Source organism: Amphritea sp. 1_MG-2023 (assembly GCF_030547545.1).
Lineage (GTDB): Bacteria > Pseudomonadota > Gammaproteobacteria > Pseudomonadales > Balneatricaceae > Amphritea.
The window spans coordinates 1-52,085 of sequence record NZ_JAUOQE010000030.1 but is presented as its reverse complement, the minus strand read 5'-3'; the positions used below and the strand labels follow the sequence as shown (position 1 = coordinate 52,085).

Annotated in this window: 44 protein-coding genes and 4 tRNA genes; 24 read left to right on the top strand and 24 right to left on the bottom strand. The window is 47.0% G+C overall.

The window, feature by feature from the left end; genetic code table 11:
- Positions 1 to 202: 202 nt before the first annotated feature.
- The 4 genes from Q4488_RS14840 to Q4488_RS14825 form a co-directional block, all read right to left on the bottom strand.
- Positions 203 to 514, bottom strand: coding sequence for an SWIM zinc finger family protein (locus Q4488_RS14840; protein ID WP_303581260.1), 312 nt, complete (start codon positions 512 to 514; stop codon positions 203 to 205).
- The gene (locus tag Q4488_RS14835; protein WP_303581259.1) at positions 511 to 915 is read right to left on the bottom strand and encodes a hypothetical protein; all 405 of its coding nucleotides are present in this window, start codon (positions 913 to 915) and stop codon (positions 511 to 513) included. The genes Q4488_RS14840 and Q4488_RS14835 overlap by 4 nt, the downstream gene beginning before the upstream one ends.
- 228 nt (positions 916 to 1,143) lie before the next feature.
- Complete coding sequence (locus tag Q4488_RS14830; protein WP_303581258.1) at positions 1,144 to 1,551, bottom strand: hypothetical protein; 408 nt, start codon at positions 1,549 to 1,551, stop codon at positions 1,144 to 1,146.
- A gap of 730 nt (positions 1,552 to 2,281) precedes the next feature.
- Complete coding sequence (locus Q4488_RS14825) at positions 2,282 to 3,682, bottom strand: PLP-dependent aminotransferase family protein (protein WP_303581257.1); 1,401 nt, start codon at positions 3,680 to 3,682, stop codon at positions 2,282 to 2,284.
- 115 nt (positions 3,683 to 3,797) lie between these two features.
- Between Q4488_RS14825 and ccoG the strand changes: the two genes are divergently transcribed.
- Positions 3,798 to 5,165: a cytochrome c oxidase accessory protein CcoG gene (gene ccoG / locus Q4488_RS14820; RefSeq protein WP_303581256.1), complete on the top strand. Its 1,368-nt coding sequence runs from the start codon at positions 3,798 to 3,800 to the stop codon at positions 5,163 to 5,165.
- A 48-nt stretch (positions 5,166 to 5,213) separates the two neighbouring features.
- A complete protein-coding gene (locus tag Q4488_RS14815) occupies positions 5,214 to 5,867 on the top strand; it encodes a glutathione S-transferase (RefSeq protein ID WP_303581255.1) in 654 nt (217 codons plus the stop codon).
- A gap of 505 nt (positions 5,868 to 6,372) precedes the next feature.
- Here Q4488_RS14815 and umuC read toward each other — a convergent pair.
- From umuC to Q4488_RS14800, 3 genes are all read right to left on the bottom strand, one after another.
- Positions 6,373 to 7,635, bottom strand: a complete 1,263-nt coding sequence (umuC, locus tag Q4488_RS14810; RefSeq protein ID WP_303581254.1) for a translesion error-prone DNA polymerase V subunit UmuC — start codon at positions 7,633 to 7,635, stop codon at positions 6,373 to 6,375.
- A 3-nt stretch (positions 7,636 to 7,638) separates the two neighbouring features.
- Positions 7,639 to 8,076 (bottom strand): translesion error-prone DNA polymerase V autoproteolytic subunit, encoded by a 438-nt coding sequence (gene umuD / locus Q4488_RS14805; protein ID WP_303581253.1) that lies wholly within the window; start codon positions 8,074 to 8,076, stop codon positions 7,639 to 7,641.
- A 620-nt stretch (positions 8,077 to 8,696) separates the two neighbouring features.
- Positions 8,697 to 9,497: an ion transporter gene (locus tag Q4488_RS14800; RefSeq protein ID WP_303581252.1), complete on the bottom strand. Its 801-nt coding sequence runs from the start codon at positions 9,495 to 9,497 to the stop codon at positions 8,697 to 8,699.
- 421 nt (positions 9,498 to 9,918) lie between these two features.
- On the opposite strand from Q4488_RS14800, the gene Q4488_RS14795 reads away from it, so the two are divergent.
- A complete protein-coding gene (locus Q4488_RS14795; protein WP_303581251.1) occupies positions 9,919 to 10,830 on the top strand; it encodes a dienelactone hydrolase family protein in 912 nt (303 codons plus the stop codon).
- A 259-nt stretch (positions 10,831 to 11,089) separates the two neighbouring features.
- Positions 11,090 to 12,049 carry a sensor domain-containing diguanylate cyclase gene (locus Q4488_RS14790; RefSeq protein ID WP_303581250.1) on the top strand — a complete coding sequence of 320 codons (960 nt, stop codon included), beginning with the start codon at positions 11,090 to 11,092 and terminating at the stop codon, positions 12,047 to 12,049.
- A 152-nt stretch (positions 12,050 to 12,201) separates the two neighbouring features.
- Here Q4488_RS14790 and Q4488_RS14785 read toward each other — a convergent pair whose 3' ends face one another.
- The 3 genes from Q4488_RS14785 to Q4488_RS14775 form a co-directional block, all read right to left on the bottom strand.
- Positions 12,202 to 12,867 (bottom strand): carbonic anhydrase, encoded by a 666-nt coding sequence (locus Q4488_RS14785; RefSeq protein WP_303581249.1) that lies wholly within the window; start codon positions 12,865 to 12,867, stop codon positions 12,202 to 12,204.
- Between the two features lie 109 nt (positions 12,868 to 12,976).
- Positions 12,977 to 14,782, bottom strand: a complete 1,806-nt coding sequence (gene oadA / locus Q4488_RS14780; RefSeq protein ID WP_303581248.1) for a sodium-extruding oxaloacetate decarboxylase subunit alpha — start codon at positions 14,780 to 14,782, stop codon at positions 12,977 to 12,979.
- Positions 14,783 to 14,859: 77 nt separating this feature from the next.
- Positions 14,860 to 16,275 (bottom strand): acetyl-CoA carboxylase biotin carboxylase subunit, encoded by a 1,416-nt coding sequence (locus tag Q4488_RS14775; RefSeq protein ID WP_303581262.1) that lies wholly within the window; start codon positions 16,273 to 16,275, stop codon positions 14,860 to 14,862.
- 147 nt (positions 16,276 to 16,422) lie between these two features.
- Between Q4488_RS14775 and Q4488_RS14770 the strand changes: the two genes are divergently transcribed.
- The 8 genes from Q4488_RS14770 to Q4488_RS14735 all read left to right on the top strand — a co-directional run bounded on the left by Q4488_RS14770 (position 16,423) and on the right by Q4488_RS14735 (position 27,117).
- Positions 16,423 to 17,388 (top strand): LysR family transcriptional regulator, encoded by a 966-nt coding sequence (locus Q4488_RS14770; RefSeq protein ID WP_303581247.1) that lies wholly within the window; start codon positions 16,423 to 16,425, stop codon positions 17,386 to 17,388.
- 388 nt (positions 17,389 to 17,776) lie between these two features.
- Positions 17,777 to 19,219, top strand: coding sequence for a nitrogen regulation protein NR(II) (locus Q4488_RS14765; RefSeq protein ID WP_303581246.1), 1,443 nt, complete (start codon positions 17,777 to 17,779; stop codon positions 19,217 to 19,219).
- Between the two features lie 72 nt (positions 19,220 to 19,291).
- On the top strand, positions 19,292 to 20,047 hold the full coding sequence (locus tag Q4488_RS14760; RefSeq protein ID WP_303581245.1) for a DUF3465 domain-containing protein: 756 nt from the start codon (positions 19,292 to 19,294) through the stop codon (positions 20,045 to 20,047).
- Positions 20,048 to 20,144: 97 nt separating this feature from the next.
- Entirely contained in the window at positions 20,145 to 21,131 is a 987-nt protein-coding gene (locus Q4488_RS14755) for an ADP-ribosylglycohydrolase family protein (protein ID WP_303581244.1), read from the top strand.
- 224 nt (positions 21,132 to 21,355) lie between these two features.
- Positions 21,356 to 22,819: a YcjX family protein gene (locus Q4488_RS14750; protein WP_303581243.1), complete on the top strand. Its 1,464-nt coding sequence runs from the start codon at positions 21,356 to 21,358 to the stop codon at positions 22,817 to 22,819.
- Complete coding sequence (locus Q4488_RS14745; protein ID WP_303581242.1) at positions 22,816 to 23,979, top strand: TIGR01620 family protein; 1,164 nt, start codon at positions 22,816 to 22,818, stop codon at positions 23,977 to 23,979. Before Q4488_RS14750 ends, Q4488_RS14745 begins: the two co-directional genes overlap by 4 nt.
- A 159-nt stretch (positions 23,980 to 24,138) precedes the next feature.
- Positions 24,139 to 25,287 carry a branched-chain amino acid ABC transporter substrate-binding protein gene (locus tag Q4488_RS14740; protein WP_303581241.1) on the top strand — a complete coding sequence of 383 codons (1,149 nt, stop codon included), beginning with the start codon at positions 24,139 to 24,141 and terminating at the stop codon, positions 25,285 to 25,287.
- Positions 25,288 to 25,317: 30 nt separating this feature from the next.
- Positions 25,318 to 27,117: a diguanylate cyclase gene (locus Q4488_RS14735; RefSeq protein ID WP_303581240.1), complete on the top strand. Its 1,800-nt coding sequence runs from the start codon at positions 25,318 to 25,320 to the stop codon at positions 27,115 to 27,117.
- A 51-nt stretch (positions 27,118 to 27,168) separates the two neighbouring features.
- Here Q4488_RS14735 and Q4488_RS14730 read toward each other — a convergent pair whose 3' ends face one another.
- Positions 27,169 to 28,395 carry a site-specific integrase gene (locus tag Q4488_RS14730; RefSeq protein ID WP_303581239.1) on the bottom strand — a complete coding sequence of 409 codons (1,227 nt, stop codon included), beginning with the start codon at positions 28,393 to 28,395 and terminating at the stop codon, positions 27,169 to 27,171.
- 423 nt (positions 28,396 to 28,818) lie between these two features.
- Here Q4488_RS14730 and Q4488_RS14725 point away from each other — a divergent pair, with 423 nt between their 5' ends.
- The 8 genes from Q4488_RS14725 (at position 28,819) to Q4488_RS18845 (ending at position 38,147) form a co-directional block, all read left to right on the top strand.
- On the top strand, positions 28,819 to 31,206 hold the full coding sequence (locus Q4488_RS14725; RefSeq protein ID WP_303581238.1) for a class I SAM-dependent DNA methyltransferase: 2,388 nt from the start codon (positions 28,819 to 28,821) through the stop codon (positions 31,204 to 31,206).
- Positions 31,206 to 32,516, top strand: a complete 1,311-nt coding sequence (locus Q4488_RS14720; RefSeq protein ID WP_303581237.1) for a restriction endonuclease subunit S — start codon at positions 31,206 to 31,208, stop codon at positions 32,514 to 32,516. The genes Q4488_RS14725 and Q4488_RS14720 overlap by 1 nt, the downstream gene beginning before the upstream one ends.
- A 120-nt stretch (positions 32,517 to 32,636) precedes the next feature.
- Positions 32,637 to 33,680: a YhcG family protein gene (locus tag Q4488_RS14715; protein WP_303581236.1), complete on the top strand. Its 1,044-nt coding sequence runs from the start codon at positions 32,637 to 32,639 to the stop codon at positions 33,678 to 33,680.
- Between the two features lie 5 nt (positions 33,681 to 33,685).
- Positions 33,686 to 36,940 carry a type I restriction endonuclease subunit R gene (locus Q4488_RS14710; RefSeq protein ID WP_303581235.1) on the top strand — a complete coding sequence of 1,085 codons (3,255 nt, stop codon included), beginning with the start codon at positions 33,686 to 33,688 and terminating at the stop codon, positions 36,938 to 36,940.
- Between the two features lie 24 nt (positions 36,941 to 36,964).
- Positions 36,965 to 37,186 (top strand): hypothetical protein, encoded by a 222-nt coding sequence (locus tag Q4488_RS14705; RefSeq protein ID WP_303581234.1) that lies wholly within the window; start codon positions 36,965 to 36,967, stop codon positions 37,184 to 37,186.
- 121 nt (positions 37,187 to 37,307) lie between these two features.
- Positions 37,308 to 37,571 (top strand): hypothetical protein, encoded by a 264-nt coding sequence (locus Q4488_RS14700; RefSeq protein ID WP_303581233.1) that lies wholly within the window; start codon positions 37,308 to 37,310, stop codon positions 37,569 to 37,571.
- Positions 37,572 to 37,624: 53 nt separating this feature from the next.
- Positions 37,625 to 37,876 (top strand): restriction endonuclease, encoded by a 252-nt coding sequence (locus tag Q4488_RS14695; protein WP_303581232.1) that lies wholly within the window; start codon positions 37,625 to 37,627, stop codon positions 37,874 to 37,876.
- 43 nt (positions 37,877 to 37,919) lie between these two features.
- Positions 37,920 to 38,147: a restriction endonuclease gene (locus Q4488_RS18845; RefSeq protein ID WP_368411584.1), complete on the top strand. Its 228-nt coding sequence runs from the start codon at positions 37,920 to 37,922 to the stop codon at positions 38,145 to 38,147.
- Positions 38,148 to 39,995: 1,848 nt separating this feature from the next.
- On the opposite strand, the gene Q4488_RS14690 is transcribed toward Q4488_RS18845, so the two are convergent.
- The 4 genes from Q4488_RS14690 to Q4488_RS14675 form a co-directional block, all read right to left on the bottom strand.
- Positions 39,996 to 40,274: a hypothetical protein gene (locus tag Q4488_RS14690; RefSeq protein WP_303581231.1), complete on the bottom strand. Its 279-nt coding sequence runs from the start codon at positions 40,272 to 40,274 to the stop codon at positions 39,996 to 39,998.
- An 81-nt stretch (positions 40,275 to 40,355) separates the two neighbouring features.
- Positions 40,356 to 41,021: a response regulator transcription factor gene (locus Q4488_RS14685; protein WP_303581230.1), complete on the bottom strand. Its 666-nt coding sequence runs from the start codon at positions 41,019 to 41,021 to the stop codon at positions 40,356 to 40,358.
- A 68-nt stretch (positions 41,022 to 41,089) separates the two neighbouring features.
- Positions 41,090 to 41,545, bottom strand: a complete 456-nt coding sequence (locus Q4488_RS14680; protein ID WP_303581229.1) for a response regulator — start codon at positions 41,543 to 41,545, stop codon at positions 41,090 to 41,092.
- 23 nt (positions 41,546 to 41,568) lie between these two features.
- A complete protein-coding gene (locus tag Q4488_RS14675; protein WP_303581228.1) occupies positions 41,569 to 42,444 on the bottom strand; it encodes a DNA-binding protein in 876 nt (291 codons plus the stop codon).
- A 303-nt stretch (positions 42,445 to 42,747) separates the two neighbouring features.
- Here Q4488_RS14675 and gap point away from each other — a divergent pair, with 303 nt between their 5' ends.
- The gene (gene gap / locus Q4488_RS14670; RefSeq protein ID WP_303581227.1) at positions 42,748 to 43,755 is read left to right on the top strand and encodes a type I glyceraldehyde-3-phosphate dehydrogenase; all 1,008 of its coding nucleotides are present in this window, start codon (positions 42,748 to 42,750) and stop codon (positions 43,753 to 43,755) included.
- Between the two features lie 99 nt (positions 43,756 to 43,854).
- Here the strand turns inward: gap and Q4488_RS14665 are convergent.
- The 7 genes from Q4488_RS14665 to Q4488_RS14635 form a co-directional block, all read right to left on the bottom strand.
- Positions 43,855 to 43,930 (bottom strand) — tRNA-Gly (locus tag Q4488_RS14665).
- Positions 43,931 to 43,992: 62 nt separating this feature from the next.
- Positions 43,993 to 44,079: transfer RNA gene (locus Q4488_RS14660), tRNA-Leu, on the bottom strand.
- Between the two features lie 14 nt (positions 44,080 to 44,093).
- Positions 44,094 to 44,167, bottom strand: a tRNA-Cys gene (locus tag Q4488_RS14655).
- Positions 44,168 to 44,219: 52 nt separating this feature from the next.
- A tRNA-Gly gene (locus tag Q4488_RS14650) sits at positions 44,220 to 44,295 on the bottom strand.
- A gap of 111 nt (positions 44,296 to 44,406) precedes the next feature.
- Complete coding sequence (gene pgsA / locus Q4488_RS14645; RefSeq protein WP_303581226.1) at positions 44,407 to 44,955, bottom strand: CDP-diacylglycerol--glycerol-3-phosphate 3-phosphatidyltransferase; 549 nt, start codon at positions 44,953 to 44,955, stop codon at positions 44,407 to 44,409.
- A 52-nt stretch (positions 44,956 to 45,007) separates the two neighbouring features.
- Entirely contained in the window at positions 45,008 to 46,894 is a 1,887-nt protein-coding gene (uvrC, locus tag Q4488_RS14640) for an excinuclease ABC subunit UvrC (RefSeq protein ID WP_368411583.1), read from the bottom strand.
- Between the two features lie 25 nt (positions 46,895 to 46,919).
- Complete coding sequence (locus Q4488_RS14635) at positions 46,920 to 47,234, bottom strand: excinuclease ABC subunit C (RefSeq protein WP_303581225.1); 315 nt, start codon at positions 47,232 to 47,234, stop codon at positions 46,920 to 46,922.
- Positions 47,235 to 47,318: 84 nt separating this feature from the next.
- On the opposite strand from Q4488_RS14635, the gene Q4488_RS14630 reads away from it, so the two are divergent.
- A complete protein-coding gene (locus Q4488_RS14630; RefSeq protein WP_303581224.1) occupies positions 47,319 to 48,275 on the top strand; it encodes a DUF1853 family protein in 957 nt (318 codons plus the stop codon).
- 65 nt (positions 48,276 to 48,340) lie between these two features.
- Here the strand turns inward: Q4488_RS14630 and Q4488_RS14625 are convergent, their stop codons facing one another.
- Together Q4488_RS14625 and Q4488_RS14620 are read right to left on the bottom strand one after the other, a co-directional pair.
- Positions 48,341 to 48,484 carry a hypothetical protein gene (locus Q4488_RS14625; protein WP_303581223.1) on the bottom strand — a complete coding sequence of 48 codons (144 nt, stop codon included), beginning with the start codon at positions 48,482 to 48,484 and terminating at the stop codon, positions 48,341 to 48,343.
- A 231-nt stretch (positions 48,485 to 48,715) separates the two neighbouring features.
- Entirely contained in the window at positions 48,716 to 49,579 is an 864-nt protein-coding gene (locus tag Q4488_RS14620; protein WP_303581222.1) for an NAD(P)-dependent oxidoreductase, read from the bottom strand.
- A gap of 98 nt (positions 49,580 to 49,677) precedes the next feature.
- Between Q4488_RS14620 and Q4488_RS14615 the strand changes: the two genes are divergently transcribed.
- Together Q4488_RS14615 and Q4488_RS14610 are read left to right on the top strand one after the other, a co-directional pair.
- Entirely contained in the window at positions 49,678 to 50,217 is a 540-nt protein-coding gene (locus Q4488_RS14615) for a TlpA disulfide reductase family protein (protein ID WP_303581221.1), read from the top strand.
- Positions 50,218 to 50,711: 494 nt separating this feature from the next.
- Positions 50,712 to 51,890 (top strand): Lpg1974 family pore-forming outer membrane protein, encoded by a 1,179-nt coding sequence (locus Q4488_RS14610; RefSeq protein ID WP_303581220.1) that lies wholly within the window; start codon positions 50,712 to 50,714, stop codon positions 51,888 to 51,890.
- Positions 51,891 to 52,085: the final 195 nt, after the last annotated feature.

Below are 52,085 nucleotides of genomic sequence, written 5' to 3'. Positions count from 1 at the left end.
TTATGATTATGTTCGAAGATCGACTAACTGAATACTTGTAACCAAGAGCAGTTACACAGAATTATTTACAGGGTCGGTGCCGGTGAGCTTTGCGAACCGCACCATGATCACTCAATAACACATCAATGGTATATATTGTGCGCCGTGTAACAATGACCGACTTTTTAAGCTGCATTAGATTTTTATGATCGCATTGTCTTTGCTATATTACTTTTTGCTTGTGACAGGCGTTTTTTGCATGGTCATGTTCGTGCTCAGCTTCGGCCAATTCTCTTAAGGCCGCTTCGAGATCTGAACCCAACAGCCATAATTGAATAGTTGAAACTTGCTCCTTATTTTCACACACTAAGAATTGCTTGCTCCCTGAAAGAATGCCAAGCCTATGTTTACAATATTGCCCGTTTTCACCAGCTGGACACGTACAAAAAGCGTTTAGGCTGTCTCCATCTTTTGTAAAAGTAACGAGGTACGGTTCAGGCGAAGAGCCTTCTACTAAGAATTTAATTGTTTTCACACAAACACCATCCCATGAGTGTCAATTCTAAACATGCTTTTTTTAGCATTCTTTGATGGCACATAAACAGCCGTTTTAATCAATAATTCGAGCTCTTCACGATTGATCTCATACAAAGGAAAAAATGCAACTTCTATCGTGGGCGCAATAGCATCCCAGTTTTTAAGTCCTGCGCTTTTTGGGGTCAGTATCTTGGGCTCGTTAGATAAATACTTCTTTAATTGTGCATATACATTGAGATATTTTTTTCTTGAAACTTGATTAGAACGGTCACGTATCATAACAAAAACAGGGAATCCTACTGATAGCTTTAGTGCGCATTCTTTTGCCGCTGTTAATTGCTTTGTTGCATTTTTAGCATTGACGGGTAGCCGAGGATTTTCTGTGTCAGTTTCTAACACAGTTAGGGAAGGTGCGAATAAGTCAATTACGCCTCTGGCTGACAGAGAAGCTGGAGATCAAGGCAACAGTTACAGGCATACTGGTTGTACGTCGAAAAATGTTAACGCTGAGATCCTGCTTCTCTGAAAGCCCCGAAGGGCGGATATTAGAATGGTCATCTACTTTGTCAGTCAGCTTGAAAAGGTCCAGACATTTCGCTGCGCTGGCTTTCGCGTATCTGGCCATTCTCATGTCCGCAGAGAACATAACGGACTTATTCGCGCCTTCCTTAGATCTCCTTTCCATATAGCAGTATATAAACGCCCCTGTGTCGTTGTTATTTGACCAATTCCCACTTTTTCTTGATTTTTATAGAGTTCTATTCGTACTTCAGAACTCCAGTTTTTCTCGAATACGCCTCCAACATTTCCTTTTTCACCAGATGTTGCTCGGATGGGGTATCTGACTTGTAAAAAATAGGTTATTTGTTTTACGGCCTCACCCCAACTACCATCATAAGCTTTCGATGTATCATAAAGAACATCTCCTTCTTCAAAGCGACATAGCGCTACAGCATCTGAGAATGATTGTGGTACCGCCCAACTGAAATTGGAAAAGAACTCCATGCTTCCTCCTAATGAAAAACGAATAGTCAATTATCGTTCCCTTTAGCGTTACAACTCCCAGATACTATAATTCTGGATAGCCGAAGAGAAAAAATAGCGGTTATGGAATATTTCAGCAGGTTAGCGGGCTCTGAGAGAGGTGTTTTACAGAATCATCCTGTCTGTAGCGGCTGCGTCCTTGCCATCCATTTGGCTTAATCATAAGCCTCGTCGTCCGTTAAATCAAAAGACTGATTCAATCTGTCATGGTTTAGGAGATTGTTGGGGTAAGGGGGGGCTATCTTTTAGGACTATCTCTTAGGCTAGTGTGAACGATTGTGCTGATTTCGTGCATAAATAGCTAGAAATACTCATCAGGCGTTTCGAACGTAGGGAAAGTAGCGGTACATCTGCTACCAAAAGTCTGCCGGTGATGCGAATTTAACCCGTGGATCTATGCTGAGTCCGTGTCAATTCGCTCAGAGACACTATTGGCGTCGTGGTTTTTGCAGTGTTTCCACATGCCTAAAGTAAACGGCTCTTATAATAAGTTTATACCGTTATCTATTATCTAATTAATTATTTTATTAGCACCGTGCCAATTACTCGTTAACCAAGTATATCATCATTGGCAGAGACAAAGGTAGGAGTGTGAGACCTTAGCTTAAGCCTCAGATTAACCATCTGCTTGAGCTTCTGCTTTAACCTTTACTTGAGCGTGATAAATCGTGTGATATAGGCCGTGAATCGACACCTCACCATTAACGTTTTAATTACTCGCTTAATGTAATAATTCGCTTAGCTGTTTAAGAGCGTTGAGACGTGGTTTATCCCAGGGGTGGGCAAAGCTGATGCGTAGGCAGTGATTAAACTGACCCGAAACAGAAAATAATGCCCCAGGGGTAATGATGACGCCTTGCTGCAGTGCCTGAGGGTACAGCTTTAAGGTATCGATAGATGCAGCCAGCTCAACCCAGACGGCTAGACCTCCTTGAGGTAGGCTGACGCGGATCTCACCGGGCCAGGTTTGCAGTTGAGCGATGAGCTGATCGCGTCGCTCTTGCAGTTCATGTCGCTGTCGTCGCAGGTGCGTGGCAAAGCGACCATCGGCCATAAATTCCGCCACCCCCTGTTGTAGATACCGACTACTGGCTAGCTGAGTGATTAGCTTTAAATGGATGATCTTTGCATGCCAGCGAGCGCCGGAGATCCAGCCTAACCGTAGATCGCGGGATAGGCTTTTTGAAAACGAGCTGCATAGCATCACACGATTATGGCGGTCGAGTGCCTTGAGTGGGTCTGGGGCGATACCGAAGGCCGTATCGGCATAGATATCATCTTCGATAATGGCCAGATCATAACGTTCTGCCAGTGCGAGCAATCGCTGACGTGAATTGTTGGACATCAAACCACCGCCGGGCGTCGCAAAAGCAGGGGAGACGATACAGGCTTTTACCGGCCAACGTTCTAATACCTCTTCGAAGGCATCCATATCGAGTCCACTACGGATGGAGGCGGGCACTTCAACCACCTGTAGTTCGAGCTGTTCCAACAGTTGTAAAGCACCGTAGAATCCCGGCGATTCAACGGCGACCACATCGCCCCGCTGACAGCTCGCCATCAGGGCTAAAAATAGTGCGTGCTGACAACCGGAGGTGATGCAGAGTTGATTGGTTTCGACCTGCCAGCCGCGACGAGCCACATGCAGTGCCAGTTGTTGTCGTAACGCGAGATTACCTTCGGGATCGTCATAGTATTGATAATCATCGCCACGCTGACGACGTAGCGCCCGCGCCACCGAACGATTAAGGCTGACGATGCTCGCAGGAAGTTCGCCCGCATGGAGATCGGGTAAAAGATCAAACGCAGCCCCGCGACGCATAATATCCAACAACAACTCACTCACCGACGCAGGCCGCGGCGCTTCAATCCGTGCACGGCTGATCGGTTCATTCATCGTGTTGCGCGGTAAGGCAACAAAATAGCCGGCTTTAGGCCGAGCTTCGAGTAAGCCTTGTGCCTCAAGTCGCTGCAAGGCGTGCTGTACCGTTGCTTTTGATAAATGATGTTGCTGACACAATGCTCGAATCGAGGGCAGACGTTCACCAACGCGCCATCGCTGTGTCTGTATGCCTGCGGCTAGCCAGTTTTCGAGTTGCTGATATAAGTAATCTGATGACATGCTGGCTCTTATGGCTGACGTTAACTGTCCCTATCGGATATCTTTTTTTTATACCTGTTCCTATCGCTATTGTCACCCTAATCTAGCGGCATCAAAAATTGAGTAGATCAACAGCATGCAAAAAATCCCTCTACGGCAAGAACCTATCGCTGCCTCAGTTACGCCATTGGCTAAAGATGGCAAATTTCATGTGCGCCTCACCGAAGGTCGCTTTCAAAACCTCAGACGTTTAACCACTTGGCCATTGATCGGCCTGTTTTTTGGCTTGGTTTGGCTTCAGGTTGATGGTCAGCCGATTCTGTTTTTCTCCTTTGAACAGCGCAAGATCACCCTGTTTGGCAGCGCGCTATCTTGGCATGATCTGCCTTTATTGGCGGGTATCATGATTGCGGGTGCGACCTTGCTGTTCTTTATGGCGGTCGCATGGGGACGTATCTGGTGCGGTTTTGCTTGTCCTCAGAGTATCTGGACCTGGCTATTTATTCGTATTGAAACCCTGACGGAAGGGCGGGCCAATCAACGGGCGAAAACACAGGGGCAACCGTTAACTGGGTTGCGGCTACTGCGACGTATCACTAAGCATCTGTTGTGGATACTGTTGGCGTTGCTAACGGCAACGACCTTTACCGGTTATTTTGTGCCTATTCGAGAGATTGTTTCGAATGCTTTGCAGTTACAGATGTCATTATCATTGCTCGGTTGGTTGGCGATTATGGCCGCTTTAACCTATGCCAATGCAGGCCTTGTGCGGGAAAAAATCTGTTTACATGCCTGTCCTTATGCACGCTTTCAGAGTGTTATGTTTGATCGAGATACCTTGACCGTCAGTTACGATGCTCAACGCGGAGAACCGCGCGCGAATCAGCGGGTTAGCCGTGATTCAAGCGGTGACTGTATCGATTGTGGTATCTGCGTGCAGGTGTGTCCCACTGGTATTGATATTCGTGATGGCCTCCAGGCGGCTTGTATCGACTGTGCTGCCTGTATCGATGCCTGTGATACGGTGATGGATAAACTACAACGACCGCGTGGATTGATTCGTTTTGCCTCAGAACAGCAATTACTAGGTCAGGCGTCACTCTTTTTGCGCCCTCGACTGGCCGGTTATGCGGCGATCATGCTGTTTGCCTTTGGGGTGGTTGCCTATGGTTTTACCGAGACAAAAGGACTGCTTGTTGAAATCCGCCGTGACCGGACTCACTTAGTGACACCGCTTGATCAGGACACCATGTGCAACCTTTATCGAGTTAAAGTGGAAGGCTTTGCTAAGGAACAAGCGCTGATTAAAGTCTCTCTGGCGCAACAACAGTATCAGTTGCATGGCCCAGCCGAAATCGATCTCAGGGAGAGTAATTCGGTCTGGTTACCGTTTCGTATCTGCGGCAGTCGCGGTGGTGCACAGCGTACGGCCGTGGAGTTTGTCTTCACCGGTAACGGTATTCAAACCTCAAAGACGACCACCTTCTTAACTCGACTAATGTAATTAACGCTATAATGCGGCGGTTTTTATAATCTGGGGTACACTATCGCGATGATGATTTCACAACCGATTCTTTATTCCTTCCGCCGTTGCCCCTACGCGATGCGCGCCCGACTCGCCATCGCTGGCAGTGGTCAATCTGTGGTGCTGCGCGAGGTGGTGTTAAAAGATAAACCTGCTGCGATGTTGCAAGCATCACCGAAAGGCACTGTTCCGGTCTTAGTGCTGCCGGATAGAGTGATCGATGAAAGCCGAGATATTATGCGCTGGGCGCTGCGTCAGAGTGATCCGCATGATTGGCTGGGTGCTGATGACCCGGATCAACTCTGGCAGATGGAAGGGCTCATTCAAGAGAATGATGCTGTTTTCAAGCAACACCTAGATCGCTATAAATACTTCGAGCGTTATCCGGGCCATTCCCAAGACTATTACCGGCAGCAGTGCGAAGTCACCTTGGCGCGACTGGAAGCGTTATTACAGCAGCACGATTTCCTGATAGGCGATCATGTTAGCCTAGCCGATATCGCGATATTTCCTTTTATCCGTCAATTCGCTCATGTGGATCGAGATTGGTTTTATCGCGCGCCATACCCTGGGTTACAACGCTGGCTCGATTATCATTTAGCGTCGCCGCTGTTTAGCTCGATTATGAAAAAACAGTCTCGTTGGGAAGAGGGCGATTCACCCATTTACTTCCCATCATAAACGGCTATCCGTTGAATCCATGAACTCAGCGATCTGTCGCTATGACTCCCCTTAGTGAGGTTGTTTTTGAGTCAGTCGTCTTGAGTCGACATCATTAAAACAACCTCTCAACGAGTCGGCTTCAGGAGCGCTACATAGCCCTTTCTCGAACGGCTCCTCCGCCTTTTTTTCAGCCTATTATGGGGTGCAAGTTGTATGTGCTTCCCTAAGTACTAATTGCTCGATGCTAAGTGTCGGTTGATGTTAAATAAAGACCCATAAATAGCCTTATAGTCAGGGCAATATTCAGGGGCTCATGATCAGGGCTAAAGACCCGTAATGTGCCCCTAAAGCCCTGTCGGTTTCGTTTGCCAGCGTGTCTTTAAGCCGGCTTTGTCGGCCGCTTTTTAACGCAATTATGGTTCTTTTTCAGTTGCTTAATTATTAATCTTATACATTAATAAACCGTTATAAATTATTATTATATAATTAGTTAATAGATTGAAATAATTGTAGACAATCTATTTTAGGCTTTGACAATCGGTAGCTGATCCCAGCGAGTGGTATAGGCGGGTGAGAGATGCTTACGCTGCATCTGCCAGCCGCTGGTTAACATCTCTGAAGCGAAGCGTACTTGGCCTCGACCACGCTGATTGATCTGATCGATCGCGTGCATTAAGCGGGTTGCGGCCGGTGATGTGGCGGCTTCAAATAGTGAGGGTTGAAAGTGACCCGGCGAATATAAATCGGACAGCATAATCCCCGCTTTCATATAGCGACAATTGGGTTTCCAGAGCGCCTGTAATAACGACTGAGCCACGGCATTGAGTTGGCGCGAATCGGCACTCGGAACATTCAGCACTCGACTGGCACTATTACTATAAAAAACTTCGGCAGAGGCATGAGGATTGGTGCGAATAAACACAGTCACGACCCGAGCCAGCGATGTTTGCTGCCGAAGTTTTTCTGCTGCCCGCGCGCAGTATTGGGCAATCGCTGTACGCATATCCGCTAATGCAGTAATCCGTCGAGCAAATGAACGACTGCAGAGAATTTGTTGTCGGGGTGGCGGGCATTCTTCTAAGACCATACAGGGCTGACCGTTCAGCTCTCGTACGGTGCGTTCCAGCGTGATGGAATAATGGCTGCGAATCCATGCGCTATCACACTCGGCCAACCCTTGAGCCGAGACAATCTCTTGTTGCGCGAGTCGCCGAGTTAATCGTCGACCGACACCCCATACCGCCTGTACCGGCATTAACGACAGCAATCGTCGCTGCCTCGCTGAGTCCGTTAAATCGACCACGCCCTGAGTCGCCGGATATTGTTTAGCCGCATAATTGGCGAGTTTTGCTAGCGTTTTGGTTGGCGCGATGCCCACAGACACATGGATACCGGTATGCTGATACACCCGCTGTTTAAGTTGCTGTCCATATTCGGTTAATGAAAAAGGGGTATCGAGGCCGCTGAGATCAAGAAACGCCTCATCGATCGAGTAAACCTCAATGGCCGGTGCCTGCTGCTCGAGTACAGACATCACTCGGGCAGAAATATCGCCATACAATGCATAGTTAGAGGAAAAGACAGCGATATTTTCCCGATCAATCTGTTCCTTAATTTGATACACCGGTACGGCCATCTTAATACCTAAGCCTTTAGCTTCGGCGCTCCGGGCAACGACACAGCCATCATTATTGGACAGCACCACGATAGGGCGGTCCGCTAAGTCAGGACGAAACAGCCGCTCACAGCTAGCATAAAAATTATTACAGTCCACCAGCGCAAACATGATCTAGCTTCGCTGACGGACAGAATGAATCACCGTGGTTACCACGCCGAATAACTCTAAGGTAGAGTCAGGGCCAAACTGAATCGGCGCATAGGCAGGGTTATGCGCCAGTAATTGCAGTGTTGGACGAGTGCACAACTCTTTAACCGTAAATTCACCGTCAACACAGGCGATCACAATATCGCCATTAACGGCTTTGAGTGAACGATCGACCACCAAGACATCGCGAGAGAAAATGCCCACTCCTTGCATCGAGTCGCCCTCCGCGCGAACAAAGTAGGTCGCCGCCGGATGTTGAATACAGAGCTCATTCAGATCCAGTGTGCGCTCGATATAATCTTGTGCTGGCGATGGAAAGCCCGCGGGTACCGAACTCATAAACAGAGGTAGGGTGAGCGATGTGATAGGGCGCATATAGCGACCCAGCAAGGAAATATTCATAGCCTAGCAGACCTTTTAATCGAATAGCTGTATATATATACAGTATAGTAAAGATGAAAAAGATAGGAGTAAAGAAAAACCTATTTTGTACTATTAATACAAAATACATACTGTGTTTTATTTTTTAAGGAAAGATCTCTCTTGAACCAGCATCTACGCAAACAACCTGCACATTGAAGGCGATAGCTAAAAAGGAAAGAGGCTGTCGATTGACGCTTGTTGTGGGGAAGCCGATTTGATTGCAAAACGACGAGAAGTGGGTAACGGCCAGTACTTAAATAAGTTCTTAATAAGCTCTTAAATAAGCTCTTAAATAAGCACTTAAATAAGTACTAAAAAAGCAGGGTGGCTTGCCCATTAAGCTCGGCTATTCGCCCGCCCATCCCGACTATCAGCCTCGACTATCAGCTCGGCTATTAGTCCTAGAGTGAGCATCACGAACAGGCATAGCAGGCATAAGAAGAGATGCTAACGCGCCAAAAGCGTTATAAGTTTAAACTATCAAAAAGTTAATATTTAATCTAAAAATACCCCTATAAAATGCTGTTTTATAAGGGTATTAATTGATTTTGTTGCGGCTATTTTATTGCGAGTAAAATAAGCGCGGAACTGTTACGACATCATAGCTTGGCTTTGATGAGTTCTTTTAACTCTTTTATCTCAAGATGCAGTGATTCGATGGTCGGCGAGCCATCGCTTAAGGCTTGCTCCCGAGCCTCCTCTGCATGCTCGGCCTCCATTACGCTGACAACAATCCCAATCACCATATTCAAGAAAGCGAAGGTGGTCAGAAAGATAAAGCTGAGATAGAAGATCCAGCTAAACGGATAGACATCCATCGTCTCATACATCACATCCGTCCAATCTTCGAATGTCATCACTCGAAATAGGGTTAGCATGGCGATACTGATATCGCCCCACAGCGTTGCGTTAATCTCGTTAAAGAAAGAAGCCCCCACGGCCGCATAGATATAGAAGATGATGAACATCAATAGGATGACATAGCCGAGCTGCGGCAGGGCTTTAATCAGTGAGTTCAACAGTAAACGTAACTCAGGAATAATAGAAACCATCCGTAGAACGCGGAATATCCGGATCAGTCGACCCACGAGGGCCATTTCGCTATCTTCAACGGGAATCAGGCTAATCACGACAATCAAGGTATCGAAGGTATTCCAGGCATTAAGGAAGAAACGTTTTTTCTCTGGTTCGCCAATAAAACGAATTGAAACCTCAAACAAAAAAAACAGCGTGATACCCGTATCCATCCAACCGATCAGCGTTAATACATCCGCCGGAATATCATAAGTCTTAGCACCAATAACGAGAGCCGAAAAGAGAATAATTGAGACCACAAAGAGTTCAAAGATCCGATTGTTACGCAGCCGAAAAAATGCCGCCTGAAGTTTCATGTAATTCATAGGTTGCCGATTCTAATTGATCAAAAATGATGGCAACTTTACTGCGCTTTACTAAAAATGTGTACTATCAATATGTTCTGATTTATAACTTAGGGAAGGTGCGCATAAGTCCGTTATGTTCTCTGCGGACATTAGAATGGCCAGATACGCGAAAGCCAGTGCAGCGAAATGTCTGGACCTTTTCAAGCTGGCTGACAAAGTAGATGACCATTCTAATGTCCGCCCTTCGGGGCTTACAGAGAAGCAGGATCTCGGCGTTAACATTTTTCGACGTACAACCAGTATGCCTGTAACTGTTGCCTTGATCTCCAGCTTCTCTGTAAGCCAGAGGCGTAATTGACTTATTCGCACCTTCCTTAGTCAAAAGATAGGCTATATTGGCGTTACAGCCCTGCAACGGGTAGCGCAATAAGGAGAGAGCATGTACTCAAATCACGACAGCAAAAGTAGGCACGATATCAATATCCCTCAGGAAGCCTTCGATTGGTATGATGAATATGCTCACGGTGATATCGACCGTCGCACTTTCCTTAAGCGCTTAGCGGCGTTAGGGGTTGCCGGGCTAAGTATGAGTGCAATATCTGGCGCATTAATACCGAATTACGCCTTGGCAGAGCAGGTGTCATTCAATGATGCCGATATTAAAGCCAGTTATGTTGAGTTTGATTCCCCCGAGGGCTATGGCAAAGGCCGAGGCTATTGGGTGGTGCCGACAGGGGTTAGCGTTGATAAACCCGCTCCCGCCGTCTTGGTTGCCCATGAGAACCGCGGCTTAAACCCTTATATCGAAGATGTTGCGCGACGCTTAGCGAAAGCTGGATTCGTGGCTTTCGCGCCTGATGCGCTGTATTCCCTAGGCGGTTATCCAGGCAATGATGACGCCGGACGAGCGATGCAGAAAACCCTAGAGCGCAGTAAAATAGAGGCGGACTTTTCCGCGGCGGCACAGATGCTGACTCAGCATCAACTGACAACCGATAAGCTCGGCATGGTGGGCTTTTGCTTTGGTGGCTATCTAACAAATCAGCTAGCCGCCATGCGGCCAGATCTCATCGATGCCGCCGCGCCTTTCTATGGCACACCGCCGCAAAGTCCGATTGCTGATATCCGCGCGCCCTTGCAGCTGCATTTTGCTGAACTAGATAAACGAGTAAATGGCTATTGGCCAGATTATGAGGCGGCGCTGATCGCTGCAAAAGTGGACTACAGTGCCTTTGTGTATCCGGGGGTTAATCATGGTTTCCATAATGATTCTACCGCCCGCTATGACGCGAAAACAGCCGAGCTTGCTTGGCAGCGAACACTGTCATTTTTTCAGCAACACTTAAGTTAAGCCGTCGCCGGACGTAAGAACAATGACCCTCAGAAATGAGGGTCATTGATAGTGAGAAGGCTACTCATCAAGTCAGCGCAACAGGCGCTATTTCAATGCATTTAGTAACATATCATGAGATAATTATTGGCCGTTTTGTCGGTCGGGTCGTTTACTTACAACCGAGTTGTTAACAAAATTCATCCACAAGGTTCTCATCAAAAGCGATTCTGATATGCCCTATAAAACCTATGCACACAAGACGATAGCAGCATCAGATTTGACTCTTAATACCATTCTAGACCTTATCGTCGAAGGTACGTGGGATTGGGATTCGGCAACCGGCACTGTTATCCGCAGCCCTAGCTGGTATCGCATGCTAGGTTATCCCATCGGCGAGTTATTACCCGATGTTTTCACTTGGGAAAAATCGATTCATTGCGACGATTATGCGCGCGTCATGGCACATATAGAGCAATATATAAAAGGCGAGATTGACACGTATTGTATTCAATATCGGTGTCAAAAGCAGGATGGCAGCTATTTATGGATTGAAGATCGCGCGCAAGCTGTTAGCAGGAATAGCGAGGGCGTGGCGACCCGCTTAATAGGCGCGCATCATAATATTCATGCGCATAAGGTTATTGAGCAGCAGCTACAACAACAAACCCGTCTGCTTGAAGAGGGCAATCAAACCCTCGAAAAGCTTTTAGCCCGCAAAGCTGAAGAATTAGAGTTAAAAAATAAGCAGTTAGAAGAGCAAGTGGCGACGGTTGAAAAACTCTCTCAAACCGACGTACTGACACAGGTGGCTAATCGCGAAAAAGTTAATGTCGAGATGGTCAAAGAAATAGCGCGCTCAGAACGCTACAACCACCCTTTATCATTGATGTTTATCGATATAAACAATTTCAAGTTTATCAATGATACTCATGGGCATAAAGTTGGCGATGCGGTGCTTGTGACGCTGGCTAAAGTCATTGCTGCAAATTTGCGTAGCATTGATTGCTTAGCTCGTTGGGGGGGAGACGAGTTTTTGATTATTTTGCCCAGCTCAGATATTCATCAAGCATCAGACGTGGCGGCGAAGTTAAATGATGTTATCGCTAATACGCACTTTAGCGATAACATTGAGTTGAGTTGTAGCTTTGGCGTGGTTGAATATCAGCAGAATGAAACCGTAGACGACTTTTTCCATCGAGTCGATCAAGCGATGTATCAAGATAAAGAGGCGAGTTAAGAGGCTAAGGAAGGGGCGTAAAATTCGAATCCCCATAGGTTATGTCCTTCTGCCTTTATCTAGGCGATTTAAAAACGGGCAGATCATCGATCCACCCGAGTAACGGCTGTTTTTCAGACAGTGTTAACGAGATTGATGTGATATCAACACGGTTATGACTCTTGCGCTATTGCAATTAAGTCCGCGTACAACTCATCAAAGTCTTTAAAAATAGTGTCATTATGATGACAGCAGCGGATGCTGCCGCTCTTTATATCGTAAATCCAGCCATGTACCTCTAACTTTCCGGTCGCCAGCTTAGCCGCCACAATGGGGTGGGTACGAATATGCTGCACCTGTTGTAGAACATTTTCCTCAATCGCTTCGTTTAGATGTTCAACACCAACCGCTTGATCATGAGGAATAAAATGACGCTCGCGCACGATCTCCATCGCTGAGCGACAATGTCCTAGCCACTCCTTCACATGCGGTAGGCCTCGTAATGCATCGATATCCAGCGCCCCCTTAATGGCACCGCAATCGGTATGGCCGCAAATAATAATATGCCGCACGCCCAGCACCGCCACAGCATATTCGATTGAAGCGGTCATACCGCCTGTTTCGTTGCTGTGGGGCGGAATAATATTACCGGCGTTACGACAAATAAATAGGTCACCAGGATCGGTGCCCGTGAGCAAGTTAGGGTCTATTCGGGAATCGGAGCAGGTCGCAAAGAGGACTTCAGGGCTTTGACCGTCAGCCAACGTGCCAAACAGGTCTTTGTGCTTTGGATAAACATTCTGGCGAAAATTAAGGACGCCTTTTATTATTTTTTCCACGATAGTGTTCTCAGATTCGGATAAATGGTCACGAGTAAAATACCCGGTTATGGGAAGACAGCAACCCCATAACCGGCCAATAATGATACGCGATCAGTAGCGCATAACACTATTCAATTTCAGCCAATACTTCGCCGGGTGTCACGCGATCGCCTTTGACCACGTGAATCGCTTTGACTGTGCCTGCAACATTAGCATGAATCTCCATTTCCATCTTCATGGCTTCGGCAACCAAAATGGGTTGTCCCGCCGTGACACGATCGCCTTCTTTAACCAAGACTTCAAAGATATTGCCCGGCATTGCCGTGGTGACATGGCCTGGTAGATGCGCTTGTTTAAGTTGATGGCCACTGTCGGCGACAAATTCGTTTTGTGGCTCGAAGATAACCTCTTCTGGTACGCCATCGAGCGACATGTAAATTTTACGCTTCCCGCTGCCAAATTCGCCCACACCGGTGACCGCAATATCATAAGCTTCGCCATGCACCTCGATTTTAAATTCAGAGGCGCTTGCGCTCGCTAATTTAACCCCATTGCCAGCATCCGCGGGCTGAAGCTCTTCCGGCTTTAATGTGTCATTGGCGCGCTGCTGAAGAAACTCACGACCTAAATCGGGGAACATGGCAAAGGTTAATACATCTTCTTCTGATCGCGCCAATTCACCGATTTCGTCGCGCAGCTTGTTAAGCTCAGGACTCAGTAGATCAGCAGGGCGTCCGATATCGACACTTTCATTACCAATAGCGCGCTTTTGTAGTTCAGCATCGACCTCAGCCGGTGCTGCGCCGTAGCCACCTTGTAGATATCGCTTAACTTCATTGGTAATCGTTTTATAACGTTCACCGGCTAATACATTATAGACCGCCTGAGTACCGACGATTTGTGATGTGGGTGTGACCAGCGGCGGATAACCGAGATCTTTACGCACTCGGGGAATTTCGGCAAACACATCACGAATTCTATCCAGCGCATTCTGCTCTTTCAGTTGATTGGCTAGATTTGACATCATCCCGCCGGGCACCTGATTGATCTGCACCGAGACATTTTCGCGGGTAAATTCGCTTTCAAATTGATGATATTTTTTGCGTACGTCGCGGAAGTAATCGGCAATCTCAGTGAGCAGCGCTAAATCCAACCCAGTGTCATAGGGCGTGTCTTTTAGGGCCGCGACTTGGGTCTCTGTGGCAGGATGACTGGTGCCGCTGGCAAAAGAGGAGATCGCCGTATCGATCCGATCGGCGCCAGCTTCAATCGCTTTGAGCTGACACAATGGCGCGAGGCCCGCCGTCGAGTGACTGTGCACCACAATCGGAACATCAAGCTCAGCCTTGAGCGCGCTGATCAGATCATAGGTGGCGTAAGGCGTGAGTAAGCCGGCCATATCTTTAATGGCAATCGAATCAGCCCCCATCTCACGCATCGCAATCGCCTGCTTAACAAACAGTTCCGGTGTATGCACTGGGCTAGTGGTATAACAGATGGTGCCTTGCGCATGTTTGCCGGCTTTTTTCACGGCCTTCATCGCGGTTTCAAGATTCCGAATATCATTTAACGCATCGAACAGGCGAAAGACATCAATACCGTTATGCGCGGCTTTGGCGACAAATGCTTCGACCACATCATCGGCATAGTGACGATAGCCTAATAAGTTTTGTCCCCGCAGTAACATCTGCAAACGCGTATTTGGCAGCGCGGTTCGAAGTTGACGCAAGCGCTCCCACGGATCTTCTTTAAGGAAGCGCACACAGGCATCAAACGTGGCGCCACCCCAGGCTTCCAGCGACCAGAAGCCTACCTGATCGAGTTTTTCGCAGATAGGCAGCATATCTTCTGTGCGCATCCGCGTTGCGATGAGCGATTGATGTCCATCTCGCAAAACCACATCGGTCACTTCAATTTTTTTTACTTGGCTCACAATAATTTCTCCTGCAACCGCCTAAGGCAGTTGACTAACATTCATTTCATTCGATCAAATTCGGCTGACTAATCGCTTTACCAACCCGCATAGGCGGCAATGGCCGCCGCGGCGGCTAATGCCACCTCACTGGGATGACGTTTATCGGAATAATTCATCAACTCTGGATGATTGGGCACAAAACTGGTATTGAAATCCGCCATCTGGAAATCGGGGTGATTGAGAATTTGCTGGTAATACGTGGCCGTGGTTTTGATCCCGTGTAAGCGCATATCGTCCAGTGCACGCTGACCTCGGGCAACCACTTCCTCCCAACTCAGCGCCCAAACCACCAGTTTCAAGCACATGGAATCGTAGTAGGGTGGAATCTCATAGCCGGTATAGATCGCCGTATCAACACGTACGCCCGGGCCACCTGGGGCGTAGTAGTGAGAGACGCGTCCAAAACTGGGCAGAAAGTCATTTTTCGGATCTTCTGCGTTAATCCGAAACTGCAAGGCAAAGCCGCGATAAGTAATATCTTCTTGACGATAGCTAAGGGGTAATCCCGAGGCGATACGCAACTGTTCGCGAACAATATCGACACCCGTAATTTGCTCGGTAATGGTGTGTTCAACCTGCACTCGGGTATTCATCTCCATGAAATACACCTGATTACCGGTTAACAGAAACTCCACCGTGCCGGCATTTTCATAACCCACCGCTTCGGCCGCTTTTACCGCCAAACTACCGATATACTGCCGCTGTTCCGGTGTTAATTGTGGGCTAGGGGCAATCTCTATCAGCTTTTGATTGCGTCGCTGAATAGAGCAATCTCGCTCATAGAGGTGAATCACATTGCCATGACTATCCGCCAGGATCTGCACTTCGATATGGCGTGGATCGACAATGCATTTCTCCATAAAGACTTCCGCCGACCCAAAGGCTTTGGTGGCTTCAGAGATAACGCGGGGGTATTGTAGCTTCAACTCTTGAGGGCTATCGCAGCGACGAATACCACGCCCACCACCACCGGAGGTGGCTTTTACCATCACCGGATAACCGATTTCATCCGCTAGCTTCAAGGCTTCATCCACATCGGCCAGATTGCCATCGGAGCCTGGCGTAATCGGCACACCTGCCGCGCGCATAGCGTCACGCGCCTGAGTTTTATCACCCATACTATGGATAACGGCTGACTTAGGGCCGATAAAGGCGATACCTTGCTGCTCACACAGCTTAGCAAACTCAGCATTCTCGGATAAAAACCCATACCCGGGATGAATCGCATCACAACCGGTTTCCAGTGCTAAATTGACAATCCCTTGAGGGTCTAGATAGCCTGTCAGCGGATCTTCACCCAATGAATAGGCTTCATCGGCACGTTTAACATGTAATGCGTAGCGATCCGGCTCAGTATAGATCGCAACAGAACGAATGCCTGTTTCCGCACAAGCGCGGATGATGCGGACCGCGATTTCTCCTCGGTTAGCGATCAGTACTTTTTTGATCAGCAGGTCGTTGACCATGAAACTCTCCTTTGCCTTAGTCCCATAAGAATGTCACTAAAGCGTAATGGCATTCTTCGATAAGGAGAAATTGATATTTCTTAGTTTATCTATAAGGTATTACTTATAGATAACTCAACGAGGCTGCATTCAGTGCCACTTTCGATTCAAAATATCGCCGCTCGGCTGACCTTTCGGCAGTTACAGGTGTTTAAAGCCGTCTATAAACGACAAAGCTACAGTAAAGCAGGGGAGCTCTTAGGCTTGACACAACCCGCTGTCAGTAGTCAGATGCGGCAATTAGAACAAAGCCTAGGGCATCCGTTATTCGAATATGTGGGCAGACGCTTATTCTGCACCGCCGCAGGCGAGCGGCTAGCGGAAAGTATCAATAAAATCTTTATCGAATTAGCGGATTTACAAACCGATCTTGCGGCATTACAAGGCAATGTTGCCGGCGAGTTAAAACTGGTGGCGGTCAATACCGCACAGTATATGGTGCCTTATTTGTTACGCGCCTTTCTCGATCTGTATCCTCATGTGAGCGTGCGGGTTAAGGTGGTTAATCGTTCCACCGCACTGCAGCGACTCAATGAAAATAACGATGATCTGGTCATTATGGGGATGGTACCGGCCGATAAACCACTCGTGTCTTTACCTTTTCTCGATAATGAGCTGGTACCCGTGGTACCCGACGGTCATCCGTTACTCACTCAAACGCAACTCACCGCGCAGCAATTTCTCGATAGCAATTTACTGGTACGTGAAGCCGGTTCGGGGAGTCGTCTGGCGCTAGAGCAGCATTGTCAGGAACATCACTTGCGTTTTATGCCGAGCATGGAAATCGGCTCTAATGATGCGGTTAAACACGCGGTCATTGCCGGACTCGGCGTCGCCGTCTTGCCGAAGCTAAGTATCAGTACGGAACTTCAATTGGAGCGTTTGCATATCGCCAAGATTGAAGGTTTTCCGTTACGTCGTAGTTTCTGTATTGTGCACCCTCAGGCGAAGCATCCCACCCCTGCGATGCAAGCATTTCTTGATTATATCCAACAAAACATCAAGCAATTTGAAAAAATATTTCAACTTAATAATCAAGAATCTAAACCAGTTTTTTAAAGTAAAATATTGTATTTTTTATCGCCGACATCGATAACCTTAAACTTGCTAGCAGTACTCGAGGCGGTTGCTTGCTAGCCACCATCGACCGCTTAAAGTCGGCGTTTTTATGGAATCAAAGGTAAAGTGCTTTGAAACACAGCCAAAATAAGGATAATAATCAAGGCGACGGATGGCTTATTAAAATAATGAAAGCCGCAGCAATTCCTATAGAATAGGTTTAAGAAAGATCACATCTAGTGATGAGGGGTTAACTGAGAGCTTGATTAGGCGCTTGACTAAGCACTTGATGAAGTTGATTGACGTTAAGATGACCCTGAGAAGAATCAGCATGATTACACGGCGACACCGCTTTTTTGTTATTCATCGGACTAGTTAAAACACTCATATGATTAAATACGCATTTTTAGTACTCGTACTCTGCTTACAAAGCCCTTGGGCTAGCGCTGCCGTCGATTGGTTTAAAGATGAAGACGGTAAAACCAAATGGCAACATCTAGCCAATTTCAGTAGCGCAAGCCTGATTATCATCCTCTCAATTACCGCCATCTACCTACTCATTTACAGTCGTCGAGCACACCGAGCCAATCGAGAATTAACAACCATTAAGGGTGAGCTAGAGCAGCGTGTACAAGAACGCACCGCGGCCCTTGAAGAATCTAATCAGAAGCTGATACACAGTAATCAGCTACTCGAATCTGAAGTGACACAACACGTTGTTACCTCGCAACAGTTGCGTTCCTCAGAGTTGTATGTCAAAGACATTCTTACCTCCATGCCGTTAATGCTTGTCGGGCTGAATAAAGAGGGGCGGGTAACACAATGGAACAAACGTGTCGAAGAGCTCTCAGGCGTGCCCTCAGAAAAAGCCTTAGGTAAAACACTTTGGGAAGCCTATCCCACCATGACGGTGGTGCCTGAGCATATTCAACAGGCCATTGAAGAAAACAAAATAATTCACTTAAAACAGAGTCTTCGTAGCCTGTCGCACTTCGATATTACGATCTACCCATTGCAGGGACCGGAACTCGGGGTTGTGATTCTTGTCGATGATGTATCGAAAGAAACCACCGCTGAAAACCTACTCATCCACAATGATAAAATGTCCTTTATGGGTGAGCTTGCCTCATCGATGGCTCATGATATTAATATCCCATTGCAATCGATTCTGATGGATCTGAAACGCTTCAAAAATATTATGGCCGATAGCCCGCAAGGGGGCGAAAAAAGCGCCTTGCTGGAATCCATTTACAGCGATATGTCGGATAAGGGCGATCAGGTTTCCAAAATCATTCATAACCTTTTGACCTTCGCCCGCAATCGCAATACAGAAAAGCAGTTGGCCAATATCGTTGATGTCATGGAACATACAGTCAACTTAGGTAAAGAAGTGATCTCTGTTGCTGACGGACTGATGTTTAATCAGGTCAAACTTGAATGGCAGGTTGAATCCGGTTTGCCACAGGTGCCTTGTTATATTACTGAGTTACAACAGGTATTCCTCAGCCTGTTCCGCCATGCGTGTGTTGCTTTGCAGAAAAAAATCGGCACGGATGGCTTTGTCCCCACCATCAAAATCATCTTGTCAGAAAGCTACGATAATATGTGGATCAAGATTCAACATAATGGCGTAGGGCTGAGCAACGAAGAACAGATGAGCCTGTTTGAGCCGTTCTTCAGTAATAGTCAATCGGCTGAAAGTTTTGATACAGGGGAACATCTGTCCTTCTCTTACTACATCATTACTGAACAGCATCAGGGACATATGGCCGTCACTTCAGATCCGGCCGTGGGATCAACCTTCCATATGCAGATCCCAATTACGCGTTAAGTTAAAGGCCGGTTACGTCACCCTCAGCTCAGGAAACGGTCAACTACAACAACACTCGGCAAGGGAGCGCGAATGCCACAGCAGACAGGGACGTTAGCCGTCTGGAAAGACGATCGAGGCTTTGGTTTTATCAAATCATCAGGTCATCCTGACGTATTTGTTCATCGGCGGGATTTCGGCAATATCCCGCGTCGCCCCAAGGTTGGCGATATTCTGACATTCCAACCGATGAAGGATAATCAAGGGCGGCTACGCGCTGCCGACGTGCGGATCGAAGGCGTGTCTCGTCAAACGTCTCGTCAATCATCCAATGCTCGCTTGAAGCATAAGCCGCCTCGGCCCCATTCTCGACAGCAACGCAAACGTTTTAACCCCATATCGGCAGGCATCATACTGATCATCGTCATTGCGCTGCTATCAACAGCCTATCAATCACTGACGCAGCGTTCAGCGCCCTCACTGCCAGCGGACACAGAAACAAGTCGTCTCAGTGTCAGCGATACCCTTATTCAGCAAGCCTATCGTAATCGACAGAGCAATCTTCAGGTAACCGGATCGGGGATCGTCAGCAAAGTGCTTCCCGATGATCGACAAGGCAGTCAACATCAGCGATTTATTCTGCGACTTGCCACCGGTCAGACGATTCTAATCGCTCATAATATTGATCTGGCACCTCGCATTCCGGCACTGAAGCCCGGCGATAGTGTCAATTTTAAAGGTGAATATGAGTGGAATAATCAAGGCGGCGTCGTACACTGGACGCATCTCGATCCTCAAGGACGTCATCAACACGGTTGGTTAGAGCATCAAGGTCAGCGCTATCAATAAATAAACAACGATTCGCGCCTGATGTCGACGGCTACTTAAACGAAGCTATCGCGGCTAATCCCTCAGTGACAACAGACAACAGAGAAGGACGCTTTATATGTCGACCCTAGATAAATTAAGAGGCATGTTGGTTGGCTTAGCCATAGGGGATGCGTTAGGTGCCCCTGTCGAATTTATGCCCCGTGGCACGTTTCCCCCCGTTGCAGGCTATCGCGCCGGCGGACCGCACAACCTCGAAGCGGGCTATTGGACAGATGATACATCGATGGCACTGTGCTCTGGCGCGAGCCTGATACAATGCAATGCCCATGATCCTAACGATCAGATGCAACGCTATCAACGTTGGTATCGGCATGGTTATATGTCGAGTACCGGACGCTGCTTTGATATTGGTAATCAAACACGCAGAGCCATTCAGCGTTTCGAACGCGAAGGTATCGATCTCAACCGAGCCATCCATCCCGATGATATTGACAGTGCCGGTAATGGCGCCTTGATGCGCCTTGCGCCAGTCGCCATCAAATATCATGCTGACGTGGATAAGGCCATTGACGCTGCGGCAGACAATGCCGCGCTAACCCATTCCGATCCTCGTTGTATTGATGCCAATAAAGCCTTCACCTTTTTACTTATCCGCGCCCTCAACAGCACCGATAAAGCTCAACTGCTAGCAACAGAGGCGCTATCGGCCTATTTTTCAGAGACACTGAATACAGAGGTTAACTCAGTGATACAAGGCTCCTATCGTCAATTAAGTGAGCCGCAGGTCGAATCTACGGGCTATGTCGTCACATCACTGGAAGCCGCATTGTGGGCCTTTTATAACGCATCCAGCTTTGAAGAGGGCGCCAAACTGGCGGTTAATTTAGGCGATGATGCCGACACTATCGGTGCCATTTATGGTCAAATAGCCGGTGCTTTTTGGGGATATAGCGCCATGCCGAAGGCGTGGATAACAGCACTGCATGATGCTGCACGGATTATTACCGTGGCCGATTTATTGGCTGACGGTATCACCGATCAGCATCTCGAAACCTTAATCAAACACGCAACGATTCCGAGGCTGACAATTGATACCCTCTGATGCTTATTACCTAATAGCCGTTGCATGAAACTGACAGCATCAAACACCGAAACCATTTCCAAGGCTGACGATTGATACCCTTTGATGTTTATTACCTAACAGCCATTGCATGAGACTGACAGCATCAAACACCGAAACCATTGCGAGAGGTGAACGGTTTGAATAACATGACTCAATGAGGCAACGATAAATACGCAGCCGATACGCTTAACATTAAGGATCGTATGAAAGACTCCGATGGATTCGTCTCCAATATTTTCAAAAAGCCGTTGAAATCCGTTATACACAAGGCGGAAGAGGGCGTGAGTAGCGCCGCTGTGCAGATCGAAAAACTTCGAGATCAGCGTTTCTGTATCGGTATCACCGGCTTAAGTCAAAGCGGTAAATCAACCTTTATTACCAGTCTCATTAATCAGTTACAGCAACATGAAGCGGCAAACTTACCCGGTTTTTCGCCCGTACTCACGGATCGCTTACTGGGCGTTAAAATTCACCCGCTGGATGCGCCCGAGTTACCGCAGTTTCCTTATGAGGCCGCCTACCGTGGCTTAACGAATTCACAACCTCAGTGGCCTGCATCCACCGTGGATATCAGTGGCTGTTTGTTGGAGTTAAGGCTCGAAAATACAGCTTCTCGGCTAAACCCTTTTCGTCGTCAACAGTTTTCACTCTATCTCGAAATCCGCGATTACCCTGGCGAATGGTTACTCGATCTCCCCTTACGAGAGATGAGCTATGCTCGATGGTGCGCTCAATGTAGCGCACAATATACTCAACCCCCTCGCGTTGAATTATTAGGCGACCTGCTTGATGATCTGCAACACATTGATCCACTGTCTGAGGTTGATGAAACCCATCTGCAAGCGCTTCATCAGCGTTATGTTCACTTTTTAAACGCCTGTAAACGTAACCATCTGAGTTTAATTCAACCGGGACGATTTCTCCTGTCAGGGCAGATCGAGGATACCGAGATTCTCTGCTTTGTACCGCTGTTAAACTGCGGAGACTATAATGCAGGGCAACTCAATAGCGCACCTAAAAACAGCTACTATAAAGTATGTCAGCGGCGTTATCAGCGTTACATCAAAGAGTTGGTCGAGCCTTTCTATAAAAAGTTTTTCAGCCGCATCGATCGTCAATTAGTGTTAGTCGATATCATCAGTGCGCTTAATGCCGGGCCTGAATATATCGACGATATGCGTCAAGCCTTGGCCAATATTACCGATAGTTTTGCGTATGGCAGACGTCATAAGCTATTACAACTGTTTAGCCCTAAAATTGATAAAGTCATCTTTGCCGCGACGAAAATTGATCAGGTGTTATCGGAAGACCATGAAGCGGTGCGACAGCTATTAGCGGTTATCGTCAAACAGGCTTACCGCAATGCTCAACATGAAGGCATACACCCGATTTGCGAAGCCACTGCGGCGGTGCGCTCGAGTAAAGAAATAAAACATGAGAATCAGCAAGGCATTAGTGGCTTCGGGGTAGAGGGGACACCGATCGGTTACATTCACCCTAGAATCCCCAATCGAATTCCCGAGGGCGATGAATGGCGCCCATTTCAGGAATGGAAGATTCCCCCGTTAAATCCTCCCAAAGGCATCTCTTATCAAAATAATGATGCAATCCCCCATATCCGTATCGATTCAGTGCTCAATGCACTGATCGGAGATAAATGCATATGAGCAATAAATCCTCAGATAAAGAGGCTTCACCTAAGATTAAAGAGGCTTCACCCAAGATTAAAGAGGCTTCACCTAAGACTAAAGAGGCCTCATCACGCACATCAGGCCAGCATTTTACGCCCGCAGATGAGCGCAGCGAAACAGCATCCAACAGTGACAATCCTCGGCAGGCAAAGCACTTTATGCCGACACCGGAGGAATGCCTAGCCGAAGCCCCCGAAACCATTACCGCAGGGGAACGCTTACCCCATATATCCGAATATTCAGGTATTCAACTGGACGCCTTGCCCATAAAAGGGTTGCGTAGCTTTGTCGTCATCTCATTGATGCTGTTTGCCGTCTTACTCGGATGGGACATCTACGATCTGTTTCGTCAAACGTTAGAGATTCACTGGATAATAGCGAGCGCCTTTGTCGGCTTGATTATACTCGTTGGTGCCTTGGGTATACGCCTATTGTGGCGCTATACCCGCGATCGGGAAAACCTAGAAACGCTTAACCGCCTAAAAACGGAGGCTCAACGATTAACCACGGCCAACGATTTTGGTGATGCGGACGCATTCATTCAGCAGTTACAAAAATTCTATGCCAATAAACCTCAGGCACTCTTTTATCAGCGCTGTCTCGAGCAACTGCCCGATTATAGTAATGATCGTGAAATAATCGAACATATCGAACGCGTTTTTATTCAATCGCTCGATAAAGAGGCGATGCGTCGAGTCTCCGCCTTTAGCTTGCAAACCGGTGCAGCGGTCGCCATCAGCCCTTGGGCCTCACTCGATATGCTGCTATCGCTGTGGCGCAACCTGAAAATGATCGATGACATCGCGCAAGTCTATGGCGTGCGACCTTCGCTGCACAACCGCTATAAACTCCTTAAGCAGGTACTACATCAACTTATTTTTGTTGGCGCATCCGATGTGGCTATCGATCAGCTGATGAATGAATTTGGTACCGCCACCTTCACGAGCATTGCCAGCAGCCGTATTGGGCAAGGCCTTGGCGCGGGTATTTATACTGCACGTATCGGCATTGCGGCCATGGCTGTCAGTCGTCCCATAGAATTTAATAGCGTTAACAAGCCTCAAGTAAAAGCGTTAATTTCGCCCATGATCAATCACCTAAAAAACCTTATAAAGCCAAGCAATACCGTTGATTGAGTCTTATATCGTTATGATTTATCGTCATTTCAGGTGAATTCAGTGTCATATAACTATACTTACATGATAGGGTCGAATTATGTCTAGTAACGCGAGCAGCGCTATCGCGACAGATAATGACGGCCTAAAACACCTAAAACAAACCAGAGAAATACGCCATTGAGTCAGCCAACACATCCGTTTCGACATTCAGCTTTCAAGCCCACTTTGCCGACCCTGTTCGCATTACTTTTATGGCTCTGTTCAATCAACGTCCAAGCAGACAATCCACCGGCCGTCATTGCTATTGCAGGGCCGATGGCGGGATCGAGTCTGTCTATCGGTCTTCAATATCGCGCGGGTGTCACCGCCGCCATTCAGAGTTTGACTGAAGATGGCATGCTGTTAGGGCGAAAGATGACTATTTCATTGCATGACGATAACTGTAATGCCGAAATAGCCGCGAGCCTTGCTGAACAGATAGTGCTGACGCCTCCTGCCGTTGTTATTGGGCACTCTTGTTCTGCGGCAACCATCGCAGCAGCGCCTATTTATGCAAAACATAACGTGCTTGAAATCACGCCGGCCTCGACACACCCACAGGTGACAGAGATGGGGATCAACTCGATTTTTCGTATGATTGGCCGAGATGATCAGCAGGGAAGCATGGCCGCCGACTATATCGCTCGACATTACCAAAACAAACACATTGGCATCGTCTACTTCCCCGGAGAATACTCAAAAAACTTAGCTTTATTGACGCTGAGTGAATTAGAAAAGCGACAGATTAAGCCGGTTAAAAGCATTCAGACAATAGCACTTTCAGCGTCCTATACGAAGGTGATTGCTGAGCTATTATCCGCAGATGTCGATGCGCTCTATATTGTCGGTGGCGGTTTAGATACCGCTATCTTTCTCAAGGAGGCTAGACAACTCGGCGCGAAGTTCAAGGTTATCGGTAGTGACACATTCGTATCGAACGTTTTCATTAAAACCGCAGGAGAGGCTGCCAACGGTAGCGTTTTTACATTCCCACCTGAAACCGCCAAATTGCAGAGCTCGATGCCTGCTCAGACAGCTATACGAGCACTCGGACAGGAGCCTGCTGGATATACTTTATTGGCCTATGCAGCGACGCAAGCTTGGATTTTAGGTGTTCAAAAAGCGCAGTCATTTGAAGCTGAGCAGGTTGCCAACGCCTTGAGAGCCGCCCCCCTGGAAACTATTTTAGGGCCGATATCTTTCGATGCCAAAGGTGATATTATGACGTCTTATTCACCGTTTTCTTGGTATATTTGGACAGACGGGAAGAGAGCAGTAGTGAACTAAGGTCTTTAAATAGAGTTAGGTTGTTTTCACATGGAAAGAGCTTTATCAGCTTTAAGCAACTTAAGTATCCGTGCCAGCCTCCTGTTGGGGTTTGGCACAATGTGCGTCATCTTAATTGGCTTAACCATCACCGCACTGATCGCCGCCGATAGAGTCGGTGCTTCTTTAGATAATATCCTCTCGGAACGTATCCCGACGAGTATTGAAATTTTACGTGTCGCAAAGGCGGCTGATGCGCTTGTATCAAGCGCATCGCCATTAGGTTTCGATCTATCAAATACCGAAGAGCTGAAAGCTTTCAACGACTTAGAAAAGAAACTTAATACCTTTAAAGAATCAATAGATTCGCTCGATAAAACCCAAAGAGAAGTGTCTGCTATTCATGATTTAGCGTTCTCATTAGATGAAAACGTACAAACACTGAAATCGATTGTACGCCAACGTCGTGGTATTGAAGCGTTACGTAATCAACAACACGATCAGGCATTATTAAATCAGCAGAACTTTCAACAAAGCTTAACCTATCGCATACGCATACTGCAGAGCGACAGTAGAGTAATTGAACACCTCATTTCACAACCGAATCCTCCCTTATCACAAACGGTTACTTTAATTCGAAGTGTCAGTAAGGCCATGCCCATCGCGCAATTTTACGGGGCAATAGAATCCTTACACAGTAAACTACAGGTCGCCAGTAAAGCAGAAACAAAGATCGCTCTGCTTCACGACGCGAACATTTTGGAAGCCATCTTAAGTAATTCTCAAAGATATTATCAAGATTTACCGTCGAGTCTAGTCGTTGAGCTTGAAGCGCCATTTAATGAATTACATCGTTTGATTAAATCCGATAACGGCGTACTTAACTTGCGCAGCAAAGAACTCTCTTTGCTTACCGAAGGACGGATTATTGTACAGAAAAACCAAGAACTGACGAAGCAGATAGAGCTTCAAGCGGAACAACTGGTGACCTTTGGTGTGCAAACCATTGATGAAGCAAAAATAGAAGCCAATAATACCCGCAATCGCTTCTTTTTGGTCATGTTATCTATCAGCTCTATCGGTCTGATAGGCTTAGTATTCCTGATGTATTTTCATATCCATCAATACATCATTGCTAGATTAACCTGGCTGAGCCAATCCATACAGGAGGTCGCCGCAGGCAACCTCGATATTGACTTACCCCCCACCGGCAATGATGAACTAGGCCGCTTAGGGCATGCGCTTAAGGTTTTCTGGTTAAAAACAAAAGAGACGGCAGTAAGAGAAGCGCAACTACGTGAAAGCAATCAGGCGCTGCATCTTGCAAACTGTCAGTTATCTGAGCTGTCCGTCAAAGATTCACTCACGGGGCTATATAATCGAAGACGCTTTGATGAAGCGTTAATCCAAGAGTGGAATCGTACTGGGCATATTCAACAGCCCATCTCGCTGATCATGATTGACATCGATCTGTTTAAAACCTACAACGATGTGTATGGACATCAGGAAGGTGATGAGTGCTTGCGACAAGTGGCTACTGTGTTGCAAAATAGCGCCCGCCGAGCCAGCGATTTAGTCGCCCGATACGGCGGAGAGGAGTTCTGTATTATCTCGGCCTATAGCAACTTAGCGCAGGCTGAACTCATTGCGGAAGAGATTCGTTGTAATGTAGAAGCACTGGCAATCAAACACCCTAGCGCTAGCGGCGGTGTGGTAACGGTCAGTGTCGGCTTTGTCTCATTAATCCCGGGGCAACAGCAAACAACGCCGGATAGTTTTTTGCGCATGGCGGATAAAGCGCTATATCTGGCCAAAGAAGCGGGACGAAACTGCATTAGGAGTATTCCCTAAGCTTTTTCAGCCGTCATCGTTGTTGGCACTGACAATCAGTGCGCGCTAGCGTTATACCTCTTGCCCCTTGGCACTGGATGCGCGCTCCATGTTATCGGAATCCACATACAGCTCATCGGTTGTTCTAATGCTCCCATGACCTAGATCTGCCTGTACATGCGCCAGGTTACGACCGGCAGCCACTTCCATGGAGGCACCGGTATGACGCAACCAATGAGTCGTTGCCGCGCGTAACTCCGAGGCTTCAACCTCAAAACCATCCTTTAATAGCGCATGACAACCTTCTTCCAGGGCTGACTCGACAATATTCCTCAATTGACGACTACCAATGCCGCGATGTTTAACCCGTGAATCCACCACCGGCTCGGCTGAATCTTTAGCGGGAAGAGGGGTTAACCCTCGATGTAGCCGATAGCGTTTGAGAAAATCTAAATACTCATTGGAGATAGAGACATCGCGTTCCTTAGAACCTTTACCATAAGTACGAAACCACCAATTACCCTCATGATCTCGATGAAAATGAGACATCACCGGTAACCAATTCGGCCTTTCAGAAAGCTCTGAAATACGCAGCTTAAGCGACTTAAGCGTAGCAACCACAAACAAGGTTCTTTCATGCTGAACATCAGTATCGGCCATCGATTTAGCCGCACTGAGTAGGTATTCCCATTGCAATTCAGATAAGCGACGCGCGGTATTAATGCCGGTTTCCTGACGCAGATAGGGGCAGTTTTTCTTCACAATCGGAATATGGTTGCCGGGGGCATAATCTTCCGCCATTAAGTAATTAAAAAACACACTGAGATTAGAGAACAACCCCTGCCACGATTTGGTATTGAGACGACCTTTACCCGCGCCCGCCAGCCGAAAAGGCCGCCACTGTGGATTGGGCTGACGCACACCTTCAACCATTAAGAAGCGCCGCTCGATACTCACCGTCTGCCAGTTTGGATCGGGCTTGGCGACAAAATCGGTGTACTCTTCCAAGTCACTGCGGCGCAGCATCGCCACCGAACGTCGTTTAATCAACCACGCCCACAGCAACAAACGTTCGGCATCGCCTCTAAATTTATCGTAAGTGTCTTGGCTCTTTTTGCTATAACTGGTGAGAAACGCCTTGGTATAACGATAATCATCGATAGCACCGTCAACATCAACACCGAGCACAAAGGCTTCTACCGCCGGCGCTTGATCAGGAAACAGTACATTTCGCGGGATCTGATTAAAGTGTTTAGCAGAATCAAACAGCGGCATGCCCGCAAAGCTAGATGTCGACACAGGGAAAACCTTCAGGTTATTAGCAATCAAGCCGGTGTTTATCGACGGGGTTAGGGTGCAAGGCAACCGTTTTTCAAACTATTTTTTATAAAAAAACCTTTAAAAACAGTAGATTGCTATGGCATAAACCGCGATTAAACACACCCCGATAAGCTATCATCTGACGTATTCACAAGCAAGACTGTTCTTCGACTGAAGCCGCTCTTTGTGCGACACCGCCTCAACCGATAAAAGGCCAACAACAGACACCGAACAGGGCTAAAGTAGCCAGATTAGGCATAAAGCGCCGTCATCGTTTTGCGCCTCTCTTCTTAAACGCAGAACGCTGTAGTACACTGATTCTTAATCAAAAAAGAGGCAGTGGACGCTTCATCTCTTTCCCCGCTGGCTCTGCTAATACGTTTTATAAGGCAAAGCTATTTCATGACTAACTTCTCTCAAACAGCGGCATTCATCTGGTCTGTGGCCGATCTTCTGCGTGGTGATTTCAAACAGAGTCAGTATGGGCGGGTGATTCTGCCGTTTACACTGTTACGTCGTTTGGAATGTGTACTTGAGGCCGATAAACAAGCGGTTTTGAGCGAATGCGAGAAGGTGAAGGGCATGAACCTGCCTGAGGAAGCCGCTGACAAGCTGATTCTGCGGGCAACCAGTCAAAACTTCTTTAACACATCCCCCATGTCACTCGATAAACTGGGGGAAACGGGAATTAAAGACAACCTAGATAATTACATTCAGTGTTTCTCCAAAGACGCCCGCGAGATCTTTGAATACTTCAAGTTTGATGAGTTTGTCGGCCTGCTGAGTGATGCCAACCTGCTATATAAGGTGGTACAGAAGTTTGCCAATACCGACCTGAGTCCTGACGCTATTTCTAACCATGAGATGGGCTTGGTGTTTGAAGAGCTGATCCGCCGTTTTGCTGAGAGTTCAAATGAGACCGCAGGGGAACACTTTACCCCACGGGATATTGTCCGTCTGACCACGTCGCTAGTGTTTATGGAGGATGATGACGCGCTGACGAAAGACGGCATTATCCGCACCATCTATGACCCCACCGCAGGGACAGGCGGCTTCCTGTCGAGTGGTATGGAATATGTACATGAGCTCAATGCCAATGCGGTGATGCGTGCCTTTGGGCAAGAGTTGAACCCCGAGTCTTACGCTATCTGTAAAGCGGATATGCTGATTAAAGGGCAGGATGTTAGCCGTATTAAGCTGGGCAACACGTTATCAAACGATCAACTCTACGCCGATAAGTTCGACTACATGCTGTCTAATCCACCGTTTGGCGTGGACTGGAAAAAGGTCGAGGGCGACATTAAGGACGAGCATACCCTGAAGGGCTATGCTGGCCGTTTTGGGCCTGGGCTGCCACGGGTGTCGGATGGCTCGCTGCTGTTTCTGATGCACCTGATCAGTAAGCTGCGCGATACCTCGATAAACGAGTCAGGCGTTGCTGAAGGCGGTGGCCGTATCGGCATTATCCTCAACGGTTCGCCTTTGTTTACCGGTGGCGCGGGAAGTGGTGAGAGTGAGATTCGCCGCTATATCCTCGAAGCCGATCTGTTGGAAGCGATTATCGCCTTGCCGAATGATATGTTCTACAACACCGGCATCGCGACGTATGTTTGGGTGCTGTCGAATAAGAAATCAGCCGAACGTAAAGGTAAGGTACAGCTGATTAACGCCGTCAACCTCTGCGGTAAGATGCGTAAATCGCTAGGCTCTAAACGTAATGAGATGAGCGCTGACGATATCCGTATGATCACCCGCTGTTTCGGTGGTTTTGAAACTATCGATAATCAGTCGCTGGATAAACCCGCCGAGCAAAAGAGCAGTCGAGGACGCCAAGCGGCCAACCCCAAAACCGAGAGCGCCAAAACCTTCTCCAGCAAAATATTCGATACCACCGACTTCGGCTATCGCCGTATTACCATCGAGCGTCCATTGCGGTTATCCGTACAGATCAGTGATGAACGCTTGGAAGCACTGCGTTTTGCGCCGAAACCCTTTAATGCGCCGATGCGCTGGATCTGGGAACAATTTGGCTCAAACTGGAACGAAACAAATTATGGGGCGCTGGCAGAACAAACTATCGAGATCAGGGCCGAGATTAAAGCCAGCTACCCTGAGCTGAAAGAGAAACAGATCAAAGAATTGCTGGACAGCAAACTCTGGTTGTTCCAAAAAGCGTTGCTCGATAAAGCCCAGACACTGCAAACCCAACTAGCTGAACAGATGGGCGAGGGCGTAATCATCACTGGGCAGTGTAATGATTTCAACGAGTTCGACGCACAACTGAAGCTCGCGCTTAAAGCCACAGGCATTAAGCTGGATGCCAAAGAGAAGAAACAACTGCTGGATGCGATTAGTTGGAAGAACCCTGACGCGCAGCCTGTTATCCGTCGCTCCTCGGCATCCATGCCGTCGCGACATACCGTTCATCCTGAACATAAAAAAGGTGATTCACACTACGGCCTCTATTTAGTGAATGGCAAGTATGTGGAATATCAGCCCGATGGCGACCTGCGGGATAACGAAAACGTCCCGCTCGATCCCACGCAGCCCACTGAAACCCTGATAGAAAGCTACTTCGAGCGTGAAGTGGCTCCTCATGTGCCCGATGCGTGGATCGATGCGAATAAGCGCGACGCCAAAGATGAAGAGATCGGTATTGTCGGCTATGAGATCCCCTTTAATCGGCATTTTTATGTCTATCAACCTCCTCGTAGCTTGGAAGAGATTGATGCTGAGTTGGAAAAGGTAAGCTCAGAGATTATGGAGCTGCTGCGGGAGGTGCATTCGTGATGAAATATGAACAATATTTAGATTACGAGTATTCAGGTATTGAATGGTTAGGCAATGTTCCCAAACATTGGGTTACCAGTCGGCTGGCCTATACGTTTACAGATAATAATGCTGGCGAAGTTATTGATAAAACATTTTGGGGAGATGGTTCAGAAGTACTATACACTTGTAATAAAACTTCTCTCAAATCAGACTATTCGACTTTCCCACAACAGAAACGAACATCAGATAGAGATTTGCTGCTTACTAGAAATGGGACTCCTTATGTACACCTACCCGTAAAGAATGCAATTTACTCAAATGTTGTTCAAAGGATAACTTTAGCTACAGGTTTCGATCGTAGGTATTTAGCGTTTTGTTTGGGTAATAGTGCTTTATATTTAAAGGGCTATGGTGTTTCTATTGAAAGCTTTAACTTTGACATGTGGAAAAGCTTATCTTTTTCATACCCTGAACTAGAAGATCAGAGGATCATTGTAAACTTCCTCGACCATGAAACCGCCAAGATCGACACCCTGATCGACAAACAGCAGCAACTGATCAAACTGCTGAAAGAGAAGCGTCAGGCGGTGATCAGCCATGCCGTTACCAAAGGTCTAAACCCCGATGTCCCGATGAAAGATTCAGGTGTTGAGTGGTTGGGTGAAGTGCCTGAGCATTGGGATTTAAAGGCAATTAAATATTGTGTCGATAGTGATTCAGGGATTCAAATGGGGCCTTTCGGCGGGATGCTTAAAAGCCTTGAGGCGAATCCAACAGGCTACAAAGTTTTCGGACAAGAAAATACTATTTCGGGAGACTTTTCTAAAGGAAGCAGATGGATTACCGCAAAGCGATATAGTGAATTAGAAAACTATCATCTATCTGTTGGTGAGATCGTGCTTACTCGTAAAGGTAGCTTGGGAAACGCTAGATTGATATCACAACTTAACACGAAAGGAATAATTGATTCAGATACTATTAGGGTGAGAGTCGATCAAAGAACAATCATGCCAGGTTTATTAGCATTTTTACTTCATAGTTCAAGCTACGTAGAAGAGCAAATTACACGAAACAGGCGTGGCGCGATTCTTTCAGGATTAAACTCAGAGACAGTTGCTAACCTTAAATTGCTGGTACCTCCAATCGCAGAGCAAAGACGTTTAATGACATGCCTTGCCGATATAGAACAGCATTTCGACGAAGTGCTTCAAAAAGCTAATCTGGCTATCGACCTGCTTACAGAAAAGCGAATAGCCCTAATCTCTGCCGCCGTCACAGGCAAAATAGATGTGCGCAACTTCAAAGCAGGCGATACGTATGCGGCTTAGTCTAAGCTGCTCGGCAATATTGCTTTTCGTCAGTTGGGGCGATCGCTTGACGTTATCTCTGTTTGCGATTAAGCCGCGCGATTGGACAGCGATCATTAGCCCTTGCAAGGTTGTAAATAAATGAGTCAGACACCCCAACTACCTGACAATATTCCGCCGCTATTTAAACAGATTCGTGGTTTGATTGATCAAGCGCGGCAACGGGCGGCGGTAGCGGTGAATGCCGAGCTGACCTTGCTGTATTGGCATGTGGGTCAAGCGATTCATACCCAGGTGCTTAAAGAACAACGGGCGGAATATGGTAAACAGGTTATTGCAACGCTGGCCAAGCAGTTAACAGCGTTGTATGGAAAAGGTTGGGGCAAGCGCAATCTGATGAATATGGTGCGCTTTGCAGAGCTGTTGCCCGAACAACACATTGTGCAGACACTGTCTGCACAATTAAGCTGGAGCCATTTTATCCAGCTGCTGGCGTTGTCAGACCCTCTGCAACGTGAGTTTTATACGCAGATGGCCGCGCAAGAAAACTGGTCAACTCGGGTGCTCCGTGAGCGTATCGACAGTATGTTGTATGAGCGTACCGCGCTCTCCAAACAGCCCGAAGCGACCATTCTTGATGACCTGGCACAACTTGCCGAGAAGGGCGATCTCACGCCTGCTTTATTGTTAAAAGATCCATACGTACTGGATTTTTTGCAGCTGAATGATCGCTATCTGGAAAAAGATTTGGAAGATGCCATTTTGCGTGAGTTAGAGCAGTTCCTGCTAGAACTGGGCGCTGGCTTTACCTTTATTGCTCGACAAAAGCGTATTCAGATCGATGGCGATGATTTTTATATCGACCTGCTATTTTATAATCGCAAATTAAAACGCCTGATCGTTATTGATCTGAAGCTGGGCCGCTTTAAAGCCGAAGACAAAGGTCAGATGGAACTATACCTGCGCTGGTTAGCCAAGTATGAACAAGAAACCGATGAATTACCGCCATTGGGCATTGTCCTTTGCGCGAGTAAAAAACAAGAACAGATAGAGCTGTTAGAGCTGGATAAATCCGGTATCCATGTTGCGGAATATTTAACGGTATTACCGTCCAAAGAACAGCTCGAAGCCAAACTGCACAATGCGATTGAAAACGCTCAAAAGCGCCTAGCCACACGGAAATAAATGCTATGAATAAAGCACAAGAATGTGTCTTTCAGGATGATATTATTCGCCAACTGGTCACTCACGGCTGGTTGCTCGGTCAACCCTCGGGCTATAACCGTAAGCTGGCGCTGTATGAAGAGGACCTGCTCGGTTTTGTGCATGAGACTCAGCCTGAACAATGGCAAAAATACGGCAAACTCTATCCGCAAAACCCTGAACAACACTTCTTGGAGCGGGTAGCTGCTCAGCTATCTAAGGCTGACCCGAATGCCGCCAGCAAGGATCTGCGAACCTTTGGTACCTTGGGCGTGTTGCGTAATGAACTCAAAGATCGCGGCACTCGTTTTCGTCTCTGCCAGTTTAAGCCTGATCATAATCTCAATCCTGATACCTTAGTGCGCTACCAGAAGAACCGTCTACGGGTGGTGCCTGAATTAGTGTATAGCCCTTATGCCACCGAGGCGCATCTGGCTGAAACAGGTAAACAGGCCAAAAAATGGCGCATCGATCTCGTGTTGTTTCTTAATGGCCTGCCTATCGCCACGCTGGAACTGAAATCTGAGTTTAAGCAGGCGATTAATAATGCGATCAAACAATACAAACTGACCCGCCTGCCGAAAGACCCCGTGACCAATAAACCTGAACCGCTGCTTACCTTTAAACGCGGCGCGTTGGTGCATTTTGCGGTAAGTCAGTATGAAGTTTATATGGCGACAAAACTGGAAGGAGAGAACACTTTCTTCCTGCCGTTCAACAAAGGCACTGCCGAGGGCGCGGCGGGTAATGATGTTCCTGCTGATCCGAATGAGTATGCCACGGCTTACCTGTGGAATGAGGTGCTGGCCCCCGATAATCTGCTGAAAATTTTAGCTAAGTTTGTTCATCTGCAAATCGACGATAAAGAGGACTGGCAGGGTAAAAAGAGCAAGAAAGAGACCATGATCTTCCCCCGTTATCATCAGTGGGATGTCGTCAATAAACTGGTTGGGGATGCTCGTGACAACGGCCCAGGCCATAAATACTTAGTGCAACACAGTGCGGGCTCGGGTAAATCAAACTCTATCGCGTGGACCGCTCACCAACTCGCCTCACTGTATGATGCTAAGGGTAATAAACGCTTTCATTCGGTGATTGTGGTCACCGACCGTACCGTACTCGATGATCAGCTACAGGACACCATCTATCAGTTTGAACATGCCGATGGTGTGGTCGGGCGAATCAATAACAAAGAGGGGCAGGGATCTAAATCAGAAAAACTGGCCAGCGCGTTGGAAGATGCTCAGCCGATTATTATCGTGACCATTCAGACCTTCCCCTTTGTGCTTAAGGCGATTGAGAACAGCGTCAACCTGAAAGCGCGTAACTATGCGGTGATTGCCGATGAGGCCCATTCATCCCAGTCAGGCTCGACGGCGCGTCAGTTGAAAGAAGTGCTGATGACCGACTCGACCGAGCCGATTGATGATGAGTTAACATCAGAAGATATTTTGGACGCTACTATTAGCGCCCGAAAAGGCTCACAAAACCTCAGTTATTTTGCCTTTACTGCTACGCCTAAATCGAAAACCTTGGAACTGTTTGGCCGCTCACCCGAACCTGACTTGTCTGCGTCATCCACCAATAAGCCCGAGGCTTATCATGTTTACAGTATGCGCCAAGCGATTGAGGAAGGCTTTATCCTCGATGTGCTGAAAAACTACACCAGTTACAAGGTGGCTTATAACCTTGCGGAAAAAGCCCGAGAGCAGGATAAAGAGGTGGATAGCAAACGCGCCAAGGTCAAACTGAACCAATGGGTGCGGTTGCACGATTACAATATTGCGCAAAAAGTACAGGTGATCATCGAGCACTTTAAAGCCAATGTAAAAGGCCTATTAGGCGGGCAAGCGAAGGCGATGGTGGTGACCAGTTCCCGTAAGGAAGCGGTACGCTACAAGTTGGCGTTTGATAAGTACGTTGCTGAGAACAAATACAAAAACATCACAGCGATGGTCGCGTTCTCAGGCGAGGTAGAGTTTAACGAGAATGACCCTAATACCACGGGGCTTATCGGTGAGAAGTTTACCGAAAGCAATATGAATCCCGCGCTTAAAGGGCGTGATATGCGTAAGGCTTTTGATGCCGATGATTATCAGGTGATGTTGGTTGCCAATAAATTTCAGACAGGTTTTGACCAACCCAAGCTTTGCGCCATGTACGTAGATAAAAAGTTGGGAGGCGTCGAATGTGTGCAAACCTTGTCACGTTTGAACCGAACTTATCCAGGTAAAGCCGAATCAGGCACCTTTGTGTTGGATTTCTTTAATGACCCTCAGGACATTCTCGACGCCTTTCAGCCCTATTATCAAACCGCTGAACTCACCGACGTTTCTGATCCCAATCTGGTTCATGATCTCTGTGAGAAGCTTAAAGCGCAGGGTATTTTTACTTGGCGTGAAGTCGAACAGTTTTGTACTGCCTTCTTCGTTCCGAATAAGAGCAATGCGGCCATCAGTAATATCTGTAAACCGGCCGTCGAACGCTGGCAGAAACGCTATGCTTCTGCGATTGATGCCTACAAGCAAGCCAAAGATATCTTTGAACGAACCAAGCATACTGGAGATGCAACGCTGATCGCCAATGCCGAAAATAGTTTTACAGAGTGCAAGCAGGAAAAAGACAGGCTAGAGATCTTCAAGAAAGACCTCGGCAGCTTTGTTCGCTTTTATGAGTTTATGTCACAGATTGTCGATTATGACGATAAAGAGCTGGAAAAACTCAGCCTGTATGCGCGCCACCTTCGGCCCATGTTGCGGGAAAAAGTCAGTGACGATGATGATGTCGATCTGAGTAACGTCACCCTGAGTCATTACCGCCTGTCGAAGATTCGTCAGCAAGATCTTAAGCTGAAAGAGGATGCGCCCGATTACACCCTCGACCCGAATACCGATATCGGTTCTGCCAAAGCGAAAGATAAGAAAGAGGAGTTTTTGTCGGTTATCCTACAGCGCCTTAACGAGCTGTTTATCACCGACAACCTCACCGATGACGACATGCTTAACTATGCCCGTACCGTAGCGGACAAAATAGGGGAGAACGATAGAGTCATGCATCAGATTCGTAACAACTCCTCTGAGCAAGCTTTTCTCGGCGACTTCCCTCAAGCGGTTGATGATGCGGTGATGGATAGTTCCGATGCCCACCAGAATCAGATGATGCAGATATTGAGTAACCCGCAGGTAGCTCAAGGGTTTGCACGAGTGGTGTTTGATATGCTTATCAATAACAATAAACTATAGTTATCAACTAGTTACATAAACAATATGATAATTCACGTTACCAAGAAACTGGCTGATAAATTACTCAAAGCAGGCTTTGATGTGCCTGCTAAGTTAGACAATAAGCCATCCCTGCTGGGTGACTGGCATGCCAATATCACGACAATTCAACGCCGACAGTGCAGCGTGTTTACCCATGATCAAACCCGTTTTACAGTCGCCTTAACAGGCGTCACCCTGAAAGAGATCAAAAATCTGGATTGGTGATTGAGCGATATACTGGGCAATACCATGCTAAAAATGGGCTACTACCGAGGATTTCTCGGTAGTTCGCCTAAAAGGTAAGCGACAAGTCAAAAGGCGCCTGAAACATTTCAGCTGTTCGCTAATGAACGCGAAGATGGTTTATCGTCTATTTGGGGTGCGCTGGAACAAAGCGTGTTTGGCGAACCGGCTTAGCAGCCATTACTTTAAAAATACCGATAAGGCTCAACGTTTTCTGGATAAAAGCTCTGAGGAGATTCAGCCGTTTGTAAAAGATCGAATAGCTTTGAGAGCCGCCGAGCCAAAAGCCAGGAAAGCAGAAGAAGGGCGGCTTGATGAGTCTTCTGATCTTTTAATGGAAAACAATCAAACCCTCAAGAAATACTGAATACAGCCCATGAGAGCATCCGCCAGTCTACTTACGACCAAATTATAGATACGGTGCTCAGTAAAACAGCAGCAGAGTTTGAAGGTTTAGTTGTTAAGCTGATGAAGCTGATGAAGCTAATGGGCTATGGCGGAGAAGTAAAAAACGCAGGAACGGTCATACAAGCCTCAAATGATGGCGGTATTGACGGGATGATTAAAGAAGATGTGCTCGTGCTAGGGAAAATTCATATCCAGGTTAAGTGTTATGCAAGGAATAACACCGTAGGACGCGAAGAAGAAGTTCAGCAGTTTATAGGCTTATAGGCGCTCTGGCTCTGGCTCTGGCTCTGGCTCTGGCTGTAGCTCAATCCAACAAAAAGGCGTCTTCATTACCACGTCGTCATACAGTTCTGGCGCGGTTGCTTATGTTGAAGGTCTCAACGGCGCAACCAACTTGGTTTTGATCAATGGTGAGCAATTGACTAAGTATATGTATGACTACAGCCTTGGCATGCAAACTAAGCAACATATCGAAATCAAAGAGATGGATTCTGATTTCTGGGATGGAATGCAGAACGACTCAAAGATCAGCTAAAAAGAAGTAATGGGCAGCGTGCGCTAGGTTGCTCTTTACGACACATTACCCGCGAAATAGAATTCTTCGAAGCTCTCCGCACGAAACTCAAACCTATCAACATTAATGAGTAATAAAGCCTTATTCGGCATGAAAGTATGTAGGGTTAGTCACAAGTACTTAGATACTGAGTGCAGGAGTTTCAAGTTCAACTGAAACCACAAAAAAGGTAGACACAGGCAGCCTATAAATAGCCTCATTACCAGTAGTGTCTACTACTGGTAATAGGATGTATCGTCTAAAATGGCTTATTTCATGCTGTTTATGCTTAACGCCTCTGTATGATGATCTCGCACCTTAACCATGTCGTTGATTTCATCGCCCACTGAATTTCTATCCAGTTAACGACCTTCAAGCCACAATCAATGTCTTGGCTTCAATGTCACAACAGCAGCTGCACTGTAAACCTCGCGCGACTTCCTTTACGCATAGATCTTAAACCAATGTTCTTAAATGAATGCTCTTAAACCAATGTTCTTAACATCAATATGCTGAAGCCATCAGGACAATCGCAACGCCAATCGCAACGCGCATGGCTCTCTGTCAGTGATTAATCTGCCAATCAGTCCGACAATCAATTCATCAGGTGATCTATGCAGATCAGTTGTCGGTTCAGTGACTTCTTATTCAGACGAGACGCGTTAAGCTTGATGACGAACGTTCATCTGCCGACTCAGTTTACATAGGATTGAGTGAGACGCTCAATAAACTCGCGACCAGAGCCTGTTGTTAGTGCCTATGCTAAGTGCCTATTGTTAGTGCTTAGTTTCAGAGCCGCATCTGTCTATCGAGCCGCTCTTAATTTTGCGCTTTGATTAAGCACTTTAGACAAGCTCTTTAGACAAGCACACCATTATGCTGTTCGACGTTTCAATGCCAGCGCAGCAACGTGCGCTTTTAAAACACCGATACTCAATCAATACCCATGCTGATTCGTGTCGTGTGATTCACACAGTTCGATTTACACCGTTTGGCCAACACAATACCACTAACAAGGCCCTGGGTTTGCTCATAAATAAAAGCCCAGACATAGACCTTCGATTAGCCGCAAAAAAGGTGGATCAACACGATGAACCCACAGCGCGTGTAGATTTCATGAAACCACTAATCCACCCACAAAAAAGAATTTAACACGCTTCTCCGCACGCGTTCGATAACCGTTCATCCGTGATAGATCGCTAGCAAACTGACTGACCCAGAAAGGTGGATCAACACGATGAACCCACAGCGCGTGTAGATTGCATGAAACCACTAATCCACCCACAAAAAGAATTTAACACGCTTCTCCGCACGCGTTCGATAGCCGTTCATCCGTGATAGATCGCTAGCAAAAGAAGAGGCTGGTCGCCTCGATACAAAGAGCCCCTTAAGGATTCAAGAAAAGAGACAAACGGCTTCCATCACCAGCATTAGGTTAAATCGCTGCTCTCTTAGCTAGCAAACTGGCTGACCCAGTGTGTAAGCTTATTAATAACAGTCTATTTAACATAATAAACATTATACGAAGTATAATGTTTAGGCTAAAGCTCACGTATATAGGCCCTTAGGGCTTAGCTAAGGCTTACTTCATTTTTAATGACTGGAATGAATATGAGTACGTTATAGAGACAAAAATCGCTGCTTTTAACGCCGAAAATGAATCAGAAAGGCTTGCTGCTCCTTAATTCTGCGCTTAGCAGTGAGCGAGTTTTTAACGCGCAAAACAACAGCAAAGGCCATCCTAGATGGCCTACTCTGGGACTTGGAAGGATGTTTAAAGGACTCACCGATGACTCGATAATCCGCTTGAAATATAAACCATTAAATGACTTATGAAATGAGGATCGGTTGCTCTGGAGATTCATAACTACAGACTAAGTAAGGTGAAACCGCGATCAGCTCTTGAGTCTGATATGACTGTACAATCAACTCCTGAGCGCCGCATGTTTTATCTATTTTCGCTAATACTTGGTATGGAACACCCTGACACAGTAAGCGTCGATGCTCTCTATAAAAGTCTGCATCGAGATAGATATCATCGCCGACGTTGATTTCACGCCAAAGAAAGTCAGCTTCGAGTATGAGTTCTGATTGATCCTGACGGTGCATAGAATAGGCCTCTGTTAAGCATGCATAAACCATCAAGCCGACTCCATAGCCGACTCTACATTTACGCCCTGAATAAACGTTTCAGGCTTCTACAATATTATGACGAATAGCGAGATGCACAAGCTCAGAGTTATTACTTATACTCAGTTTGCGCAGAATATTCGCGCGATGAGCGTGCACTGTTTTTGGACTGAGAAACATATCCTCAGCTATCTGAGCGGCTGATTTACCCTGCGCCAGGCAGGAAAATATCTGGAATTCTCGCTTGGTAAGCTTAACGAAGGGTGAGCAAGAATCACTACCACCTGGGAGAATCATCTGACGAATACTTTCTGCGTAATAGGTACGCCCTTCTGACACCTCGTAAACCGCTTTAAGAAGCTCGTCTGGCGCGCAACGCTTAGTAAGATAACCAGAAGCCCCAGCTTGCACAACATGCGCAGGGAACGGCTCATTTTCCATCACCGTAAGCACCAGAACTCGAGCAGCGGAATCTTTAGCGCGAATCACTCGAATCGCTTCGAGCCCACCATATGCCTGCGCAACACCGTCAACCGAGGCATCCGTTGGCATCGATAGATCCATAATCACCACATCAGGGCGGACTGAAAAATATCTTTCAACGGCCTCCTGACCACTACTTGCTTCAGCAACGATATCAATTCGATTATCATTATCTAGCAAGCGCTGAAAGCCCGCCCTCACAACCGGATGATCATCAACCAGTAATACCTTAATCGTACTCATGTATAACTCAGATCCTTTTGAATATCATGTCAAACGACACGCTCAATCAATGACTAACAACATCGCCATCATTCAAGCTTCTCATTTTCAATCATACTATCCGCGCCTCGATAGACACCGTGAGTGTCAATATCCAACGCCACCGCGGGAGATACATCATCCGAACGCACAACAATAGGCATGGCAACCAACTCATCACTATAGCCAACCAACTTGATGCCCTCTTTTTTGCAATGCATTAACACCTTCTCCAGCGCTCTAATGACAGCAGCCTGCCGAGTACTCAAGTGTCGATCACTGGGCTGATCATCGGCGGGCCTTTTACTGGTTACCTGACGAATAGCATAACCCTGCTCATCGACTAACTGCAGCGTAATACCGGCCAGCTTTTCTTTAACCAAAACAACCTTAGCAAGGTTAAAAACCGCCTCATCGGTACAACAGACCGAGCCATCCGGATCACAGCTCTTGATACCATCAAGAACCTCCGAGTAGTCCGAACCTTTATCTAGGTATGTATCCATAATCCCTGTTTTTCAATAACTTATTACTTTAATTTAAAGCTTTCTAACAAAGAATGAAGTCGTTCAATTTCACGCTCTTTGTCTTTTAATCGCTGCTCGAGCGGCTCAAGGTCTTTTGAAGCGGCATGCTGTTCGAGCTCTTGATAACGCAGATCTTGCTGACTAATCACCTGCTCTAACTGATATTTTTCTTTAATTCCGCGACGCTCGACATCCAGCAAAGAAGCTCTAAGATGCCGATTCTCATCCTGTAGCACTTGCAAGTGCTGCTGCAGTCTTGAAGACTCCTCCTCAAGGTACTGACTTTTGTGTTTGTATTCCAGTAATTCCTGCTGCTGATCGCGACCACTACTCTGTTCGAACTGAGTCAAAGTGATCTCGTTTTCTTTAACCTGTCGGATTAAATTACGATTATCCGCTTCGAGTCGCATCTCACGCTCATCCTGAGCCTGCTGCTTTTCTTGCAACTCTGCAATATACGCAAGGTTATGCTGATTTTCAGCCATTAGTTTGTCAGAAAGGTCTTGCAGATGACGCAAGTCAGTATGGCTTTTTGAATTTTGCGCTTCTAGCTCAGCTTTTAGCGCTTGATAATGTCGCTCTAGTTGCTTGCGCTGCTCAGACAGCTGATGCTCTGCATAGGTCAGTGCTTGCTGCCACAACACATTCGCACTGTTAAATACCGGCTCGGGAATTTCTGGGCGAGCATTTTGCTGTAACAAGCGCTCACCTAGCCCCTGCCACCAATCATTTAATGCCTTATTGATGGTTGTGAGGCTACCCGCCCCTAGTTCATTGCGGACTAACTGCTGCGTCGGTCTACGCCCTTGCGCGAGCAAACTATCCGCAATCTCAAATACTCGTTCATAGGTTTTAGGAGACTGGGTTGTATGAGTCATTGATAGGCTACATTGATATTAAAAATACAGAGTACATATTAAGTATTGATTATACCTGAGACTCAGCCTAGCCACCAGACAACCCGCCACCCTTCTCAAAAGCTATTAGCTGCGCCATAAAACCACCACACTTCAATACCTTAACGACGCATATATCTTGCTTTCTATGATTATCGTTTTATGCTGAAACTAAGGAAGGTGCGAATAAGTCAATTACGCCTCTGACTTTCGCGTATCTGGCCATTCTAATGTCCGAAGAGTATTCGCACCGTCCCTAAACTCATGCAATACAAGGAGCACACCATGCCCATCAGAGTCGCCATTAATGGTTATGGTCGTATAGGCCGCAATATACTCCGCGCCCTGTATGAATCAGGCAAAAACAGCCAGATTAAAATTATTGCAATTAACGATCTAGGCAACAGCAAGGTCAATGCCCACCTAACCGAATTCGATAGCGTTCATGGCCACTTTAATCAGCCTATCAGCGCAGAAGACAACGTCATGACCGTTGCCGGTGATGCCATCCAAATTATCAATGAAGCCGACCCTCACGCCCTGCCTTGGGCGGAACTCGACATTGATATTGTCTATGAATGCACTGGCCACTTCACCACCCGGGAAGCCGCCGCGGTTCACCTAGCGCAAGGCGCTAAACGCGTCCTCGTCTCAGCGCCAGCTAAACATGCTGACGCCACCATTGTTTACGGCGTCAATCACTCAATTCTAAAACCTGAGCACAAAGTCATATCCAATGCCTCCTGCACAACCAATTGCCTAGCGCCGATGGCAAAAATTCTGAACGATAACATCGGCATTACCGAAGGCATCATGACCACCATACACGCCTACACCAACGATCAGCATCTACTGGACGTTTATAGTAATGATATCTATCGTGCACGCGCAGCAGGCCTATCAATGATCCCGACTCGCACTGGTGCAGCCGAAGCGGTCGGTATTGTTATGCCTGAACTCAAAGGTAAGCTGACAGGCCTAGCAGTACGAGTACCCACCGCTAACGTCTCGCTGGTTGATCTGTGCTTCAAGCCGGGTCGCAAAACGTCTGTCGATGAAATAAATCAACTCATGCAGCAAGCCTCACAAGAGAGCTTAAAAGGTATACTGGAATATAACGAGCTGCCGCTAGTGTCTGTCGATTTCAATCATCACTCAGCCTCGTCTATCTTTGACAGCAATCAAACCCATGTGATGGATGGCCTAGTCAAGGTATTTGCTTGGTATGACAATGAATGGGGCTTCTCAAACCGTATGCTGGATACGACCCTAGAAATTTTTTCCAAGCGATAAAGCGATTTAAATGAAAAATAGAAAACAGAAATAAATAAAAGCAGAGGGCAAACTAAGGAAGAGTACTACAAAAAAAGCGCAATAAAAAAGAAAAGAAGTTGGAGCGGAATATCGGGCTCGAACCGACGACCTGAACCTTGGCAAGGTTCCGCTCTACCAACTGAGCTAATTCCGCTTAACAATATGTAGATTTACTTTATATAAGTGCAACCATTTTAAGATTTGGTGATCATAAAATGGTGCCCGGAGCCGGACTTGAACCGGCACGACCTTTCAGTCGGGAGATTTTAAGTCTCCTATGTCTACCGATTCCATCATCCGGGCAAACATAAAGTAAATGGAGGCGCGGGTCGGAATCGAACCGGCGTTCACGGAGTTGCAGTCCGCTGCATGACCACTCTGCCACCGCGCCTCATGGTAAACTAATTTACCAACCAATCTTACTCTAAGTAAAGCAGTAAGACTGGAGCGGAATATCGGGCTCGAACCGACGACCTGAACCTTGGCAAGGTTCCGCTCTACCAACTGAGCTAATTCCGCGTACTTCCTAAGAAGTGGTGCGTATTATAGACAGCTCTCCTTTTATGTCAACCACTTTTAAGCAGAAAAAAGTGTAATCAGATTAACAAGTTAGAACTGTATAATGATTGATCAAATATCCTCTGTCAGATCTGGCCATGCCGCTTTAAGGTAAATATACATTGACCAAAGAGTCAGCACAGACGCTAGATAGAGCGCCCCGATACCGATCCATGCAACCAGTGTATACGGCGCAAAGCCCAACATGATTAAAATCGATAGCATCTGTAACGCTGTTTTTAGCTTGCCCACATACGAAACGGCAATATTGGCTCGCTTACCCAGCTCGGCCATCCACTCGCGTAATGCCGAAATAACGATCTCTCGCCCGATAATCACAATCGCGGGTACAGTAACCCAAAAAACCGAATAAGTATCAACCAGTAACACCAACGCGGTGGCGACCATCAGCTTATCCGCTACGGGATCTAAAAAAGCCCCGAAGGGCGATGTTTGATCTAACTTGCGCGCCAGATAACCATCAAACCAGTCGGTCACCGCGGCAAACGCAAACACCACAGCCGCCGCCATCGGTCCCCACGCATAAGGAAGGTAGTAAATTAAAACAAATACAGGAATCAATACGATGCGTAGTAATGTCAGGATATTTGGGATTTTCATCGATGTTTAACTTTCCTGTTCAACGAGACTGAGTAATAAAGCGACCGCAGCGTTAAGGGTCATGATGTAAGGCAGCATATATATCTTCTGCAATTTTGCGGCTTATAGTAGAGACTTTTCCGATTTCTTCAACACTTGCCGTCTCAATAGATGACACACTACCGAAATGCTTCAATAGCTCTCGCCGCCGCTTTGGCCCCACGCCGGAAATACCCTCTAAAGAGGATGTGCGGCGCGCTTTACCCCGCCTAGCGCGGTGACCCGTAATGGCAAAGCGATGCGATTCATCACGAATATACTGTATTAAATGCAGTGCTGGCGAGTCGGCCTTTAGCGCGATTTCCACCCCGCTATCTCCCATAATCAAGGTTTCAAGCCCCGCTTTTCGATCGCTACCTTTGGCGACACCGACAATCAGTACTTCATCGATCTGTAATTCGGCCAACACCTCAATCGCTTGCGACACCTGCCCTTTACCGCCATCAATCCACAAAATATCCGGTAACTTTCCCTCGCCTTTCTTAAGCCGAGTATAACGTCGCGTCAGCGCCTGATGCATAGCGGCATAATCATCGCCGGGCGTAATATCGTTGATATTAAAGTGACGATAATCCGATTTTAGCGGGCCATTTCGATCAAACACCACACAAGAGGCGACCGTGGCTTCACCGGAACTATGACTGATATCAAAGCACTCCATGCGTTGCGGCATCGCATCCAACTGCAACGCTTCTTGCAAGGCTAAATATCGATTATAGATACTCTGTTTACTGGCTAAATGACTTTGTAAGTTCTGTTCGGCATTGGTTTGGGCTAGCTTTTGCCAGCCGGCTTTATCCGATCGAACTCGATGCACCAGCTTTACCTTACGACCACTACGCTCACTCAATGCCTCTTCTAGCACTTCATGATCAGCCGCTTCGACAACCGTAATCAATACCGGCGGAATCTCTCGACCGCTGCCGAGATACCACTGCGCAATAAAGGCGGATAACAACTCTTGCGGCGTCTCTTCAATACCGAAACGAGGATGATAAACCTTACTACCGATTATCCGCCCGCCTCGAACAAACAGCATATGCATACACACTGAACCCGACTGCTGCGCACAACCGATCACATCGGCATCACCGCTCTGACCGCTCACATGCTGCTGCTCCTGCACTTGCTGCAGACTGACAATTTGATCGCGGTAAATCGCCGCCGCTTCGAAATCCAACTGCTCGGAAGCGTGCTCCATCTGTTCTGCCAGCTCATCTTTAATCTTGCTGTTTTTGCCTTCCAAAAACATCATCGCATGACGGATGTCAGCCTGATAAGCCTCTGGCGAGGGAATCTCAACACAGGGAGCGCTACAGCGGTGGATTTGATATTGCAGGCAAGGGCGTGATCGGTTTTTAAAAAAGCTTTCTTCACACTGACGGATGCGAAATACCTTCTGCATAATCGTCAGGCTATCACGCACCGCAGCACTGCTGGGAAACGGCCCAAAATAACGCCCTTTTTGCCGCTTTGCGCCGCGATGAAAGCGCACCGCCGGGTATTGTTGCCCTGTGGAAACAAAGATATAGGGGTAAGATTTATCATCCCTGAGCAAAATATTATAGGGCGGACGATTGGTTTTGATTAAGTTTTGTTCGAGCAACAACGCTTCGGTTTCGCTATGAGTCACCGTCACCTGAATATCGGCGATTCGACTCACCAGCGCTTGAGTTTTCACATTCAACCCAGTTGAACGAAAATAGCTACTGACTCGATTCTTAAGGTTTTTCGCTTTACCAACATAGAGAATCTCTCCACGCTGATTGAACATCTGATAGATGCCGGGCCTGCGAGTGAGTCGTGCGAGAAAGCTCTGACTATCAAATGCTGTGCTAATTTGCTGTTCTTGCTGCTTATTTAGCTCAGCCAATGAGTCATTATCGGGGGTATCATTCATCTCGATATTCTAACTGTGCGACCTTCTACATCTCAAGAACATTCAATAACTTATTAGCATCCATATGGTAATGCGTCGCTTCCCGGTGAATGTCTTCAAGCTGCTCACGCGTACTGTCTGAAATACCCGCACCACGAGATAAACTAACCTCAAGGTAAACACTGATTTCGGCATAATGATAAAGCCGAGCGTTAAAGCTTTGAGCGCGCTTAAGTTTAGAAAGAGAGATCATCGCGCCGTTGAGCATAATCGTGTTGATATCAGAGTCGCTCATCAAAGGGTGACGATCCTGTTCTGCGGGTAAACTGTTCAAATCAGCTACGCGTTTATTTGCTGCCATGAGACATCCTGAAAAAAGTAGAGTAGAGTTAATGATATCTTATTACTGTATGAGCTTTTCACATTAATGTGAATATTTAGAGCTATGACCCCATCTTCAAAGCATTACCTCAAGCAGGGTACTGAATTAATTACCCTACCATCGTCCTTCACTTATCAGCACGAAATTGTTCGCGACCTGCACTGGTTAATCGTCAGTCCGTCACTCATGACACTGTCAGATAGCCAATCATCGGACGGATTATTTACCCAATCGGGGATACACGAACGCTTAGCCGAGCTCGATAAACATCCTCAACCGCTGCTGAATGCATTACGTCAGCAAGCTCAATTTAGACTCGGGTATTATTTTGAAGATTTAGTTAGAATATATATTAATACATTCATACAACCTAATGATATTAAATGTAATGTGCAAGTAAACAGAGATAAAACAACGGTAGGTGAGTATGACTTTTTAATGGCTTTTAAAGACGGTTTTAATACCCACCTTGAAGCCGCCGTGAAGTTTTACCTGTGTGTATCTGAAGACCCCAATCACTGTGAACTAAACGATTTCATCGGTCCAAATCGTTCCGATCGACTCGATAAAAAATGGCAACGACTGATCGACCATCAGTTGCGCCTATCGCACACCGAGGCTGGCAAAGATCAAGCCGCTGCGCTTGGGTTACTGCCAGACAAGCATTCTCTGCTCATACGTGGCTATTTATTTTACCCCTACAGGCACTGGCAAGATTATCATCCCCCGGCTCCGGTTAATCCCGACCATCTCAAAGGATGGTGGCTGAGAGGCAGCCAGGTGGCTTCATTGGGATCTGAATATCAATATGTCATGCTAATGAAGCCCCGCTGGTTGGCGCTAGCGCAATGCAACTTTCAGGAAACGCTTTCCTGTTCAGAACTGATAGAAAGGGCCGATGGTGTCACCACGCCCAAGCTGATTGCGCGGCTACAATTTGACCCGCTCAGCAATCTTTGGCGAGAAATAGACCGAGGCTTTATCGTGCCTGATCATTGGAATCTTAAAAGCACTAAGTGACAACCGCCAAATAAAAGACATAAAAAAAGCAGCTCAAAAGCTGCTTTTTTTGCTATTAATCAAGATTAATCTGCGCGCTGAGCCGCTTTAGCAGCATCTTTTGCCATACACTTACGCAGGTAGTAAATACCAACGAATGTACCCACTACCATTGCTGAAACGATCACCATGCTGGGCACAAAAGAGATCATGCTGTATTTATCGGCCATAGAACTGTCCTCATGTGTTACCGCTATTATGAAATAGCGGATAATTTATGTGGTTATATATTTTTTAGTTATTAGCCGCGATTATAGAGCATCTTTTCTCAGGCACAATAGCCTAAAAGGCCTATTCACAGACATAGGAGCGACATCTCCGTGAAAAAGCCGAATCCAGCCCAAACGCACTCGCCGCAAGTACAAGGCCGACGGAAGACACCGCTTATTCCTTCTAGACGCTTATTCCTCTAAACGCTTAACTAGGCTCGATGTATCCCAGCGATGACCACCCAGTTTCTGGACTTCGGCATAGAACTGATCAACCAGCGCCGTGACCGGCAATTGCGCCCCATTTCGACGCGCTTCATCTAAAGTGATATTTAGATCTTTTCGCATCCAATCGACGGCAAAGCCAAAATCGAATTCATTATCAATCATCGTCTGATGCCGGTTAGACATCTGCCATGAACCTGCAGCACCATGCTGAATCACCTCAAACACCGCGGCAGCATCTAATCCCGCCTGTTTAGCAAAATGCACCCCTTCGGCGAGCCCTTGCACCAACCCTGCAATACAGATCTGATTGACCATTTTAGCTAACTGACCAGAGCCCGCCGGCCCCAGCAATTTGGCTGATTTTGCATAACAATCAATCACCGGCATAACCGTATCAACGATGGCTGGCTCGCCACCGATCATGATACTCAAAACGCCATTTTCAGCCCCCGCCTGACCACCGGACACCGGCGCATCGAGAAAGGCCAAGCCTTGCTCGGCGGCCGTCATCGCTAACTCCCGTGCTATTTCAGCTGAAGCGGTGGTATGATCAACCAATATTGCACCTTGCGCCATACGACTAAACACACCTTGCGAACCGCAAACCACCTGCCGCAAATCATCATCATTACCTACACAGGTGAACACAATGGCAGCATCTCTCGCCGCCTCCGCTGGCGTCACCGCACTGCTCCCCTTGTATTGCTGACACCATTGAGCGGCTTTACTGGCCGTGCGATTATAAACAGTGACTTCATGGCCCGCGTTTGCCAAATGACCTGCCATGGGATAACCCATAACGCCGAGACCGATAAATGCAACTTTCATACGTTTCTCTCTCCACCCTAAGGCTGACTATTGTTATAGTCTGAGTATTCTATGCTAATGATAGATATGCAAACACCTTTAATTGCTAGGCTCAAAAGATGCGATTCCTCATTCATAATCAATCAACTCAAGCAACACCTTTAATAAGCCTACAACAACTGCTGCTCGTCACCTTGTTGTACATCAGCGCGATACCTGCCTCATCGGCAGCAGAATCCTTTTATGATCAGCTTCAGCTCAACCAGCTCGATGGCTCTCAAGCGGATTTAAAACACCATCAGGGCAAACTCGTACTGGTTAACTTCTGGGCCACCTGGTGCCCGCCCTGCGTGGAGGAGATGCCTTCGCTGCAACGGCTACAGCAACACTTCGATCCTGAGGTGTTTCAAGTGATCACGGTTAATTTAGGGCAAAGTAACACCACCATAACGCAATTTTTTGCTCAGCAAACGTTCGACTTTACGTTGCCCATTTACCTCGATAGCCAAGGACAGGCTTTTTCACAGCTCAACATCGCCGGCATGCCTTCGAGCTTTGTTATCAACGCCGAGGGTGAATTGATCGAAACCATTGTCGGCGCCCGTGAATGGGATCACCCCTCCAACCTCAAGGCTGTACGACTAATGTTGCAACAATAACCGCCACGCACACACCTCGAGTGCATTAACTATCAATCTACCGAAATGTCGTTCAAGCAAAATCCATCTCTACTGTTCGATTACATCCCTATCAACATAGCCGAATCAGTGTTTGCCACCACAAGCTACTCCCCCTTCTGCATCATTCTCGCTGAAGAAAAGCCACGGCTAACACGACTTTTCTTTGCATCAAAACACGCGACCCGCTTCAATCAACAACATATTTCTTATAGCCGATGACAGAGTCGATCTAACAACATCTCATTCGCTCAAGTGAGGTTTTATCTCTAGCCATTATTTAAATCTTGCGCTATATCAATAAAGCCACTCAAACATCACCGTTACCACGCTTAGATTGAACTACACTCTAATTGGGAAGCGTGGTTATTAGCCTGTTTTCTAAGCATCACAGTCTGCTGTTATGGAGTCGCGTTGTTACTTGATAAGGCCTTGATGCTGATTGACTGAGATATTTATAAGAAGGGACAACTCGAATGAAGAACATGAAACCAATGAAAAGCCTAATCGCATTATCAGTGCTTACCGCTATGGTTGCAGCGCCAGTTGCAGCGGCGGATACATCTCCGTCAAATCAAGAGTTATATCAAATGATTCTTGAGTTAAAAAATCAGCAAAGCGCGCTACAAAAACAAGCTCAGATGGCTAAAGCGGAGGCCGCTAAGGCTGAGCGTGAGCTTGCCATGACCAAGCAAAAACTCGAACTCGCGATGGCATTAGATGAGTCTGGTGAGGTTGCCAATTCGTCGATCAAAGTGAAACAGCATGAAACTGGGTCTTACACCGAAGTGGGTGTATTAATTAAACGTCCGGAGAATGATCGCCTAACGTATGCTCAAACCACCAATCAAAGTAATGGATTACAAAGTAAAGGCGTCGATGTTGAGACCGAGTATAAGCCTGGCATCCGCATAGGGGTGGGGCACTTCTATGAAAATGGCGTGGAAGGCTATGCCCAATATACACACCTGTCCTCTTCTGCCTCTGATTCTATTCAGGACCCAGGGGGAAGTTTGGAGTTAAACCCCAAGCTTGTACCGGAAGAAGAGCTTAACTTTGATCAAGACGAAGAAATCGATGCAGCCAAAGCCTCCTATGACTTGGGCTACGATGTTATCGATGCGGGCTTTGCACAACATCTCGCCATTGGTGATCAGCTCAGTATACGCTTGGGTGGCGGGCTTCGATATGCTTCCCTCGATGATCAACTGAAAGCATTCTACGATAACGGTTCTGAGTACATTCAAGTTAAACAGAGGAATGACTTTGAAGGTATTGGCCCGCGTGCAACCATTGATGCGACTTGGCAGAAACCCAATAGCAACCTAAGTGTTACCGGTATGCTCGGCACCTCACTACTCTATGGTCGCAATGAATTTAGTTACTTTGCCAAAGATGATGATGACGATGTTGTTTCGTTCGACAATACGGAAAGACATATCTATTCCGTTTCCGAGGCTAAGCTGGGCGTGAACTATAACGGTATCAAAAATGATATTCGCTATGATCTCGGCCTCGCTTATGAATTTGAAATTTGGAATGATGCTTTAAGCACACTATCCTATGTCGATGATACAACAGATCAACTGTTCACTCGGGAGGATACAGACTTAATCATGCATGGTGTCGCTCTCACCGCCAAAATGAACTGGTAAGTAAGCACATCTGCATTAAGCGTATTTTAACTCGACAGCGAAAAATCCTTACTCTAGGGTAAGGATTTTTCAATGTTGATGCCCGCAGCATACGCTGCTATTGATTAGACAATCAGCAAGGGAAGGTGCGAATAAGTCCGTTATATTCTCTGCGGACATTAGAATGGCCAGATACGCGAAAGCCAGTGCAGCGAA

Excerpts from the sequence above, each read along its gene's own strand:
- Q4488_RS14825 (WP_303581257.1), bottom strand. The coding sequence starts at position 3,682 with ATGTCATCAGATTACTTATATCAGCAACTCGAAAACTGGCTAGCCGCA.
- ccoG (WP_303581256.1), top strand. The coding sequence starts at position 3,798 with ATGCAAAAAATCCCTCTACGGCAAGAACCTATCGCTGCCTCAGTTACG.
- Q4488_RS14815 (WP_303581255.1), top strand. The coding sequence starts at position 5,214 with ATGATGATTTCACAACCGATTCTTTATTCCTTCCGCCGTTGCCCCTAC.
- umuC (WP_303581254.1), bottom strand. The coding sequence starts at position 7,635 with ATGTTTGCGCTGGTGGACTGTAATAATTTTTATGCTAGCTGTGAGCGG.
- umuD (WP_303581253.1), bottom strand. The coding sequence starts at position 8,076 with ATGAATATTTCCTTGCTGGGTCGCTATATGCGCCCTATCACATCGCTC.
- Q4488_RS14800 (WP_303581252.1), bottom strand. The coding sequence starts at position 9,497 with ATGAATTACATGAAACTTCAGGCGGCATTTTTTCGGCTGCGTAACAAT.
- Q4488_RS14795 (WP_303581251.1), top strand. The coding sequence starts at position 9,919 with ATGTACTCAAATCACGACAGCAAAAGTAGGCACGATATCAATATCCCT.
- Q4488_RS14765 (WP_303581246.1), top strand. The coding sequence starts at position 17,777 with ATGATTAAATACGCATTTTTAGTACTCGTACTCTGCTTACAAAGCCCT.
- Q4488_RS14760 (WP_303581245.1), top strand. The coding sequence starts at position 19,292 with ATGCCACAGCAGACAGGGACGTTAGCCGTCTGGAAAGACGATCGAGGC.
- Q4488_RS14755 (WP_303581244.1), top strand. The coding sequence starts at position 20,145 with ATGTCGACCCTAGATAAATTAAGAGGCATGTTGGTTGGCTTAGCCATA.
- Q4488_RS14750 (WP_303581243.1), top strand. The coding sequence starts at position 21,356 with ATGAAAGACTCCGATGGATTCGTCTCCAATATTTTCAAAAAGCCGTTG.
- Q4488_RS14745 (WP_303581242.1), top strand. The coding sequence starts at position 22,816 with ATGAGCAATAAATCCTCAGATAAAGAGGCTTCACCTAAGATTAAAGAG.
- Q4488_RS14735 (WP_303581240.1), top strand. The coding sequence starts at position 25,318 with ATGGAAAGAGCTTTATCAGCTTTAAGCAACTTAAGTATCCGTGCCAGC.
- Q4488_RS14725 (WP_303581238.1), top strand. The coding sequence starts at position 28,819 with ATGACTAACTTCTCTCAAACAGCGGCATTCATCTGGTCTGTGGCCGAT.
- Q4488_RS14720 (WP_303581237.1), top strand. The coding sequence starts at position 31,206 with ATGAAATATGAACAATATTTAGATTACGAGTATTCAGGTATTGAATGG.
- Q4488_RS14715 (WP_303581236.1), top strand. The coding sequence starts at position 32,637 with ATGAGTCAGACACCCCAACTACCTGACAATATTCCGCCGCTATTTAAA.
- Q4488_RS14710 (WP_303581235.1), top strand. The coding sequence starts at position 33,686 with ATGAATAAAGCACAAGAATGTGTCTTTCAGGATGATATTATTCGCCAA.
- Q4488_RS14705 (WP_303581234.1), top strand. The coding sequence starts at position 36,965 with ATGATAATTCACGTTACCAAGAAACTGGCTGATAAATTACTCAAAGCA.
- Q4488_RS14700 (WP_303581233.1), top strand. The coding sequence starts at position 37,308 with ATGAACGCGAAGATGGTTTATCGTCTATTTGGGGTGCGCTGGAACAAA.
- Q4488_RS14690 (WP_303581231.1), bottom strand. The coding sequence starts at position 40,274 with ATGCACCGTCAGGATCAATCAGAACTCATACTCGAAGCTGACTTTCTT.
- Q4488_RS14685 (WP_303581230.1), bottom strand. The coding sequence starts at position 41,021 with ATGAGTACGATTAAGGTATTACTGGTTGATGATCATCCGGTTGTGAGG.
- Q4488_RS14680 (WP_303581229.1), bottom strand. The coding sequence starts at position 41,545 with ATGGATACATACCTAGATAAAGGTTCGGACTACTCGGAGGTTCTTGAT.
- Q4488_RS14675 (WP_303581228.1), bottom strand. The coding sequence starts at position 42,444 with ATGACTCATACAACCCAGTCTCCTAAAACCTATGAACGAGTATTTGAG.
- gap (WP_303581227.1), top strand. The coding sequence starts at position 42,748 with ATGCCCATCAGAGTCGCCATTAATGGTTATGGTCGTATAGGCCGCAAT.
- pgsA (WP_303581226.1), bottom strand. The coding sequence starts at position 44,955 with ATGAAAATCCCAAATATCCTGACATTACTACGCATCGTATTGATTCCT.
- uvrC (WP_368411583.1), bottom strand. The coding sequence starts at position 46,894 with ATGAATGATACCCCCGATAATGACTCATTGGCTGAGCTAAATAAGCAG.
- Q4488_RS14635 (WP_303581225.1), bottom strand. The coding sequence starts at position 47,234 with ATGGCAGCAAATAAACGCGTAGCTGATTTGAACAGTTTACCCGCAGAA.
- Q4488_RS14630 (WP_303581224.1), top strand. The coding sequence starts at position 47,319 with ATGACCCCATCTTCAAAGCATTACCTCAAGCAGGGTACTGAATTAATT.
- Q4488_RS14625 (WP_303581223.1), bottom strand. The coding sequence starts at position 48,484 with ATGGCCGATAAATACAGCATGATCTCTTTTGTGCCCAGCATGGTGATC.
- Q4488_RS14620 (WP_303581222.1), bottom strand. The coding sequence starts at position 49,579 with ATGAAAGTTGCATTTATCGGTCTCGGCGTTATGGGTTATCCCATGGCA.
- Q4488_RS14615 (WP_303581221.1), top strand. The coding sequence starts at position 49,678 with ATGCGATTCCTCATTCATAATCAATCAACTCAAGCAACACCTTTAATA.
- Q4488_RS14610 (WP_303581220.1), top strand. The coding sequence starts at position 50,712 with ATGAAGAACATGAAACCAATGAAAAGCCTAATCGCATTATCAGTGCTT.